This window comes from Tateyamaria sp., assembly GCF_039940735.1.
Lineage (GTDB): Bacteria > Pseudomonadota > Alphaproteobacteria > Rhodobacterales > Rhodobacteraceae > Tateyamaria.
The window spans coordinates 115344-173014 of record NZ_JBDVGB010000036.1 but is presented as its reverse complement, the minus strand read 5'-3'; the positions used below and the strand labels follow the sequence as shown (position 1 = coordinate 173014).

55 protein-coding genes (2 of these 55 cut by a window edge) are annotated in these 57671 nt (G+C 53.6%); 18 read left to right on the top strand and 37 right to left on the bottom strand.

The window, feature by feature from the left end:
• The 6 genes from ABJF76_RS07285 to cysQ form a co-directional block, all read right to left on the bottom strand.
• Positions 1-927: the 5' portion of a glycosyltransferase family 4 protein gene (locus tag ABJF76_RS07285; RefSeq protein ID WP_413818907.1), read on the bottom strand. 198 nt of this gene lie to the left of the window's left edge; only the first 927 of its 1125 coding nucleotides appear in the window; it begins with the start codon at positions 925-927; the stop codon falls past the left edge of the window.
• A gap of 37 nt (positions 928-964) precedes the next feature.
• Positions 965-1948 carry a UDP-glucose 4-epimerase GalE gene (galE, locus tag ABJF76_RS07280; protein ID WP_413818908.1) on the bottom strand — a complete coding sequence of 328 codons (984 nt, stop codon included), beginning with the start codon at positions 1946-1948 and terminating at the stop codon, positions 965-967.
• 14 nt (positions 1949-1962) lie between these two features.
• Positions 1963-2856 (bottom strand): UTP--glucose-1-phosphate uridylyltransferase GalU, encoded by an 894-nt coding sequence (galU, locus tag ABJF76_RS07275; RefSeq protein ID WP_413818909.1) that lies wholly within the window; start codon positions 2854-2856, stop codon positions 1963-1965.
• Between the two features lie 152 nt (positions 2857-3008).
• Positions 3009-4247, bottom strand: coding sequence for a glycosyltransferase family 2 protein (locus tag ABJF76_RS07270; RefSeq protein ID WP_413818910.1), 1239 nt, complete (start codon positions 4245-4247; stop codon positions 3009-3011).
• Positions 4244-5044 (bottom strand): 3-deoxy-manno-octulosonate cytidylyltransferase, encoded by an 801-nt coding sequence (locus ABJF76_RS07265; protein WP_413818911.1) that lies wholly within the window; start codon positions 5042-5044, stop codon positions 4244-4246. The genes ABJF76_RS07270 and ABJF76_RS07265 overlap by 4 nt, the downstream gene beginning before the upstream one ends.
• Complete coding sequence (cysQ, locus tag ABJF76_RS07260; protein WP_413818912.1) at positions 5044-5841, bottom strand: 3'(2'),5'-bisphosphate nucleotidase CysQ; 798 nt, start codon at positions 5839-5841, stop codon at positions 5044-5046. Before cysQ ends, ABJF76_RS07265 begins: the two co-directional genes overlap by 1 nt.
• Positions 5842-5958: 117 nt before the next feature.
• Between cysQ and ABJF76_RS07255 the strand changes: the two genes are divergently transcribed.
• A complete protein-coding gene (locus tag ABJF76_RS07255; RefSeq protein ID WP_413818913.1) occupies positions 5959-6783 on the top strand; it encodes an ABC transporter permease in 825 nt (274 codons plus the stop codon).
• 146 nt (positions 6784-6929) lie between these two features.
• Here ABJF76_RS07255 and ABJF76_RS07250 read toward each other — a convergent pair whose 3' ends face one another.
• The gene (locus ABJF76_RS07250; protein WP_413818914.1) at positions 6930-7529 is read right to left on the bottom strand and encodes an alpha-ketoglutarate-dependent dioxygenase AlkB family protein; all 600 of its coding nucleotides are present in this window, start codon (positions 7527-7529) and stop codon (positions 6930-6932) included.
• A 191-nt stretch (positions 7530-7720) separates the two neighbouring features.
• Between ABJF76_RS07250 and dnaK the strand changes: the two genes are divergently transcribed.
• The 3 genes from dnaK (at position 7721) to radC (ending at position 11752) form a co-directional block, all read left to right on the top strand.
• Entirely contained in the window at positions 7721-9631 is a 1911-nt protein-coding gene (gene dnaK / locus ABJF76_RS07245) for a molecular chaperone DnaK (RefSeq protein ID WP_413818915.1), read from the top strand.
• Between the two features lie 78 nt (positions 9632-9709).
• On the top strand, positions 9710-10870 hold the full coding sequence (dnaJ, locus tag ABJF76_RS07240; protein ID WP_413818916.1) for a molecular chaperone DnaJ: 1161 nt from the start codon (positions 9710-9712) through the stop codon (positions 10868-10870).
• A gap of 132 nt (positions 10871-11002) precedes the next feature.
• Positions 11003-11752 carry a RadC family protein gene (radC, locus tag ABJF76_RS07235; RefSeq protein WP_413818917.1) on the top strand — a complete coding sequence of 250 codons (750 nt, stop codon included), beginning with the start codon at positions 11003-11005 and terminating at the stop codon, positions 11750-11752.
• A gap of 1 nt (position 11753) precedes the next feature.
• On the opposite strand, the gene ABJF76_RS07230 is transcribed toward radC, so the two are convergent.
• The 3 genes from ABJF76_RS07230 to secA form a co-directional block, all read right to left on the bottom strand.
• Positions 11754-13307, bottom strand: coding sequence for a substrate-binding domain-containing protein (locus ABJF76_RS07230; RefSeq protein WP_413818918.1), 1554 nt, complete (start codon positions 13305-13307; stop codon positions 11754-11756).
• Positions 13308-13329: 22 nt separating this feature from the next.
• A complete protein-coding gene (locus ABJF76_RS07225; protein WP_413818919.1) occupies positions 13330-14346 on the bottom strand; it encodes a hypothetical protein in 1017 nt (338 codons plus the stop codon).
• Positions 14347-14453: 107 nt separating this feature from the next.
• The gene (gene secA, locus ABJF76_RS07220; RefSeq protein ID WP_413818920.1) at positions 14454-17153 is read right to left on the bottom strand and encodes a preprotein translocase subunit SecA; all 2700 of its coding nucleotides are present in this window, start codon (positions 17151-17153) and stop codon (positions 14454-14456) included.
• Positions 17154-17328: 175 nt separating this feature from the next.
• Between secA and ABJF76_RS07215 the strand changes: the two genes are divergently transcribed.
• The 4 genes from ABJF76_RS07215 to ABJF76_RS07200 all read left to right on the top strand — a co-directional run bounded on the left by ABJF76_RS07215 (position 17329) and on the right by ABJF76_RS07200 (position 20050).
• Positions 17329-18168, top strand: a complete 840-nt coding sequence (locus tag ABJF76_RS07215) for a peptidylprolyl isomerase (protein WP_413818921.1) — start codon at positions 17329-17331, stop codon at positions 18166-18168.
• 3 nt (positions 18169-18171) lie between these two features.
• Positions 18172-19398, top strand: a complete 1227-nt coding sequence (gene argJ, locus ABJF76_RS07210) for a bifunctional glutamate N-acetyltransferase/amino-acid acetyltransferase ArgJ (RefSeq protein ID WP_413818922.1) — start codon at positions 18172-18174, stop codon at positions 19396-19398.
• The gene (mutT, locus tag ABJF76_RS07205; protein ID WP_413818923.1) at positions 19395-19793 is read left to right on the top strand and encodes an 8-oxo-dGTP diphosphatase MutT; all 399 of its coding nucleotides are present in this window, start codon (positions 19395-19397) and stop codon (positions 19791-19793) included. Before argJ ends, mutT begins: the two co-directional genes overlap by 4 nt.
• 122 nt (positions 19794-19915) lie before the next feature.
• Positions 19916-20050: a hypothetical protein gene (locus ABJF76_RS07200; protein ID WP_413818924.1), complete on the top strand. Its 135-nt coding sequence runs from the start codon at positions 19916-19918 to the stop codon at positions 20048-20050.
• 73 nt (positions 20051-20123) lie between these two features.
• Here the strand turns inward: ABJF76_RS07200 and infB are convergent, their stop codons facing one another.
• The 6 genes from infB to pip form a co-directional block, all read right to left on the bottom strand.
• Positions 20124-22604 (bottom strand): translation initiation factor IF-2, encoded by a 2481-nt coding sequence (infB, locus tag ABJF76_RS07195; protein ID WP_413818925.1) that lies wholly within the window; start codon positions 22602-22604, stop codon positions 20124-20126.
• Positions 22605-22610: 6 nt separating this feature from the next.
• Complete coding sequence (locus ABJF76_RS07190; RefSeq protein ID WP_413822545.1) at positions 22611-23231, bottom strand: RNA-binding protein; 621 nt, start codon at positions 23229-23231, stop codon at positions 22611-22613.
• Positions 23232-23253: 22 nt separating this feature from the next.
• Positions 23254-24873: a transcription termination factor NusA gene (gene nusA / locus ABJF76_RS07185; protein WP_413818927.1), complete on the bottom strand. Its 1620-nt coding sequence runs from the start codon at positions 24871-24873 to the stop codon at positions 23254-23256.
• Entirely contained in the window at positions 24873-25451 is a 579-nt protein-coding gene (gene rimP / locus ABJF76_RS07180) for a ribosome maturation factor RimP (RefSeq protein WP_413818928.1), read from the bottom strand. Before rimP ends, nusA begins: the two co-directional genes overlap by 1 nt.
• 137 nt (positions 25452-25588) lie before the next feature.
• Entirely contained in the window at positions 25589-26365 is a 777-nt protein-coding gene (locus tag ABJF76_RS07175; protein WP_413818929.1) for an ABC transporter substrate-binding protein, read from the bottom strand.
• Complete coding sequence (gene pip, locus ABJF76_RS07170) at positions 26362-27333, bottom strand: prolyl aminopeptidase (RefSeq protein WP_413818930.1); 972 nt, start codon at positions 27331-27333, stop codon at positions 26362-26364. Before pip ends, ABJF76_RS07175 begins: the two co-directional genes overlap by 4 nt.
• A 49-nt stretch (positions 27334-27382) precedes the next feature.
• On the opposite strand from pip, the gene ubiG reads away from it, so the two are divergent.
• Complete coding sequence (ubiG, locus tag ABJF76_RS07165) at positions 27383-28132, top strand: bifunctional 2-polyprenyl-6-hydroxyphenol methylase/3-demethylubiquinol 3-O-methyltransferase UbiG (RefSeq protein WP_413818931.1); 750 nt, start codon at positions 27383-27385, stop codon at positions 28130-28132.
• On the opposite strand, the gene ABJF76_RS07160 is transcribed toward ubiG, so the two are convergent.
• Genes ABJF76_RS07160 through ABJF76_RS07145 form a run of 4 tightly spaced genes read right to left on the bottom strand, consistent with a single transcriptional unit; the run spans position 28129 to position 30441 of the window.
• The gene (locus tag ABJF76_RS07160; protein WP_413818932.1) at positions 28129-28581 is read right to left on the bottom strand and encodes a MarR family winged helix-turn-helix transcriptional regulator; all 453 of its coding nucleotides are present in this window, start codon (positions 28579-28581) and stop codon (positions 28129-28131) included. The genes ubiG and ABJF76_RS07160 overlap by 4 nt on opposite strands.
• Before the next feature lie 6 nt (positions 28582-28587).
• Complete coding sequence (locus ABJF76_RS07155; RefSeq protein ID WP_413818933.1) at positions 28588-29418, bottom strand: carbon-nitrogen hydrolase family protein; 831 nt, start codon at positions 29416-29418, stop codon at positions 28588-28590.
• Entirely contained in the window at positions 29419-29676 is a 258-nt protein-coding gene (gene grxC / locus ABJF76_RS07150) for a glutaredoxin 3 (protein ID WP_413818934.1), read from the bottom strand. It abuts the gene before it with no gap.
• 39 nt (positions 29677-29715) lie between these two features.
• A complete protein-coding gene (locus ABJF76_RS07145) occupies positions 29716-30441 on the bottom strand; it encodes a double zinc ribbon domain-containing protein (RefSeq protein ID WP_413818935.1) in 726 nt (241 codons plus the stop codon).
• A gap of 23 nt (positions 30442-30464) precedes the next feature.
• On the opposite strand from ABJF76_RS07145, the gene ABJF76_RS07140 reads away from it, so the two are divergent.
• Together ABJF76_RS07140 and hemH are read left to right on the top strand one after the other, a co-directional pair.
• Positions 30465-31283 carry a methyltransferase domain-containing protein gene (locus ABJF76_RS07140; protein ID WP_413818936.1) on the top strand — a complete coding sequence of 273 codons (819 nt, stop codon included), beginning with the start codon at positions 30465-30467 and terminating at the stop codon, positions 31281-31283.
• A 54-nt stretch (positions 31284-31337) separates the two neighbouring features.
• Positions 31338-32399: a ferrochelatase gene (gene hemH / locus ABJF76_RS07135; protein WP_413818937.1), complete on the top strand. Its 1062-nt coding sequence runs from the start codon at positions 31338-31340 to the stop codon at positions 32397-32399.
• Between the two features lie 83 nt (positions 32400-32482).
• Here the strand turns inward: hemH and ABJF76_RS07130 are convergent, their stop codons facing one another.
• On the bottom strand, positions 32483-32662 hold the full coding sequence (locus ABJF76_RS07130; protein WP_413818938.1) for a hypothetical protein: 180 nt from the start codon (positions 32660-32662) through the stop codon (positions 32483-32485).
• 139 nt (positions 32663-32801) lie between these two features.
• Positions 32802-33395: a L,D-transpeptidase gene (locus tag ABJF76_RS07125; RefSeq protein ID WP_413818939.1), complete on the bottom strand. Its 594-nt coding sequence runs from the start codon at positions 33393-33395 to the stop codon at positions 32802-32804.
• A 174-nt stretch (positions 33396-33569) separates the two neighbouring features.
• Between ABJF76_RS07125 and ABJF76_RS07120 the strand changes: the two genes are divergently transcribed.
• On the top strand, positions 33570-34217 hold the full coding sequence (locus ABJF76_RS07120; RefSeq protein WP_413818940.1) for a CAP domain-containing protein: 648 nt from the start codon (positions 33570-33572) through the stop codon (positions 34215-34217).
• A gap of 2 nt (positions 34218-34219) precedes the next feature.
• Here the strand turns inward: ABJF76_RS07120 and ABJF76_RS07115 are convergent, their stop codons facing one another.
• From ABJF76_RS07115 to ABJF76_RS07080, 8 genes are all read right to left on the bottom strand, one after another.
• Positions 34220-34738 (bottom strand): L,D-transpeptidase family protein, encoded by a 519-nt coding sequence (locus tag ABJF76_RS07115; RefSeq protein WP_413818941.1) that lies wholly within the window; start codon positions 34736-34738, stop codon positions 34220-34222.
• A 118-nt stretch (positions 34739-34856) separates the two neighbouring features.
• Positions 34857-35633: an ion transporter gene (locus ABJF76_RS07110; protein WP_413818942.1), complete on the bottom strand. Its 777-nt coding sequence runs from the start codon at positions 35631-35633 to the stop codon at positions 34857-34859.
• A gap of 15 nt (positions 35634-35648) precedes the next feature.
• Positions 35649-36875 carry a class I SAM-dependent RNA methyltransferase gene (locus ABJF76_RS07105; protein WP_413818943.1) on the bottom strand — a complete coding sequence of 409 codons (1227 nt, stop codon included), beginning with the start codon at positions 36873-36875 and terminating at the stop codon, positions 35649-35651.
• A 39-nt stretch (positions 36876-36914) separates the two neighbouring features.
• On the bottom strand, positions 36915-38747 hold the full coding sequence (locus ABJF76_RS07100) for an ABC transporter ATP-binding protein (protein WP_413818944.1): 1833 nt from the start codon (positions 38745-38747) through the stop codon (positions 36915-36917).
• Complete coding sequence (locus tag ABJF76_RS07095; RefSeq protein ID WP_413818945.1) at positions 38744-40582, bottom strand: ABC transporter ATP-binding protein; 1839 nt, start codon at positions 40580-40582, stop codon at positions 38744-38746. Before ABJF76_RS07095 ends, ABJF76_RS07100 begins: the two co-directional genes overlap by 4 nt.
• A 165-nt stretch (positions 40583-40747) precedes the next feature.
• A complete protein-coding gene (locus ABJF76_RS07090; protein WP_413818946.1) occupies positions 40748-41920 on the bottom strand; it encodes a CCA tRNA nucleotidyltransferase in 1173 nt (390 codons plus the stop codon).
• Entirely contained in the window at positions 41893-42492 is a 600-nt protein-coding gene (locus ABJF76_RS07085) for a CoA pyrophosphatase (protein ID WP_413818947.1), read from the bottom strand. The genes ABJF76_RS07090 and ABJF76_RS07085 overlap by 28 nt, the downstream gene beginning before the upstream one ends.
• Entirely contained in the window at positions 42485-43471 is a 987-nt protein-coding gene (locus ABJF76_RS07080; RefSeq protein WP_413818948.1) for an Hsp33 family molecular chaperone HslO, read from the bottom strand. The genes ABJF76_RS07085 and ABJF76_RS07080 overlap by 8 nt, the downstream gene beginning before the upstream one ends.
• Before the next feature lie 78 nt (positions 43472-43549).
• Here ABJF76_RS07080 and ABJF76_RS07075 point away from each other — a divergent pair, with 78 nt between their 5' ends.
• Positions 43550-43999, top strand: coding sequence for an NUDIX hydrolase (locus ABJF76_RS07075; RefSeq protein ID WP_413818949.1), 450 nt, complete (start codon positions 43550-43552; stop codon positions 43997-43999).
• Here ABJF76_RS07075 and ABJF76_RS07070 read toward each other — a convergent pair.
• Positions 43975-45270, bottom strand: coding sequence for a PP2C family protein-serine/threonine phosphatase (locus ABJF76_RS07070; RefSeq protein WP_413818950.1), 1296 nt, complete (start codon positions 45268-45270; stop codon positions 43975-43977). The two genes, ABJF76_RS07075 and ABJF76_RS07070, sit on opposite strands and share 25 nt — an antisense overlap.
• A gap of 151 nt (positions 45271-45421) precedes the next feature.
• Between ABJF76_RS07070 and ABJF76_RS07065 the strand changes: the two genes are divergently transcribed.
• Positions 45422-45754, top strand: a complete 333-nt coding sequence (locus ABJF76_RS07065; protein ID WP_413818951.1) for an Hpt domain-containing protein — start codon at positions 45422-45424, stop codon at positions 45752-45754.
• A gap of 173 nt (positions 45755-45927) precedes the next feature.
• Here ABJF76_RS07065 and ABJF76_RS07060 read toward each other — a convergent pair whose 3' ends face one another.
• The gene (locus ABJF76_RS07060) at positions 45928-46059 is read right to left on the bottom strand and encodes a hypothetical protein (protein ID WP_413818952.1); all 132 of its coding nucleotides are present in this window, start codon (positions 46057-46059) and stop codon (positions 45928-45930) included.
• A 722-nt stretch (positions 46060-46781) separates the two neighbouring features.
• Here ABJF76_RS07060 and ABJF76_RS07055 point away from each other — a divergent pair.
• Positions 46782-48002 carry an argininosuccinate synthase gene (locus ABJF76_RS07055; RefSeq protein ID WP_413818953.1) on the top strand — a complete coding sequence of 407 codons (1221 nt, stop codon included), beginning with the start codon at positions 46782-46784 and terminating at the stop codon, positions 48000-48002.
• Here ABJF76_RS07055 and ABJF76_RS07050 read toward each other — a convergent pair.
• Positions 47992-48693 (bottom strand): HAD family hydrolase, encoded by a 702-nt coding sequence (locus tag ABJF76_RS07050; protein ID WP_413819243.1) that lies wholly within the window; start codon positions 48691-48693, stop codon positions 47992-47994. The two genes, ABJF76_RS07055 and ABJF76_RS07050, sit on opposite strands and share 11 nt — an antisense overlap.
• Positions 48694-48822: 129 nt before the next feature.
• On the opposite strand from ABJF76_RS07050, the gene msrA reads away from it, so the two are divergent.
• Positions 48823-49482, top strand: coding sequence for a peptide-methionine (S)-S-oxide reductase MsrA (gene msrA / locus ABJF76_RS07045; RefSeq protein WP_413818954.1), 660 nt, complete (start codon positions 48823-48825; stop codon positions 49480-49482).
• Here msrA and ABJF76_RS07040 read toward each other — a convergent pair.
• Positions 49479-50357: a ribokinase gene (locus tag ABJF76_RS07040; RefSeq protein ID WP_413818955.1), complete on the bottom strand. Its 879-nt coding sequence runs from the start codon at positions 50355-50357 to the stop codon at positions 49479-49481. The genes msrA and ABJF76_RS07040 overlap by 4 nt on opposite strands.
• The gene (locus ABJF76_RS07035) at positions 50357-52612 is read right to left on the bottom strand and encodes an NADP-dependent malic enzyme (RefSeq protein WP_413818956.1); all 2256 of its coding nucleotides are present in this window, start codon (positions 52610-52612) and stop codon (positions 50357-50359) included. The genes ABJF76_RS07040 and ABJF76_RS07035 overlap by 1 nt, the downstream gene beginning before the upstream one ends.
• 126 nt (positions 52613-52738) lie before the next feature.
• On the opposite strand from ABJF76_RS07035, the gene mutS reads away from it, so the two are divergent.
• A complete protein-coding gene (mutS, locus tag ABJF76_RS07030; protein WP_413818957.1) occupies positions 52739-55372 on the top strand; it encodes a DNA mismatch repair protein MutS in 2634 nt (877 codons plus the stop codon).
• Positions 55373-55436: 64 nt separating this feature from the next.
• Here the strand turns inward: mutS and ABJF76_RS07025 are convergent, their stop codons facing one another.
• Both ABJF76_RS07025 and hrcA read right to left on the bottom strand, forming a co-directional pair.
• A complete protein-coding gene (locus tag ABJF76_RS07025) occupies positions 55437-56000 on the bottom strand; it encodes a nucleotide exchange factor GrpE (protein ID WP_413818958.1) in 564 nt (187 codons plus the stop codon).
• A 3-nt stretch (positions 56001-56003) separates the two neighbouring features.
• Entirely contained in the window at positions 56004-57080 is a 1077-nt protein-coding gene (gene hrcA / locus ABJF76_RS07020) for a heat-inducible transcriptional repressor HrcA (RefSeq protein ID WP_413818959.1), read from the bottom strand.
• Between the two features lie 97 nt (positions 57081-57177).
• On the opposite strand from hrcA, the gene rph reads away from it, so the two are divergent.
• A protein-coding gene (gene rph, locus ABJF76_RS07015; protein WP_413818960.1) for a ribonuclease PH crosses the window boundary here: on the top strand, positions 57178-57671 show its 5' portion. The gene runs 220 nt beyond the window's last position; 494 of the gene's 714 nt are visible here — the first part of the coding sequence; the start codon lies at positions 57178-57180; its stop codon lies off the right edge, out of view.

The following is a 57671-nucleotide window of genomic DNA, read 5'->3' as shown; positions in this document are numbered from 1 at the left end:
GGGAACTCCGCGAATTGCAGCTTCGGTTGCGGGCAGACCGAACCCTTCGGCATGAGTTGGGAACAAAAGGCCTGCCGAAGCAGAGACTAATGAAGCGAGCGCGCCATCGCTCAAACCCGCAACTTCCAGAATCGGGCCGTCGGTCGGTAACGCGTCAAGACGAGCAAACACGTCTTCGTTCTTCCAACCACGACTTCCCGCGATGATCAAGTTGGGCGCATCTGTGCCCATGTCCGCCCACAGGTCCAACAAGAATGCATGGTTCTTCCGCGGTTCAATCGTGCCAACACAAATGAAAAACGGCCCCTCTGGCGGCAAACCTGATGGTACGTCTTCGGGTGCATCAGCCACGTTGTCTGTTCCCAAATGCGCAACAATCCCCCGCGGTGGAGTATCCATCCGTGCTTCGGTTTTTTGGCGTGTATCTTCGGAATTATAAATAATGACATCAGCCCGCGCAGCCACGCGCGCAATCATGTCTGCAAAGGGCGGCACCGATCCGTCCCTTTGGTAGTTTGGAAATTCCAGCGGAATGACATCATGGATCAAAACCACAATTTTCGCATCCACCGCACGCAACGCATCCAGGACTCGATCTGTCAGGTTTGAATGACCCACGTTAAAATACGCAGACCCAGAGGGGAGCGCCCGCTGCAACATGCGTTTCAAAAGCGGCGGTGGTCGTCGTCCAATCGCCACCTGCCGCGCACGTCGCCACGTACGGCTACGTTGTGCATCTGGATCTACACCCGGTTCAGGCCCAGACAGAGACGGTAACAGTGTCTCGATGCCCGCTTGATCCAAAAGAATGTAACCGAACTGCGCGCGGATCAGCCCAAAGAGCGGAACATCGTCCGCCAACATGGCCCGCAAATAAGCCCACTCCACACGATCCACCCCAGTCAACACTTTACCGACCCGACGCATCAACCGCGTCAGGTCCAACAAGCGCGCTGGCGGAAGCTTATGAATCGTAGTGGCCAGTTTGATGCCATTTCCAAGCGTCAGTGATCATCGTCTCAAGCGTAGATCGCGTTGGTGTCCAACCCAGCTCAGCTTCTGCTCGCGTCGAACCTGACACCAGCTTTGTGCAATCCCCTGGGCGGCGGTCCCCGTCAACATAGGGGACAACCTGATTGGTAACCGCGCGGGAATGGTCGATGACCTCGCGCACAGAAAACCCTGATCCAGTCCCAAGGTTGAACACCCGGCTGCCTTTGTCGTCTTTCAGCCACTTCAGGCCTAAAACATGGGCATCCACAAGATCACAGACATGCACATAGTCACGCACACAGGTCCCGTCCGGTGTTTCATAATCCGTGCCATAAACCGTCAACGCATCGCGTTTTCCGGCGATGGCATCCAACATCAATGGGATCAAATGAGTCTCTGGCTGGTGAAATTCACCCACTTCGCCGTCAGGATCCGCGCCAGCAACGTTGAAATACCGAAAGATGACGTGCCGCATGCCATAGGCGGCTTCAAAGTCACGCAATACATCTTCGATCGCGCGTTTGGACGCTCCATAGGCATTAATCGGATGCTGTTCGCTGTTTTCGTCCAGCACGACATTGTCTTGATCGCCATAAGTCGCACAGGTGCTTGAAAACACGAAATCCAGACATCCCGCATCCGCTGCCGCCTCGATCAACGTCAAGGACCCCAAAACGTTGTTACGCCAATAGCGGCCGGGCTCTTTCATGCTTTCGCCCACTTGGCTTAGCGCCGCAAAGTGCATCACAGCGATAGGCGCATATTTAGCAAAAACTTCATCTAAGCGAGCACGATCCAATAGATCGCCCTGTTCGAATGGGCCGAACTTTACGGCGTCCTGCCAACCTGTTTCAAGATTGTCATAGGTTACTGGGATGAAACCAGCATCGCGCAAAGCCTTGCAGGCGTGCGACCCGATATAACCCGCACCACCCGTCACCAAAACATGGTTCACTTGTAATCTCCGCCCTATTGCGCCGCTTGGTCCATGCGGACCACTTCGCGGATATATTCCAACAAATCATCGCGTAGCTCTTCGCGTGCCAAACCAAATGACACAGCGGCTTGCAAGAAGCCCGATTTAGAACCGCAGTCAAAGCGCTGACCACGGAAACGGTACCCGTACACGCCGTCATCCGTTCCAATCGCGCTGGCGATTGCGTCAGTCAGTTGAATTTCCCCACCTGCGCCGCTTTTCATTTGGTTCAGCGAACGCAAAATAGTTGGTGACAGGATATAGCGTCCGATCACGGCCAAATTCGAAGGCGCTTCACCAGCCGGTGGCTTTTCAACCATACCTTTGACTGTGACGATCTGGCCATTCTCGCTTTTGACATCCAGAACGCCATAAGAAGATGCTTTTTCTGGGGGAACTTCCATAGCGGCAACCATGTTACCGCCCGTTTCTTCGTACGCTTCAACCATCTGCGCCAAGCACGGCGTTTCCGCCGAGATCACATCATCCGGAAGGATCACTGCGAAGGGTTCATTCGCAATCAAACGACGGGCACACCACACTGCGTGCCCCAAACCCAATGCTCTGTGCTGGCGAATATAAGCAATCGCACCGCTTTCCATATTGGTGTCTTTCAACGCCTCAAGCAGCTCGTCCTTGCCTTTTTTGCGTAGTTCTTGTTCGAGAGTCGGCGCATGATCAAAATAATCTTCAAGCGCACCTTTGCCGCGGGAGGTGACAAAAATAAATTCCTTGATCCCCGCAGCACGTGCCTCATCGATCGCGTATTGGATCAATGGACGGTCAACCAAAGTCATAATTTCTTTGGGCACTGACTTCGTGGCTGGAAGAAACCGGGTTCCAAGACCTGCAACCGGAAAGATCGCCTTGGTTACCTTTTTACGCATACATTCTCCGCATTCTTTCTGCTAAGGCGGCCAAAGCCGACTACACTATAAAATGGTTCTTTAAGCGATCAGGTTAGTAAAGTCCAACTGACCATCTTCAAAGCCCAACTTCTGTTTTTCCACAACAATTGATCAAATTTTGCCGACGCGCGTTACAAAACTTCTTTGATTAAGCGTTGTTTGGCGATTCTCCGCCGTTCCTTCTCTATTCGCGAGGAGAACGCATAGGTTCGAAACAACGCCTCGCTGCGATCAGATCGCCCAAACAGTCCGCCTTTCTGTTCCCAAAAACCAGCATGATCAAATCTGACATGATGATACAGTGCTGTCGGCGACAATAAGATCAGCGTTACGATTTCACCGGCTTTGACCCTTTTGACAGCTTCAACCCGCAACCGGGATTGTTCCCAAATGCGGCCCGACAAGACCACGCTTTTACGCGGCACAAACGGAAATAGTTTGAAAGCTGAATTTGGGCTGTTGGACACCACTGCGCCACCACGTTGCCGCATAAGACCCTGACTGTACCCTTGATCCAACCGACGAAGCAGACTGCGCACATCGCTGGGCAACAAGCGGCCCGCCATCAAATGCTGGACGCAACGCGCCCGCTCGCCCGCCCGTAACGTGCGCCAATGATCTATCCGTTCAGTTTGTGGTACGTATTTGCGCTGAAACACGGCCCAACTTGCCCCAATATCAAACAAATCGCGGGGCACCCGGTCTGCGCGTCGGCGTGGGCTCGCGGCAAAACCGTGGTGAACTTCGGCTAAAGGTACGATCGCGGTGGCATGACCTGCTCGTGTCAGTCGCAAATTTAGATCTGTTTCATCCAAAAAGAAGGCAAAGCCGGGATCAAAGCCGCCAAGTTCGACCAATACATCACGACGCACCGCCATATTGGTGCCTTCTGTCTTAGTCGCCCGCGCGCCCTTCGGCGTTAAAACAGTGGCGCGACTCGGGTTCATCTCTAAGTCTTCGGTTGCGCCGGTTGCATCGACGGTGCGCGCTTTCCATTGGTGCGAAATCCCATTGCGGCCCAAGACAAAGCCACCCATTGCCCCCACATGCGGTCGCACAGATGGGGCAATCAGTTGGGTTAACCAACTTGGCTCTGGCACGGCATCATCATCAATGAAAGCAACAATATCCCCCGCAGCGTGGCTGATGCCCAGATTGCGCGCCTCTGAGATATTTGGCTTTTCGAAAGGAACGGTCTTGATATGCTCGGCCCAATCAGAGCCTGCAACGACAGCACACCCTTTGGCATCTGCCACGACGACAATTTCGAATGGATCATATTGCAGCTGTGCCAAACCAGCCAAGCAGCGTCGCAAGGCCGCCGGTCGGTCGCGGCTAACGACCACAACGCTGACCGGCATCTGGGTCATTCCAGACCCATCTGCGCCATCATCGTTTCCAGCTTGGGCACATCTTCAGGATTGTTCAATTCCCAGAACTGCCGCCCACGCGCGTCGACCTCAACACACAAGACCTGCCGCCCGTTTTCAAGGAATCGCAACTGCTCAAGCCCTTCAAGTTGTTCAAGCGGACCCGTCGTCCAAGACGTATAAGCGCCCAGCGCCTCTGGGCGATACGCATAGACACCAACGTGATGAAAAACCGGCGTATCGTCATCCCGACCATAGGCGACATTGGTGTAAGGAATAACTTCCTTTGAGAAATAGAGCGCTTGATGCGCCGCGCCAAACACGGCCGTCGTTCCACCAACGCGACCCGCTTTGCGGTCATCCAAAAGCCCCGTTAGAGTCGCGCCATCGCAGCGCAAAACGGGCGTGGCGATCTCTGCTTTGGGTGCAGAGCGCAAACCCGCCACCAAGCTTTCGACAAACCACGCTGGCGTTAACGGTGCGTCACCCTGCAAGTTCACAACGATGTCGTATCCACCGCCCAAACTGGCATGAGCTTCGGCGCACCGTTCTGTTCCATTCGCGCAGGATTCCGAAGTCATGACAACTTCGGCCCCGAACGCCTGTGCGGCATCTTTGATACGCACATCGTCTGTCGCCACCACGACCCGATCAATGCCCGAAACAGCCATCGCCGCACGCCAACTGCGTTCGATCAATGACTGCGCGACCCCAGTGGCCCCTGTTAAAGGAACCAAAGGTTTGCCCGGATACCGGGTCGAAGCATAACGCGCCGGGATGACGATCAGAACTGACATTAAGCGGGCTTCAAAGTGACCGCTGGCGCATAGGCAATAAAGAACGGATTTGCATACCCATCCTTGCCATATTGCAGTGGCGTGTGGTCATCAAAACGTACAACCTTACCACCGGCACCGGCCAAGACAGCATGACCCGCAGCCGTATCCCATTCCATCGTGCGGCCAACGCGCGGATAAATGTCCGCCTCGCCCGTCGCAACCAAACAGAACTTCAGGCTTGATCCCGCGCTTTTCATGTCTTTGACGGCATATTTGTTGATATAGTCGTCCGTCGCCTGATCGCGGTGCGACTTTGATGCAACAACCAAAAGCGCTGAATTGTCACTGTCTGCGACGTTCATCGCCTTCACGTCCCCGACAACGTCCTTATCAAGCGCGCCTGTTTCCTCGACCGAAGTTCCATCGGCTTGTGTAAAGAACATACGATCTTTGGCAGGCGCATAAACCACGCCGCGCGTCGGCACCCCACCTTCGACCAGTGCGATGTTGACGGTAAAGTCGCCACGGCGGTGTACAAATTCTTTGGTTCCATCCAATGGATCAACGATCAAGAACGTATCCCCGGTGGTGGAATGGGTCGCTGCTTGTTCTTCGGTGACAAGCATCACGTCAGGAAAAGCCGCACGCAAACCTGCTGAAATCAATTCATCCGCGGCTTCGTCAGCTGCGGTAACTGGGCTGTCATCCGACTTTGATTTCACATCAAAATCGTCTTGCCCATAAATCTCCATGATCTTGTCACCTGCCTCAAGCGCCAGCTTGCGGATCACCGGGATCAAGTCGTCATAATTCATAAAAGTGTTCCTCACACGCGCATTTGTTGAAAAAGTGATGCGCGCCCCTTATGATACCGTGCTAACGGAACAGCAAGAATTCCCTGCGATCTTACCGCCAATCGAGGCAGAACGACTATGTTTCAAGCAACCAGCAAACCGCAGACGAAGCTTGGCGTGGCAATTGCCATGGCTGAGGTCGTGTACCATTCAATCGTTCGCTCTGTTCGGAGGGCGCACAACAATGCCTTTTTAGCGATCGCGATGAACATGCTGCAGGTCGTGATCTTTGTCTTGGCTTTCTATGTGATGTTTTCGGTGCTTGGGTTACGCGGCGCGGCAATTCGCGGCGATTTCCTGCTTTACATCATGACGGGCATCTTTCTGTACATGACACATACCAAAACGCTGGGCGCTGTGGCTGGATCCGAAGGCCCAGCAAACCCGATGATGCTGCACGCACCGATGAACACTCTTGTGTCGATCTGCTCGGCTGCACTGGGTGCGCTTTATATTCAGCTTCTGTCGATGTTCATGATCCTGTTCATTTATCACGTGGCATTTACACCCGTGGTCATCGACCAACCATTTAAAACTTTCGGGATGGTGATCCTCGCTTGGTTTACCGGCGCTGCGCTTGGCATCGTATTGTTGGCGATCAAGCCGTGGTTTCCCACATTCGTTTCCATTTTCACGCAAATTTACCAACGCGCAAATATGATCGCATCCGGCAAAATGTTCGTGGCCAACACCTTGCCCGGCTTCATGCTGGCAATGTTCGATTGGAACCCGCTGTTTCATGCTATTGACCAATCACGCGGCTTTGCGTTCCTCAACTACAACCCCCGCTACTCTTCTTGGGAATATTCATTCTGGGTGGGCATCATTTTGGTGATGGTCGGACTGATGGGCGAATTCTATACCCGCAAACACGCATCGGTCAGCTGGAACGCAAGGCGCTAATTGTTGTCTAAACGGTCACACTGACCTTGTGTGAAGCGTTCTCTAATACAGACATCCGCAAAGCTAACGTATGAAAACCTCAAGGGCGTTTGGCATACAATCGCACCCCGCGAAGTTGTCCACCTGCCAAACGACGGGTCAAGCAATCACGTCACCACGCGACAGGTCAGGTTGATCCGCCCGCCCTTTGGCAACAGACGAGATGATCCAAACCGAATGCGGTCCACGCCGTGATAGGCCAGCCGCGCGGCGCCGCCCATCACGACCACGTCTCCGCTTTCTAACCAGAACGATTCGGTCTTGCCGCCCCGTGTCGTGTTTCCAACACGGAATAACGCCGCATCGCCCAAGGACACAGACAGTACTGGCCATTCAAAATTTGCCTCGCTTTTGTCCTGATGCATGCCCATATGCGCATCCGCACCATAAAAGTTCACCAAACAACAATCCGGCACACGTTCCAAACCCGTCAGTTCATGCCACAAGTTCAAGACTGAACTTGGAATCGGTGGCCAAGCGCACCCATTGGGATGGTGCGATGCGTAACGATAGCCAGAGTGATCCGCATACCATCCAACCAACCCCGCAGACGTCATACGCACTGACATGGGTTTGCCATAAGGCGTGTCCGGCGAAAACACTGGCGCTGCCTTGGCGATGGCACGCACTTCATCCAGTAAAGCCACCTGTGCCTCGACACCAAGGTGGCCTTTGTGGATGTCAAACCCTCGAATATTGACCTTCATCGCCTTCTCCCTGCCAGAATGCGCAAAATTAGCTGATTTACACAGCGCACCAAAGGTTGCAGCGCCAAATGACCCTCCTTATATACGCCCCAGCGCGCAAGGAATCTTGCGCAAACATCGTGGCGTCGATGCCGACTTCGGGTCGCCGCTTCGTGTCATCGCCTTGAGATAGAAAAAGGGATCGAAAGAACATGGCCAAAGTCATTGGTATTGACCTCGGAACAACAAACAGCTGTATCGCCATCATGGATGGCAGCCAGCCCCGCGTGATCGAAAACGCCGAAGGCGCACGGACTACACCGTCCATCGTTGCCTTCACCGAAAACGAGCGCCTCGTTGGACAGCCCGCCAAACGGCAGGCCGTCACCAACCCCGACAACACGATCTTTGGCGTCAAACGCCTTGTTGGCCGTCGCAATGACGACGCTGATCTGGCCAAAGACAAAAAGAACCTGCCCTTCAACGTGATTGATGGCGGCAACGGCGACGCATGGGTCGAAGCGCGCGGTGAAAAATATTCACCTTCGCAAATCTCGGCCTTCATCCTCGGCAAAATGAAAGAGACAGCGGAAAGCTATCTAAGCGAAGACGTGACCCAAGCGGTCATCACTGTCCCCGCTTATTTCAACGATGCTCAACGCCAAGCCACCAAAGACGCCGGCAAAATTGCTGGCCTGGAAGTGCTGCGGATCATCAACGAACCAACGGCGGCCGCACTTGCCTATGGCCTCGACAAAAAAGAATCGCAAATCATCGCGGTCTATGACCTTGGTGGCGGTACGTTCGACGTAACCATCCTCGAAATCGACGACGGCCTGTTCGAAGTGAAATCGACCAACGGCGACACGTTCCTTGGCGGCGAAGACTTTGACATGCGCATCGTCAACTACCTTGCCGAGCAGTTCAAAAAAGAACATGCGGTCGATCTGACCCAAGACAAGATGGCGCTGCAGCGCCTGAAAGAGGCCGCTGAAAAAGCCAAGATCGAACTTTCAAGCGCGAACCAAACTGAAATCAACCAGCCCTTCATCTCGATGGGCAGCAATGGTCAACCGTTGCACATGGTGATGAAGCTGACGCGCGCCAAATTGGAATCGCTGGTTGGTGACCTCATCAAAGCGTCGATGAAACCTTGTGCCGCGGCACTTAAGGATGCTGGCCTGTCGGCTGGTGACATCGACGAAGTTGTGCTGGTTGGCGGTATGACTCGCATGCCACGTGTGGTCGAAGAAGTGACCAAGTTCTTTGGCAAAGAGCCACATAAAGGTGTGAACCCTGACGAAGTGGTCGCCATGGGCGCCGCCATCCAAGCCGGTGTTCTGCAAGGCGACGTCAAAGATGTTGTTTTGCTTGACGTGACACCACTGTCGATGGGTATCGAAACTTTGGGCGGTGTCTTTACCCGCTTGATCGATCGCAACACCACGATCCCAACGAAAAAATCACAGATCTTTTCGACCGCGGAAGACAACCAAAACGCCGTGACCATCCGCGTATTCCAAGGCGAACGCGAAATGGCGCAGGACAACAAAATCTTGGGCAACTTCAACCTTGAAAACATCCCGCCTGCCCCGCGCGGCATGCCCCAAATCGAAGTGACCTTTGATATCGACGCCAACGGCATCGTATCTGTGGGCGCCAAAGACAAAGGCACCGGCAAGGAACAACAGATCACGATCCAAGCCTCAGGTGGCCTGTCGGATGCGGACATCGACCAAATGGTCAAAGACGCCGAAGACAACGCCGAAGCGGATAAAGAACGCCGCGAGTTGATCGAAGCGAAAAACCAAGCCGAAAGCCTCATCCACTCGACCGAGAAATCCGTCGAAGAGCACAGCGACAAAGTTGATCCGACCACGGTCGAAGCGATCGAACTTGCCATCGCTGCGCTTAAGGACGAGCTGGAAACTGAAAACGCGGACAAGATCAAATCCGGCATCCAAAACGTGACCGAAGCAGCCATGAAATTGGGTGAAGCGATCTATAAGTCGGCTCAAGAAGACGGCGGAGACGAGCCCATGGGCGCGGACGAGCCACGCGACGCCGATGACGACATCGTCGATGCAGACTTCGAAGACCTGGACAACGACAAGCGCGGCTAATTCGTGCTGTCAATGGAACCAATCAAGAGGCCGGCCCGATCAGGCCGGCCTCAGACGTTCCCACAAAGGACATGATCCATGGCAAAACGTGACTACTACGATGTGCTTGGCGTCGCCAAAGGTGCCAGCGCCGACGAGATCAAAAAAGGCTACCGCACCAAGGCCAAAGAACTGCATCCCGACCGCAACATCGACAAACCCGAAGCCGAATCGCAGTTCAAAGAAGCCAACGAAGCCTATGAAGTACTAAAAGACCCCGAGAAAAAGGCGGCCTATGATAGATATGGTCACGCCGCTTTTGAGGGCGGAATGGGCGGAGGCGGCGGCAGACCGGGTGGCGGCTTTGGCGGCCAACAGGGCGACTTTGGTTCAGCGTTTTCGGATGTTTTCGACGACTTGTTCGGAGATTTCATGGGTGGTCAACGCGGCGGCAACGGTGGTGGACGCCGCGCTGCTCGTGGCTCCGACCTGCGTTACAACCTACAAATCAGTCTTGAAGACGCCTTTGCCGGTTTGCAAAAAACCATCAATGTTCCGACGTCGGTGGCATGTGACGGCTGCAAGGGCACCGGTGCAGAAGGCGGTTCAGAACCTTCCACATGCCCGACCTGCTCAGGCATGGGTAAAGTACGCGCGCAGCAAGGTTTCTTTACTGTCGAACGCACCTGCCCAACATGTTCTGGTCTCGGCCAGATCATCCAGAACCCCTGTAATTCTTGTGGTGGCGCGGGTCGCGTGGAAAAGGACCGTTCGCTTGCAGTGAACATCCCAGCGGGCGTTGAAACAGGCACTCGGATTCGACTGGCAGGCGAAGGCGAAGCTGGAATGCGTGGCGGCCCGGCGGGCGATCTTTATATCTTTATCGACGTCGTGATTCATGAACTATTTGAGCGTGATGGCAACAACCTGTTCTGTCGTGTTCCTGTCAGTATGAGCGCCGCTGCCTTGGGTGGTTCGATCGAAGTGCCGACCATTGATGGCGGTCGTGGTCGCGTGCAAATTCCAGCCGGATCTCAATCCGGTCGCCAGATGCGTTTGCGTTCCAAGGGTATGCCCGCGTTGCGCGGTGGTGGCCCCGGTGACATGTTCATCGAACTTGCTGTTGAAACACCTGTGAATCTAACTGGTCGCCAAAAGGAACTTCTGCGGGAATTCGAAGAGTTGTCCTCGGAGAACAACCCCGAATCGTCGAGTTTCTTTTCCTCGGTGAAATCTTTCTGGGATTCGATGAAGGGCTGACAAAGGTAAGGCGGATTTAAATCCGCCTTACACCCCCCGGGCGTGACCGATGGCACACAAACTGTAGCGGCAGTGTACAGCAGGATGCATCGCGTTAATCCTCTGCTAACCCATGTCGGGCAATGCTGGGCTATGTCCCATTTTGCCGAACAGCCCCTGCCATTCCTTTTTGACGAAGCCACCGCGGCTCCTCTCCCATCAGGGCGAGCCCCGTCTTACGTAGTCGATCACCGCGAACGGTTGCGCACCCGGTTTATGGTCGGCGGCGCGAATGCGATGCCAGATTATGAACTGTTAGAACTCGTTCTGTTCCGCGCGATCCCCCGTCAGGATGTAAAACCGCTGGCGCACCTTCTGATGAAAAAGTTCGGGGACTTTAACCGAGTGGTTTCTGCACCGTCGGAAAGATTACGCGGCATCAAAGGTGTTGGAAACGCAGTGATTTGCGAATTGAAGATCGTCGAGGCTTCCGCTCAACGTTTGGCCCGTGCGAGGATTTTAAATCAGCAGGTGATTTCCAGTTGGGATGCCCTGATCGATTACTGCCACACCACTATGGCACATCGCGAAACCGAACAGTTTCGGGTGCTCTTTCTAGATCGTAAAAACGTGTTAATCGCGGATGAAGAACAAGGCAAAGGCACGGTCGACCATGTCCCTGTCTATCCCCGCGAAGTCGCTAAACGCGCGCTTGAACTGAACGCCTCTGCGATCATTCTGGTGCACAACCACCCTTCGGGTGATCCAACACCTAGTCAAAGCGACATCACCATGACCGATCAGATGGAGCAGGCTTGTGACGCCTTGGGATTAACTTTGCACGATCACCTGATCATTGGAAAATCTCAAGAAATTAGTTTTAAATCAGAAGGTTACCTTTGATTTAACGCACCCAAACCTCAACCCGACGGTTGGCTTGCCGCCCCCATGCACTGCCGTCGCAAGCCATGGGCAACGCTTCGCCAAAGGCGTCCACCTCAAGCCCTATCCGATCAAAGTTAGCGGTCTCTGCTGCGGCAGAAACGGCGCGACGCACGGCCTCGGCACGGCGCAGCGCAATGTCACGGTTGGCTGACGCAGGTCCATCGCCATCACTGAAACCGACCAACAACAATTGACGCGCGTCATAGCGACCCTGTTCTAATGCGCGAGCCAATTGCTGAACGTTCGAACGGGATTGCGCGTCCAAACGGACCGAACCCGCCTCAAATCGAAAGGACGTCGTGAGGCGCGCCATACCATAAAGCGTACGCGTCATGCGTTGCAATTCTTCTAGTGAAATCTCTGGCCCCGCAGATGTGACGGCATTTGCAAAGCGATAGCCTTGATCGTTAATCGACACTTCTTCAGGCGCTTGGTCCACGAAACCGGCGCGACGAATAACGATTTGTGCCGATGGTCCACGCATAAAAGCAAGCAGTTCACGCGCCACCTTGGGTAGACGACGGGCAGGCACATAAAGGAACATGGGTGCCGTCAGAGGATAGTCTTCGGTTTTGATCGTGCTGCGTTGCGCAGACAGGGAAAACCCGCACTCCCCCGTTAACGTCAAAGCACGTGCATTTCCTGTCTCGGCAAAACTGGCCATACCAATCGCAAAAGGGTCAGCCAATACGGCGTCAACCACGTTGCCAGCGCGATCATGACGCACAATGCCATCAGCGAATTCCAATCGGGCTGGTCCCATCACCTTATCCTCGACCGATTGACCTAGGCCTGTTCGCAACCCTGGTAAATGCAATGAAATGGGTGCATCTGCCCCGCCAAGTTCTTGCCAGTTCGTGATGCGCCCAGCAAAAACATGCGCCAACGCTTGAGGAGAGATCTGATCGACGGGGTTGGATGGCGCCACAATCGGCACCATTGCGTCCAATGCCAACACACGGCTGCGATTGGCATCAGTCATGTCACCCATCCCAGCCTCACGTGCACGCTGGCGTTCTTCGGGGCGGATTTCACGTAATGCCATGACGATGTCAGCATCATTCGCCAAAAGGTCGGCAAAGCCTTCGTCAGTGGTCGATGCCTGAACGTAGAAACGCGCCACCTGCTTATCGGTGGCCTCATCTGACAGGATGTAGACAAATCCTACCGGCTCGATCGGTTCTCGACTGAGGGTATAATCATTCCGTAGGGCGAACCCTTCGATAAGCGCTGGCATCAAGACAGCGCCCATCGTCGACGATCCAGAAATTGAGACTTCGGCCACAAAATCCGACAAGCTTGGGCAGGCTGGGCCATCACACAGCACGCCGGATCCATCCACGGTCAATTCGCCATAGATCGTTTCAATACGGTAAAACTCGCCGTCAAAACCCAGCAACGTTCCGCTCAATTCCACCTGCCCATCGGGCGAGGTCAACGTGACGTCCTGCGCAAACAGCGCAAATCCCCAAAAAGAAAGTACGGCGAAAATCGCCGCACGTAGCCAAGCCATAAAGTGCCCTTTGTCGCAACGGTTAGTTGCTGGCGACTTTCAAGTCTTCGACAAGATTGTTCAACACAAGAAAGGTGCCAATCGTGTCGCAATCTGGCACTGCCAGCGTCAGATCATGGGTTTTCATCTTACCGTTAGCTATTTTTTCCAAAGATTGCGCCTCGATCTCAAGCCCACAATTGGTCGAAGTGACCTCTGCTTCGATGCTTAGATCGACAAGACCTACGTGGGCGGAAGTCGCGCTTCGAAAGGAATATACCTCGGCCAGCAGAGGTTCTGCCGACAGGTTGTCGCCAAGGCGTAACAGCAAGCCAGTTTCGCCAGTGATAAGACCCGCGATATTTTGGTCTCCGCCGGACCACACATGACCAGCGTCACCATAACCTGCGCCAAATTCACGCGCATGCAATTCAAACCCTGATTGTCCGCGCCATTGCAGAACTGTGCGATCAAAATCGTCAATATCAAGAACGTCGATTTGGGCCACAGCACCACTGCCATTTGAAAACGCCATGATGAACACGGCCTGTTCTGTCAGCGCAGGCACCGTAAAAGACAGTTGGCCTGCGTCGTCCGTTGTTTCAGTGAAAATCATGCCATTGTGGTGAACCGTCAACCGTTCGTTCGGCGCGCAAGGTGCGTTTAGGCTTAAGTTAACCAAGGCGCCGGGAATAGCAGTGGCATGTGCCGAAGCTTCGCAATGTTGCCCTTCTGGCAGGGCATCAAGTTCAGGGGGTTGATCCGTGATTGACGCCGATGTGCGTTCCACATTTGTGATGTCTGAGGGAATAGACAAACCCGAAGCTTCACTCGCTGACGTCAATTCCACCGCTTTCACCTGCAACAAAATGTCCGCGCTAACCGCGTCACTTAGAACAGAGTCAGAGTCGTCGTTTTCAAGGTTGGGTTCGGTCACAATGGGGCGTGCGGACTTGCCATAATGTTGTTCAGCGGATTCGCTGCTTTGCATGACAAAACCAACGCCTACAGCGATGACGAGCGTACCAGCCGCTGTCGCGATCTCTTTCATATGCCGCATGATCCCAAATCCCTTCCACGGATTACCTCAAGGAAGGGTTTCGCACGACAAAGCGACCGCGATGTGACGCACAAAAGGAGAGTTTAGGGCAAGAATAGGGCGGCTGGTTAAGCCAGTCGCCCATGGCAATGTTTGAATTTTTGACCAGACCCACATGGACACAGATCGTTACGGCCGGGGTTTCCCCATGTGCTTGGGTCGTTTTCGTCGAACCCATTTGCCAACGCTTCGGCTGTGGGTGCTGGCAATGCATTTTCTTGAACGACTTCGGCAGCAGGTTGCTGTTGCGCAGCCATTTCTACCAACATCTGTTCACGTTCTTCTTCTGTCATGGGACGGATCATCGACAGCTTTTGCGTCACTTCGGTGCGCAGGCTGTCAAGCATCGCTTCAAACAGTTGGAACGCTTCGTTCTTGTATTCGTTCAATGGGTCACGCTGCGCATAGCTGCGGAAACCAACGACGGATCGCAAATGTTCCAAAGTCAGCAAGTGTTCGCGCCACTTGCCATCAATCGCCTGCAACAACAGCTGCTTTTCGATGGCCCGCATGTTTTCGGGACCAAAGGCTTCTGTCTTTTCGGCCATCATCGCGTCACTGGCTTCGATCAAGCGGTCGCGAATTTGTTCGTCATCCACGCCTTCCTCTTCGCACCATGCAATCACGGGTGCATCGATACCAAGCTGTTCAATTCCAGCGGCGTAAAGCCCCTGACCGTCCCACTGATCGGCATAGGACCCTTGTGGCAAGAATTGATCAATCAGATCATCCACCACCTGGTCGCGCATGTCCGAAGTGATCTCCTGTAGATCTTCGGCTTCCATGATTTCACGGCGCTGGCCGAACACGACTTTGCGCTGATCATTCATCACGTCATCGAATTTCAGCAACTGCTTACGAATGTCAAAGTTGCGCCCTTCGACCTTGGCCTGCGCGCGTTCCAGCGATTTGTTGACCCACGGGTGCACAATCGCTTCGCCTTCTTCCAGGCCCAGCGTCGTCAGAACTTTTTCGAGACGGCCCGACCCAAAGATGCGCATAAGGTCATCTTCGAGGCTTAGATAAAACGACGTGCGACCCGGGTCACCTTGACGGCCCGAGCGCCCACGCAACTGGTTGTCGATGCGACGGCTTTCGTGACGTTCAGACGCCAGAACAAAAAGCCCACCCGCGGCAAGAACCTTTTTCTTTTCGTCCTCGTGTTCGGCTTCGATCTTGGTACGGATCGCTTCGGGATCCGCTTCGGGATCGGCGGTGATCGCCTCAAGCACCTTCAGTTCGACGTTGCCACCCAGCTGAATATCGGTACCGCGCCCAGCCATGTTTGTGGCGATTGTGACGGCGCCAAACTTGCCAGCATCCGCAATAATCTGGGCTTCTTGCTCGTGTTGGCGCGCGTTCAGGACGTTGTGTTTGATGCCTTCGGCTTCAAGCATTGTCGCGAACATCTCGGATTTGTCGATCGAGACTGTGCCAACAAGCACGGGCTGACCCTTTTCATTGGCAACCGCGATTTCTTTGATCATCGCTTTGTATTTCTCGATGGCGGAACGGTAAACTTGGTCGTCTTCGTCGACACGAGCGATTGGCTTGTTTGTTGGCACTTCGACCACACCAAGACCGTAAATTTCGCCAAATTCTTCTGCTTCGGTCGCGGCTGTACCTGTCATTCCGCCCAGCTTGTCATAAAGGCGGAAATAGTTTTGGAAGGTAACAGAGGCCAGCGTTTGGTTTTCCGGCTGAATTTTGACGCCTTCTTTGGCCTCGATCGATTGGTGCAAGCCGTCAGAAAGACGACGGCCAGCCATCATACGGCCAGTGAATTCGTCGATCAGGACGATCTCATCATTGCGAACGATATAATCCTTGTCCTTTAGGAACAGCTTGTGCGCGCGCAGGCCTTGGTTGACGTGGTGCACAATCGACGTGCTTTCAGGGTCGTAAAGTGACGCACCTTCTTCGATTAGCCCGCGAATGCGCAACTGTTCTTCGAGGAATTCGTTACCATCATCCGTGAATGTCACGCTGCGCTGTTTTTCATCCAATTCGAAATGGTTTTCTTCGATCAGTGGAATAATGGCGTCGATGGTCACGTACATCTCGGATCGGTCTTGCAAGGGTCCCGAGATAATCAGCGGCGTACGCGCTTCGTCGATCAAAATACTGTCAACTTCGTCCACAACTGCAAAATTATGTTCGCGTTGAACCATTTCGGCAATGGACGGTTTCATATTGTCGCGCAGATAATCAAACCCAAGCTCGTTATTCGTGGCATAGGTCACGTCACAAGCATATGCCTCGCGCTTGGCATCTTCGGTCATACCTGCGACGGCGACGCCAGTTGTCAGACCCAAAGCGCCAAACACTTTGCCCATCCATTCCGCGTCGCGTTGCACAAGGTAGTCGTTGACGGTCACAACGTGCACGCCCTTGCCAGTCAAGGCATTCAGATAGCAGGCAAATGTCGCCGTCAGCGTTTTACCTTCGCCGGTTTTTTGTTCGGCAATGTTGCCCTGATGCAAGAAAATCGCACCCAGCAACTGCGTGTCATAGGCCCGCAACCCCAGCGCTCGGCGGGCAGCCTCGCGGCAGTTTGCGAAGGCTTCGGGCAGCAAATCATCCAGACTTTCGCCATCCATGGCGCGTTTGGCCATTTCCTCGGTCTTGTCTTTAAGCCCATCATCGCTCAGCACGGTGAACTCCGGCTCTAGCGCGTTAACCTTTTCGACGAGTACGCGGGTTGCCTTGACCTTACGGTCATTTGGCGTGCCAAACACCTTTTTGGTGAGAGTTCCGAAACCGAACATGCGTTCTCCAGCCGATCAATTCATGTTGTGCAGCAACTGCTTGCTGGACGCGTGCTAAGCCCATAGATAGAAAAAGGCAAAATACGGCATTAGCCGTGTCCATAGGCCGATGTAAGGGTCGCACCAAACCGTGTCAATGCACGCAACCCTGCGTGCCCATCCCAAGGACTGATTGATGATGAAACACCTGCTTAATTTGCCCGCTTTGGGTCTTGTTGCTGCAATGGCCTTGCCGGCAGCTGCGCAAGACGCTGGAACCGTCGTGGCCACCGTCAATGGAACGGAAATCACAATCGGACACATGATCATTGCGCGCGCGACTTTGCCTGCGCAATTTCAAGAACTACCACCCGAAGTCCTGTTCAACGGTATCTTGGAACAGCTGGTACAGCAGACCCTTCTGGCCCAATCTTACACGGATGAGCTGCCAAACCGCGTAGCCCTATCGCTTGAAAACGAAACGCGATCCCTGACCGCAGGCGAAGCGCTGGAACTGGTATTGCAAACCGCTATCACGCCCGAAGCAATCCAAACTGCCTACGAAACCCGCTTTGCTGATGCAGAGGCCACAGAAGAATACAACGCCTCGCATATTTTGGTGGAAACCGAAGAAACCGCGCTGGCCATTCAGGCAGATATCGAAGCAGGCGCAGATTTTGCCGCTACTGCGCGGGAAAAATCCACAGGTCCGTCTGGCCCGAATGGTGGTCAATTAGGTTGGTTCGGCACCGGGGCGATGGTTCCCAGCTTTGAAGCGGCTGTTATTACACTTGAGGTTGGTGAAGTTTCTGCCCCTGTGCAAACCCAATTCGGATGGCATGTCATCAGGTTGAACGAAACTCGCGTTCAGGATCGCCCTGCGCTTGATGATGTCCGCCAAGAAATCGAAGACGAAGTCCGCGCCGCCGCTGTTGAAGCACACATCGCCGAACTAGAATCTGGCGCTTCGGTTGATCAATCAGCAGCCGCTGGTATCGATCCGGCAATTCTTAACGATCTGACTTTGGTGGAATAAAACATGGCTGAAGGTGCCAACGTCTCGCCGCTGGCTCCGGCCAAGTTTCCCGACTTGCCGATCATCGACGGCGTAACGTTTTCAGCAGTCGCAGCAGGCGTGAAATATACCGGGCGCGATGATGTCATGTTGGCGCAATGTGTGCCAGGTACAGCGATTGCGGGGACGTTTACGCGCTCCGCAACGCGCTCCGCCCCTGTTCTTGACTGCCAAGCAAAGCTTGGCGGATCGACCAAGGATGGGGCTGCGATCCTTGTGAACTCGGGAAACTCGAACGCATTCACAGGGCGAAACGGCCAAGCGGCAGTTGATGGAATCGTGCAAGCCGTTTCTAGCGCTACCGGCACTCCGGCGTCACGTGTCTTCACCGCGTCGACCGGTGTGATTGGCGAACCGCTTCCGTTTGAACGCATCACCACCAAGTTGGGTGAACTAAATACATCGCTTTCAGCGGACAAAATCGCTGACGCTGCGCGTGCTATCATGACAACAGACACCTATCCAAAAGGGGCGTCCGCCACGTGCGAAGTCGCAGGTAAAACTGTTAAGATCGCAGGTATCGCCAAGGGCAGCGGCATGATCGCGCCAGATATGGCGACGATGTTGGTCTATATTTTTACTGACGCAAAAGTGGATCAAGACGCGCTGCAAGCTATGTCGGCCACGGCTTGCGATTCCACGTTCAACTGCATCACCGTGGACAGCGACACGTCGACATCCGACAGCCTTTTGGTTGCCGCGACAGGCGCAAGTGGGGTGGATGCGACCGGAAACAAAGCCTTCGAGGTTGCCTTGAATGAAGTCATGCTGGACCTTGCGCACCAAGTTGTCCGGGACGGCGAAGGCGCCACCAAGTTCGTTGAGATCAACGTGACCGGCGCCGTGGATGATGTCAGCGCCAAAATCCATGGGCTGTCCATCGCGAATTCTCCTTTGGTGAAAACCGCTATTGCTGGCGAGGATCCAAATTGGGGTCGCGTCGTTATGGCCGTCGGAAAATCAGGTGCTCCTGCGGATCGTGACACCCTTTCGATCTGGTTTGGCGACACTCTGGTCGCGGAAAACGGCTGGGTCAGCCAAAATTACCAAGAAGAAGATGCTGCAGAGCACATGAAATCTGATCACATCTGCATACGCGTTGATTGCGGGATGGGCACTGGGTCATCCACGGTTTGGACCTGCGATCTGACCCATGGTTATATCGAAATAAATGCAGATTACCGGTCGTGAAGGTTGTCCTTGTCTCTGCCGTCGCTTTGATTGACGTGGATGGGCGGGTGCTGTTGGCACAGCGCCCGGAGGGGAAATCCATGGCAGGTCTATGGGAATTTCCGGGTGGTAAGGTGGAAGTTGGGGAAACCCCAGAAGCTGCTTTGATCCGTGAACTTCAAGAAGAGCTTGGGATCGATACCTGGCAGTCCTGCCTCGCACCCCTGACGTTTGCGAGCCATAGTTATGAATCGTTCCACTTATTGATGCCTCTGTTTGCCTGCCGCAAATGGGAAGGAACGCCACAACCAAACGAAGGCCAAGCCTTAAAATGGGTCCGCCCACAGGACCTGAAGACCTACCCAATGCCTGCCGCAGACGTTCCGCTTATTCCGATTTTAAGGGACTGGCTTTGACCAATTAGGTCAGTCCGTTCAACTTCTGCACAATGTTTGGTGTCCCACACAACATTGTTGATGACTTATTAACTAATCTTTGTACATTTATAGAGCATCGTATTTTCTGGGGAGGAAAAATCATGCTGAAAACGATCGCCATGGGCAGCGCAATTCTTGTGCAAGGCATATATGTGAAAACGCTTCCGGACGGACGTATGACTGTTCATGTTGATGGCGCCCATTACTCTGGGATGCCTATTTCCCAAGCCGCTTGAAACGACTGTGAGACCAATTAAAAAAGGGGACAGTTCACACTGTCCCCTTTTTTAATTTTTAATGGTCTATGCTTTAGTCAAGCGAACGCGCAATTTCTTCACGTTCAAAGATCTCGATCACATCCTTGGCACGGATGTCTTCGTAGTTCTCGAATGCCATCCCACATTCCTGACCCGAAGGCACATCAGCAACTTCATCTTTGAAGCGTTTGAGTGTTTTCAACGTACCCTCGTGGATCACGACGTTATCGCGCAGCAGACGCACACCAGCAGAACGACGCGCTGTACCTTCAGTCACCAGACAACCAGCGACCTTACCGACGTTGGACACCTTAAAGACCTCTTTGATCTCAGCATAACCGATGAAGGTTTCGCGGATTTCGTTGCTAAGCAGACCAGAAGCGGCCGCTTTAACGTCGTCCACAAGATCGTAGATCACCGAATAGTAACGGATTTCGACGCCCTTTTGGTTGGCCGTGTTCCGAGCGGATGCGTTGGCACGAACATTGAAGCCCATGATTGGCGCATTTGACGCCTCAGCCAGACCCACATCAGTTTCGGTGATGGCACCAACACCCGAATGCAACACGCGTACACGCACCTCATCGTTGCCGATTTTCTCCATCGCTTGAACGATTGCCTCGGCAGAACCCTGCACATCGGCTTTGACCAGGATTGGCAATTCGCTGACGTCTTCGTCAGCTTTGGCATTCGCCATCAGCTGTTCCAAAGTCGTTGCCGCACCGGCCGCTGCACGTTTGTCTTTGGCTGCGTTGGCACGATATTCCGCGATTTCACGCGCCTGTGCTTCGGTTTCCGTCACGTTCAATACGTCACCTGCACCGGGTGTGCCGTTCAAGCCAAGCACTTCGACGGGCACAGATGGCCCAGCTTCTTTAACCCGTTCGCCCTTGTCATTGATAAGCGCGCGGACCTTACCGTACTGCTCTCCGACGACGAAGATGTCGCCCTGACGCAAAGTACCATTCTGGATCAGAACCGTTGCCACAGGGCCTCGGCCGACATCAAGCTGCGCCTCGATCACGGCACCTTGGGCGGCGCGATTTGGGTTGGCTTTCAGTTCCAAGAGTTCGGACTGCAAAGCAATCGCTTCGATCAGTTCGTCCAAACCTTGGCCAGTGGCCGCAGACACTTCAACATCCTGCACTTCACCAGACATCTTTTCGACGACGACTTCGTGTTGCAGCAGGTCTGTGCGGACCTTAGTTGGGTTCGCTTCGTGTTTGTCGATCTTGTTGATCGCCACGATCATCGGCACATTCGCCGCTTTCGCGTGGGCAATCGCCTCGACGGTTTGGGGCATAACGGCATCGTCCGCAGCAACCACCAACACAACAATGTCCGTCACCTGAGCACCGCGTGACCGCATCGACGTAAACGCCGCGTGGCCCGGTGTATCAAGGAAACATAGAACAGACCCGTTCGACGCTTTGACCTGATAGGCCCCGATGTGCTGCGTGATACCGCCAGCTTCGCCAGAGACAACTTTGGCCTTGCGGATCGCATCCAAAAGCGAGGTTTTCCCGTGGTCGACGTGACCCATGATTGTAACAACCGGAGGGCGCGTCAAAAGATCACCTTCGTCGTCAACGATCTCTTTAATCACGTCTTCGACGTCAGCATCTGACACACGTTGAACAGTGTGGCCAAATTCCTGGATAATCAGTTCGGCAGTGTCCGCATCAATGGTTTCGTTCTGCGTGACCATAAGGCCCATCTGCATCAACGATTTTACCACGTCACCGACGCGTTCCGTCATCCGGTTCGCCAGTTCAGACACAACAATTGCTTCGGGTAGGGCCACCGTGCGCATGACCTTTTCACGTTCGACCGACCCACCCATCGCTTTTTGACGGGCACGTTCTTGCTTGCGTTTCATGGCGGCCATGGACCGCTGACGGCCACCTTCGCCCCCAGTCAATGCTTGGTTCAATGTCAGCTTGCCAGAGCGACGGTTGTCATCACCCTTACCAGGACGCGCGTTGCGTTGATCACGATCGCGGTCTTGCTTGCGAGGAGCAACAGCCGATGGCGCTTGACGCTGCGCAGGTTTGGCAGGTTCATCACCTGAAGGGGCAGGTGCAGCAGCAGCCTGAGCAGCGGCAGCCGCTTCGGCCACTTTACGTGCCTCTTCTTCTTCCTTCGCGCGCAGATTTTCGAGGCGCTCTTTTTCTTCGCGCTCCTTGGCTTCCATCTCGGCCCGGCGGCGCTCGCGCTCCGCTTCGCGTGCTTTTTCAGCCGCTTCACGCGCAGCGGCCTCTTCGACCTCGCGCGATTTGGCAGCTTGCACAGCCTTTAGGCGGCGATCCATTTCCGCATCGGTAATGCCGGCGGGGCGACGGCTTGGGTCACCCACAGATGGGCCGCTAGAGGCCGCAGGTTTTGCAGCACCCGGTTTGGGTACGACGACCCGCTTGCGCTTGGTCTCGACGACGACATTCTTGGTGCGTCCATGGCTGAAACTTTGTTTCACATTGCCCGGACGCGCGCCGCTGCGCAGACCCAGTGTCTTTTTCCCGTCAGTATCGCTCAAAGCTCGTCAATCCTTCCCAGCGGCCGATGCCACTGTATTTTCACGCACACCGCGTAAACGGTTGGCTTCCTCTACAACACGTTGCGTGAGTCCACCAGAGGCCAGCGCCCCATGAATTACAGTTTGGCGACCAAACGCCAATCCCAGTTCATCAGATGTAAGCCATCCGATATACGATCCAAAGTGCGGCGTGCTTAGCTTGGTCTTGCCTCGACCAGACACATCAACCGCTTGAATCAAAACCTGTGCTTCTTCCATTTGAAGCCAGCCTTTGACTTTTTCATACCCCGCCACGGCCCGGCCTGACTTGCGCGATAGCGCAATCAAGTCAACGACCCGACGGGCCAATTGCCGCTCCACCTCGTCCGTCAGGTTCTCGGGCACTTGCACGGACATTTTTGCGCCCCGTGCAAACAGTTTTTTGGCAACGGCCGTGTCCAACGCGACTCGGTCCGCCGCGACATATATACCACGACCTGGCAGCTTGCCCGCAATATCCGGTACAATCTGCGTTTCAGGACCAACCACAAAACGGATCAACCCATACTTAGGCTGCACCTCGCCCGTGGCAATGCACTTGCGTTCTGGACCGTCGGATCGATCTTTGGAGGCGCCACCGCGACTCATTTGCTTGCCCCGAGGCCTGAGATCAGGCCTCGGTCTCCTCGGTCAGGTCGCCGTCTTCTGTTTCTTCTGCGTCTGCTTCCAATTCCGCAGGATCAACCCAACCTAACAAGATCCGCGCTGTCATCACCAAGTGCTGCGCTTCTTCCAATGACACTTCGAAGGGTTCAAGAACACCGTCGTCCTTGTGACGTTCACCATCGACGGTCGTCCAACCACCGGCCAATTCCCAATCAGCACAGGTCGCGAAATCTTCGAGTGTTTTTACGTCGTCCTTGGCCAATGCCTCAATCATTTGGGGTGTCAGACCGTCAAATTCAATAAGGCTGTCTTCTGCACCCAAGGCGCGCGCGCTTTCCAACGCAGCTTTAGACGCCGCCTCGAGTACGTCGCGGGCACGGGCCTGCAATTCCGAAGCTGTATCTGAATCGACGCCGTCGATGACAAGCAGTTCGTCCTGCTCGACATAAGCGACTTCTTCTAGGTTGGTAAAGCCTTCGGACACCAGCAACTGGGCAAAGAATTCGTCCAGATCAAGGTTATCCATGAACAACTTGGTACGCAGTTCAAACTCTGCCTGACGACGGGCCGATTCGTCGGCCTCTGTCATGATGTCGATATCCAAACCGGTAAGTTGGCTGGCCAACCGCACGTTCTGACCACGACGGCCGATGGCGAGGGACAGCTGTTCTTCTGGCACAACAACTTCGATTTTGCCGGCTTCTTCGTCCAGAACAACCTTTGAAACCTCGGCAGGCTGCAAAGCGTTCACAAGGAACGTTGGCTGATCTTCATTCCAAGGGATGATGTCGATCTTTTCACCCTGCAATTCGTTCACAACGGCCTGCACACGGCTGCCGCGCATACCAACACAAGCGCCAACTGGATCGATGGAGCCGTCATAGGAAATCACAGCGATTTTCGCGCGCGAACCGGGGTCACGGGCCACGGCTTTGATTTCAATGATACCGTCATAGATTTCGGGCACTTCCATCTTGAAAAGCTCGGCCATGAATTCGGGCGCGGTGCGGCTTAGGAAAATCTGCGGGCCACGCTGTTCGCGACGCACGTCTTTGATGTAGCAGCGGATGCGGTCGTTAGGACGATACGCTTCGCGGCCAATTTTTTCGTTGCGGCGCAAGATCGCTTCGCCTGCACCCACATCGACAATCACGTTGCCGTATTCCTCGCGCTTGACCAGCGCGTTGATGATTGTGCCTGCGCGGTCTTTGAATTCTTCGAATTGGCGATCACGTTCTGCTTCGCGCACTTTTTGCAGGATGACCTGCTTGGCGGATTGAGCAGCAATGCGACCCATTTCAACGGGTGGCACTTCTTCGACAAATTCCTGACCGACTTCGGGATCAGCCATGTATTGCTTGGCTTGCTCGACCGTGAACTCAGACTGATAGTTTTCTAGCAATTCTTCTTCGACCACGGTGCGTACGCGGGTAAACGTGGCACGGCCCGTCTTGCGATCAATGGCCACGCGAATGTCCATTTCAGCGCCGTACCGCGACTTGGCCGCACGGGCGAGGGATTCTTCCATCGCTTCAATAACCAGCCCTGGGTCGATCATCTTTTCGCGGGCGACAGCCTCGGCGGTTTGCAACAGCTCAAGCTGGTTTGCGGATGTAATAGCCATCAGGTGTTCTCCTCGGACTCTTCGGTCTGTATTTCATCGAAATCAGTTTCTTTCAGCACGCCCGCTGCTTTACGTTGGCGCAGCATTTCTTTGATCAGCTCGTCGGTCAACACAAGCTTGGCCTCGACCAACCAATCGAACTTAAGGCCAATTGTGCCTTCCGCGACGTTGATCAACACTTCGTCGCCGTCGATGCCAGCCAGCGTACCCTTAAAGCGGCGACGGCCGTCGATCAGTTCGTCAGTTTCTAGCTTGGCCTCATAGCCTTCGAACATGTCAAAATCTTTGAGTCGAGTCAGTGGGCGGTCGATGCCGGGGCTCGACACTTCCAACATATAGGCGTCCAAAATCGGGTCTTCGACATCAAGCGTCGCGCTGACGGCTGTCGAAATCTTGGCGCAATCATCCACCAAAATCCCGCCTTCGGGCAGATCGGCCATGATTTGCAAAGTCGATTCGTCCTTGCCGCTCATGAGGCGCAAACGCACCAATTCATAGCCAAGATCCTCGATCACCGGCGTGATGATTTCGGCCAGGCGACGGTCGATGGCGGCTTTGGCGATCAGATCGTTTGACATGAATCCTACATTTATTTTGGGCACAAAAAAACGGGCGCGCGGCCCGTTGATCGTTCTCGGTGGAGCGGTAGGTTTGGACCCCAGCGCGCCGCTGTTGAGGTGCATATACGGAAGGTTTTCCGAGTCTGCAAGGGCCGTCAGCCCATCCACCACCGTTCCGCCATGCGCAAGTTATCAAGCGGCCATGTTTTACCGATTGTGTGCGGCACAGAAACCGTTGTTGTGGCGATATGAGTTGTGCCAGCGTCGCCCGGAAGCGTCTGAAAATCGCGCGGGTCGGCGTAAGGATCAAGCACGCTAATATCGGCCACATCTACCAATCCATCACGCAGCGCCTCTGAGCGTATTGCATCCGCACTGAATTGCACGAATTCAACACTATCAAACCATCCGGCGTTTTCTTTCCAATGATCCTGCACACGGCTGGAAATAAAGTGACGGCCTTCCACTAATTTTTGCACCTGATACAGACCACTGCCGACCCCCGTCGCCGACTGAATTTCATATCCGGGGTGCGCCAAAAGATAGGGAAGGTTTGGGTTTGGGGTGTCCAACACGATTTCAACCGTGTGTTCATCGACGATTTGCACATTCATCGGCAGGTCAAGCACGGCAGGCGCTGCAAAGGCGCTGCCATCATGGAACGTCACACCATCACGCAAGCTGAACCGCCATCGTTGCGCGGTTTCGTCCGATACCCAATCCGTCGCCAATTCACCACGCAATGTGCCATCAGCCGCGATTTCGGTCAGGTTTTCGTAAACGGTGGCCGCAACTGCCTGATCAAACAACGGGCCAGACAGGGCTGCTTTTAACCGTCCACCGCGTTTCGGGGCAGCAGACACACCAGTGGCTGCAAGCAGTGCCGCAGTGGCACCGGATGCAAAAAGCGCACGGCGGTCGATCCGGGTCATTTGCCAGCAATCCTATCCATTGTTCGCACCAGTTCAGCGGAAATACCCGGCTCTGACAAGGCATGGCCCGCATCGCGCACCATTTTCAATTCACCCCCAGGCCATGCTTGCGCCAGTGCATATGCACTTTCAGGGGGGCAAATCATATCATAGCGTCCCTGCACAATGGTGCCGGGAATGTGTTTGATTCGACCTGCATTCGCAATGATCTGACCATCAAATTCCAGAAAACCCGCATTGGTGAAATAGTGATTCTCAAGCCGGGCAAACGCGCGCGCATAGTCGCCCGGCGCTTCGCCCCCGGCGCCATTGGAATGAATCGAGGCCAACGCGTTTTCCCAAGAACTCCATGCGCGGGCAAAACGTGTTTCCAACGCCACATCGCCAGAAAACAACCGCCGATGATATGCGCCTATCAGATCACCACGTTCGTCTTCAGGCACGAGCGATTCGAATCGAGCCCAAACCTCGGGCCAGAATCGCCCAGCGCCACCGCCATAAAACCAATCCAGCTCGCGTTGCGTCATCAAGAACACGCCGCGCAACACAAGATTGCGCACACGTTCGGGGTGGGTTTCGGCATATATGAGCGCCAGCGTCGCACCCCAACTGCCGCCAAACACGATCCAAACGTCAATATTCAGGGTGCGGCGAATCGCCTCCATGTCGGCGACCAGATGCCATGTTGTGTTGTCCGTCACCGACGCATGGGGCCTAGACCGGCCACAACCGCGCTGATCAAACAAAATGATTCGGTATAGTTCTGGATCAAAATAACGCCGCATCGCGGGGCTGCAGCCGCCCCCCGGGCCACCGTGGCAAATCACCACGGGGATACCAGACGGGTTGCCACATTGCTCTATATAGACACGATGGCCTTGCCCTACGTCCAACATTCGCTGGTCGTAAGGATCAGATGGCGGATACAGATATTGTACCGCGCGCTTTTGGTCGCTGTGTTTGTCCATTACTGACCTACATTGAACGTCATACGCACATGAGCATACGGAGACAAAAATGCAAACGCATCAAACTACCGTTGACCCGGCTGAAATCGCAAAATTTGAAGCGATGGCCGCAGAATGGTGGGATCCGAACGGGAAATTCAAGCCACTGCACATGCTGAACCCATGTCGGCTGGATTATATCACGTCGCAAATCGCTGCGGAATTTGACCGCGACTTGACCAAAGCAAAGCCGTTTGAGGGTCTGCGAATTTTGGACATCGGGTGCGGCGGCGGCTTGCTGTCTGAACCGATGGCGCGCCTTGGTGCCGAAATTGTGGGCGCAGACGCGGCTGAACGAAATATTCCTGTCGCCCAAGTTCATGCAGAACAATCGGGGCTGACCATCGATTACCGCCACACCACAGCCGAAGATATGGCGGCAGCCGGAGAACGATTCGATGCCGTTCTGAATATGGAAGTTGTCGAACATGTCGCCGACCCCCTTAGTTATCTAACGGCGTGCCATGACTTGTTAAAACCGGGTGGTTTGCACATCTGTTCGACGCTGAATCGCAATCCAAAGTCCTTTATGATGGCCATAATCGGCGCCGAGCACATCATGCGTTGGCTGCCCAAAGGCACACATGAATGGTCGAAATTCATCACGCCGGACGAATTGTTCGCTTTGCTGCGCGACGCGGGTCTCGACCCGGTGGACAGGCAAGGGTTCGTTTTCAATCCACTGACATGGGGATGGAAGCTTTCAGATCGCGATCTAAGCGTGAACTACGTCACCGCCAGTCTAAAGCCGCGGGTCTAATCCACCTTACCTTTATCAGACATCCGCAAACGTAACTGACGCAAGATAGGAAGCGTTTCGCGAACGCGGTCTTCGCCCAGCGTGTCGATGACTTCGGAAATCATCGGAGCAATCGCGCTGAGTGCTTGGTCGCGGGCGCGCCGGCCTGCAGGGCTGATCGCGACCATTTTGCGGCGGGCATCGTCCCAATCGGGGCGAATGTGGACGTGGCCTGCCCACTCCAGTCGGCTAAGCGTGTTTGTCATTGCCCCGCGCGTCACATTGAACGTCTCAGCCAATTGTGCCGGGCTGCGTTCAGTGTCGTGCCAGACCAGATGATTCAGAACTGAGAAATGGGATATCTCCATGCCTTTGGGCAAAACACGACCCAGACGGTAACGGACCATCTGATCCGCCGCCAACACTTCGCTGAACAGCGAAATGGCCAGTGCATTCTTTTCAGTGCTCATGCGTCCCTAGGGGCCATCAAAGCGGCGTGCGTTTTCCCGCGAAGGGATACGTCGGCGCGCCTCAGCCACCTTATTCAATTCCAATTCGAATATATAAACGCCGGGCGATACCCCTGCGTCAAGGACCACCTTACCCCAAGGATCAATGGCGAGGCTATGACCATAAGTACGGCGCGCCTTATCAGACCGTCCCGGATGCGTACCCGTTTGCGCAGGCGCCAGCACCCACGCGCCTGCTTCGATCGCGCGGGCACGCAGCAGACTGTGCCAATGCGCTGCGCCTGTAACTGGGGAAAATGCGGACGGGTATGTTAGGATGAGCGCGCCAGCGTTGACCAACGCGTTCGACAGTTTGGGAAAGCGCATATCATAGCAGATCGCCATCCCGATGGGTGCAAAGTCAGTAGACGCAAGCACCGCCTGTGTGCCCGGACGGTACCCAGACGATTCGGCATACGTTTCAGTATCCGAGATCGCCACATCGAACATGTGGATCTTGTCATAGCGCGCCAAAATTCCACCATCAGGCCCGATCAAAAATGAACGGTTGGCAAAGCGCCCCTGTGGATCATCCGTTTTCAACGCAAGCGAACCGATCAGCAAATGAATGCCAAGTTCGTCCGCGATTGAGCGTAATCCAGAAAGCGTTTCGTCATCACCCTCGTGCGCCAAGACCTGCGTCTGATGTGCGCGGCTGGTGCTAACGCAATTGGTGACTTCGGGGGTCAGAACAAACTCCGCCCCCTGATCAACTGCCTGCCGCACCATCGCAGTGGTCCGCGGCAAGTTCTTTGCAGGATCGTCGCTGACATTAAGTTGCAGCAACGCGGTCTTCATTTAGGCCGCCAGCATTTTGTCCAGCTTGCCCGCGCGCTCAAGCTCATGAAGTTCGTCACAACCGCCCACATGTTTGTCCCCGATAAATATCTGCGGCACGGTGCGACCACCATTGGCACGTTTGATCATCTCAGCCTTGCGACCGGGTTGTGCCAATACGTTCACTTCGGAAAATTTCGCGCCCTTTGCTTTGAGCAGGCGCTTAGCGGCGTGACAAAAGCCACATAGAGGGGATGTATAGATTTCGATCGGTTTCATAGTTCTTGTCCTTTGACACAAGCGTCGTTCGGCAGGAACTTAGGTGTCTTTGGTCACTCGCGCCAGTACGGACACGCACACTTGATGTGCACCGGCCGCGGCGCATGCATGTGTACATGCAGCAAGCGTTGCCCCCGTGGTCATCACATCATCCACCAGCAAAACAGAACGGCCAAGAATACGATGCTTGCGCCGCGCATTTATACGGATGGCTCCGTCAAGCATTTCAGCCCGTTCTTGGCGTGTCTTTCCATCCAAGGAAAGGGTGCGTTTTGGGCGTTGCAACAAGTCTGCGCACCAATCGCATCCCGTCATATCTGACAACTGTTTAGCAATCAGTGCGGATTGGTTAAATCTTCGCTTGGCCATGCGCAGCCAGTGCAAAGGAACCGGGGCAATCAACGTCTTTTCCGTGATCAAAGGCTGAATCGCCATCCGCATCCACCCCGCGGCGGGCCGCGCTATTTCCTGCCGGTCGCCATGTTTCAGTTGCAAGATCAACTTGCGCCCCATCCCGCTATAGGTCAGCGCCGCGCGTCCATGCGCCCATGGTTTCGGATCGCGCATGCAATCGTCACAATGAATGAGGCCTTCGATCGCGGCCCCGGGCAGTGGCGTGCCGCAGCTGTCACATGACGCTCCGCCGATAAATTCAGTTTGACCCCAGCAGGAACCACACAGACCGAAATCGCTGTCCACCATCTCTCCGCACCCTAAGCAGCTTGGGGGGTAGATGGCCGCGAGTGTCGTCTGTAAAAGGCCCATAACGTTCCTATCCTTTGTGCCCAATGTCCCAGAATCCAACCTTAACTGATCTGCGCGCCCTGACACGCAACCGCGCCCGCGCGCAGGACGGTGCATTGTTCCTGCAAGAGCTTGCACGGGACGAGGTCGAGGATCGCCTCTCGATGGTTAACAAAATCTTTAAAGCTCCGGGAATCGTTGCGGCCTTTCCGAATATGTGGCGCGGGAACCTCAATAATGCCCGCGTGGTGGCCGAGGCCGAGGTGATTCCACTGGGTGTTGGCGAACACGATGTGGTGATCCACAGCCTTGGTTTGCATTGGTCAAATGATCCGGTGGGTCAACTAATTCAATGTAGACGTGCGTTGCGACCTGACGGCATGTTGCTAGCCGTTGCTTTGGGTGGCCAAACCTTGCACGAATTGCGCAGCGTGTTGGCAGAAGCTGAAATTTCCGTCTGCGGTGGCTTATCCCCACGCGTTGCACCAATGGGCGAAGTGCGCGATTTGGGTGCATTGCTGCAACGTGCTGGATTAACCTTGCCGGTCGCAGATACTGTCGCTTTGACGGCCCGATATCAATCTTTGTGGCACTTGATGCGCGATTTAAGGGCGATGGGCGAAGCAAACGCGCTTAGCGCTCGTTTACGTCATCCGACACAACGCGCAGTGCTGGACAAGGCGGCCGAGCTTTACGTACAAAATTTCTCTCATCCCGATGGCGGCATCTCTGCGACGTATGAATTGATCGTCCTGACAGGTTGGGCGCCAGACGACAGTCAGCCCAAACCTTTGCGTCCCGGATCTGCTCAGGCGCGGCTTGCCGATGCTTTGCGTACAGATGAAACGCCACTGTCAGATTGACCTGTCAGTAAAAGGCTTTATCTCAGGAACAAGTTATACAGGAAATCACACGACATGCTTGATACCAGCGCTTCTGCGACACGCCCGCAACACGCGGCTGACGACCACCCAGCTATTAAACCAGCGCGCGTCGGGATTCTGCTGGCGAACCTCGGCACTCCAGATAACTATGATTACTGGTCGATGCGACGCTATCTGAGCGAGTTTCTGTCAGACCGCCGTGTCATTGATTACAGCCCGTGGCTTTGGCAGCCGTTGTTGCAACTGGTCATCCTAACGAAACGTCCTTTTTCATCGGGTGCCGCCTATAAATCCATCTGGAATCACGAAGCTGATGAAAGCCCGCTGCTGACGATTACCAAAAACCAAACAGCCAAAATTAAGGCTGGTATGCAGGCGCGTTATGGCGATGACGTTATGGTCGATTTCTGCATGCGTTACGGCAACCCGTCGACCAAATCTAAGGTTCGCGAGATGATGGACGCAGGGTGCCAGAAGATCTTGTTCTTCCCGCTTTACCCCCAATACGCAGGCGCAACATCAGCCACAGCAAACGATGAGTTCTTTCGCGCATTAATGTTGGAGAAATGGCAGCCAACCACGCGAACGGTGGAACCGTATTACCAGAACCCAATGTACATCGAAGCGCTGGCCCAATCCATTGAGCGTGCCTATGCTGCGGTGGAAACGCGGCCAGATATTCTTGTTTGCAGCTATCACGGCGTGCCGATCCGCTACTTGATGGAGGGCGATCCGTACCACTGCCAATGTCAAAAAACGACACGCCTGTTGAAAGAACGCTTGGGCTGGGCGGACACGGAAATCAAAACAACCTTTCAGTCGAAATTCGGCCCCGAAGAATGGCTTCAGCCCTATACTGTGGAAGAGGTTGCGCGTTTGGCTGAGGCGGGCAAAAAGAACATCGCTGTCTGTGCGCCTGCATTTTCAGCAGACTGCATCGAGACCCTTGAAGAGATCAATGAAGAGATCAAAGAGAGTTTTGAGCATGCGGGCGGTGAGCAGTTTACCTACATCCCCTGCCTTAATGATGACGATGCTCATATCGATGCGCTAAACGCTGTGATCGAGGAAAATCTAAAAGGCTGGTTGGATTAAAGTCCGGCTGACGTTTCTGAAAACCGATTAGACAAAAAAAGGCGACACCAAGGTGCCGCCTTTTTCATTTTATTAACGGACGATTAGTCCGCAACAGCAGCTACAACAACGAGCAACAGCAGCAAGGGCAGAATGATACCACCCGAAGAGCTACGTGTTTCTTCGACGATGACAGGTGCTTCGATGATTGGGTCGGCAGGTGCGCCGGCAAAAGCAGTCGATGCAGCAGCGGTCAAAGCAGCGGCGAGAACGAGTTTTTTCATATTAACCTCCAGATTACGCACGCGGGCAAACAGCCACACGCGCCCAAGACTTACCTCGTAGTATCTACGTGTAAACAGGAACGACATGCGAATGCAAAGTGAGATTCCAACGCTTTCCCACCGATCCGCCAGAATGTCGTCAAATTAGCAACACTTGAGTGCCGACATTTGCCATTCCGTACAGCTCTTCGATGTGCTCGTTGTACAAACCGATGCAACCATTGGAAGATTTCCGACCAATCTTGCGCGTATCGTGCGTGCCATGGATTCGGTAATACGTCCAAGTCAGGTGCAAGGACCGAGTCCCCAGCGGGTTTTGTGGGCCGGGGCCGATATAGTCTGGCCACTCTGGGTTACGTTCTTTCATGGACGGCGTCGGGCGCCAGTCAGGCTTGGGGTCTTTCAGGATAATGCTTGTACGACCGCGGCGCGTTAGCTCATCGCTCAGCGGCACACTGGATGGGTACAGCTTGTAAATCGATTCGTTTTCATTCCAGTAATGAACCGCACGGCTGTCGATATCGACAAGGATGGCGCCTTTGTTCAGGTTATTGAAATAGGGACGCCAGTCGAGCGTACGGAAACTGGAAATGTTACGGCGCACGGCCAGTGTCGGATCACGTTCCGCTTGACCCGCAGGAAGTTCTTGAGCGATGGCGGGCGCACCCAAAAACGCAGCCGACCCGGCAAGGAATGCGCGGCGGCTGGGTGTATTCAACGGCTTTTTGGACATTATTATGACCTTTCCAACAATAATTACTGCCTCTTGCGCATAATATATGGCGCGAAAGTCGCAGTCGCAAATCAAACAGATGTCATCACGCAGGATCACGCCGATGTGCGTTTGTAATGCAACGCCCAAAGAGGTATCGACGAACCCAACGACAAACAAAGATGTGCAGGTATCATGCGTATATTATCTTTCCTTCTGGTTGCTCTTGTTACACTTGCCGCGTGTTCGGCACCGCAGGCTCCTTCGACTGGATCCGACGGGCGCCCGCTTCCAAAGCTGTACCGCATCCGCAATAATGATACTGCCAAGCTTCAATTCCGCATGCTAGATTCGGTCAATGCGTTGCGGTCTGCACAGGGCGCCGCTGCTGTTGAGCTCAACCCGCAATTAAACGCAGCCGCTGCAACGCACGCGAAAGACATGTCTTTGCAAAATCGCCCCTGGCACTTTGGGTCTGACGGATCTTCGCCCATCGATCGGTTGGCGCGTGTTGGTTACCAAGGTCGCCTCGTGGGAGAAAACATCTCAGAATCATTTGAAACTGAGCTAGAAACACTGGCTGCATGGATGGAACAACCTGACACACGGCGCACCATTCTGTCGCCCGATTCCGGTCAAATGGGTTTTGCATGGTTCCAAGAACCAAACGGCAAAATCTGGTGGACTATGGTTATGGGCAACCCCAACACGGCACCTTCGATTCCCGGGGCAAATCCATCGGCTAGCCGTCTTGTCCCCGAAATCGTCGATAACCCCGATGCAACTGCAGTCGATAACACGGCCGAAGACATCGTGGTCGTTACGACAACCCCAGCAGCCTAAAGTTACGCGTTGATTTGGATCGGTGTGCCGTTGCGCACCATCGCATAAACGGTTTCCATCTCGCGATCGGTGACCGCAACGCAACCCCAAGTCCAATCCTCGGTTCCTTTGAGTCGCTTGTTCACGGTGCGAAACAGGTTGGAATTGCCGTGAATAAAGATATCCCCACCCGGAGGCTTGCCCAGCGCAGCCGCTTCGGCACGATCACGTGCGTTGGGATATGAAATGCCCAATGACAGGTGAAACTTGCTGTCAGGGTTGCGTCGATCGATAAAATAGTTGCCTTCAGGTGTCCGGCCGTCACCCTCGAAAAACTTGTCGCCAATCGGTTCAAAGCCCAGATCGATCTCGTACTTTTTTAGCACCCGCTTGTTGTGAAACAGGAACATCTCGCGCTGTGCTTTGTTGACCACAATGTACGTCACTTCGGGACCGTTGTAGCTTTTGAATTTGCTCTGCGAGGAACAAGCGCCAAGGCCCAAGGCCGCTGCGCCACCAATTACCAAATTCCTACGTTTCATTTAAAACCTGCCCAGATCGATACTTAAACTACATATTTTGTAACGCGATTAGCACCTTTGCAACAAATCCGCATAGACTATTTCGAGATTCACCTGATCACCTACCCGTGATCGTTGTCTAAGGATCACGCTTATCAAGCTTTTCCTCGATTGCCTCAAGGCGCTGCATAACCAGATCACGGTAGTTATCTGTGGCCGCATTCGATTCCTCGGAATGCGCATCTTGCATCGAATTCACGATCAAGCCGACCAACAAGTTAACGACTGCAAATGTCGTCACCATAATAAAGGGCACAAAGAACGCCCAAGCATAGGGGAATTCCAACATCACCGGGCGCACGATCCCCATAGACCAAGATTCAAGGGTCATAATCTGGAAAAGGGAATACCCACTGCGTCCAAGGGTACCAAACCATTCAGGAAAGCTGGCCCCGAACAGTTTCGTTGCCATCACGGCCCCGATGTAAAAGATCATCGCCATCAAAACAAAAACGCTGCCCATACCGGGCAAGGCTGTCACAAAACCCTCGACCACGCGACGTAAAGACGGAGCGACCGAAATCACACGCAACACCCGAAGGATCCGCAAGGCACGCAACACCGACAGACCATCAGTGCCCGGCGCAAGCGCTATGCCGACGATGATAAAGTCAAAAATGTTCCAACCGCTGCGGAAAAACTTGAACCGGAAGGCATATAGTTTAGCCAGCAGCTCCAAGACAAAGATCATCAGGCAAATATTATCGATCGCAGAAATAAGCGGGCCGATGGCACCAACTGCTGTCTCTGATGTTTCTAGCCCTAGGGTGATCGCATTCAGGATAATGATACCTAAAATGAAATTACTAAAGCGCGGGCCTTCCAGAAACGCGCTTAAACGTGTGCGATCAATCATGCGTGGTCTCCTTGTTTAACGCGTATGCGTCAAACGAAATGCTCCGACAAGTTCCACATGTGCGGACCAGCGAAACTGGTCCACCGGCTGCACCCATTCAAGCACATATCCAGCTTCGATTAATGTCGCAGCATCACGTGAAAACGTTTGTGGGTTGCACGATACATGGGCGATTGCAGGAATTTTTGACTTTGCCAGTTCCGCGATCTGTGCGGTGGCCCCACCGCGAGGTGGGTCAATAACGGCGGCCTGAAACTTGGCCAACTCATCTGGTAACAGTGGTCTGCGCATCAAGTCACGGCTTAGCCCGGTTACTTTTTTCAGGCCTTGCGCTTTGCGCCAACCCGCGTCCATCGCGGAAACCATGTCAGAGGCACCTTCAACCGCAAGCACTTCGGCCTTTTCCGCTAAGGGCAGCGCAAAGGTGCCGCAACCCGCAAACAGATCAACAACCGATTTTGCGTCTCCAACCACTTCTTGCACCAAAGCAGTCAGGGTGTCTTGCCCATGTTGTGTGGCTTGCAAAAACGCACCCGGCGGCGGCACAACAAAGGCTGCGCCCAAGGCTTGGACCGGTGGAATACGCATTCCGACCAGTTCGTCATCCCATGTCAGACGTGCCAACCTGTACGTTTCGCAAAGTGCCGCCAGCGAAATACGCAAAGGTCCATCCAGTGGCTTGCCCCCGGTCACGGAAACATCCAACCCTTCAATGCTTTCGGTCACTGTCACACTCAGCGCGGCTTTGCGGCTGGTTCCAGCCATCGCCAATGCTTCGGCCAAAGCGGGCACAGCGGCCAAGGCGGGCGTCACCAAAATACACTGCGGCACAGGGATCACTGCGTCGGATTTACGCGCATGAAAGCCAACCAACGCGCCCTTTTTAGTTCGACGCGCCGTAAAGGTCGCGCGCCGTCGTGACTTGTCCGGCGAGGTCAACGTAGGCCGCACATCGGTTTCAATCCCGTGCACTGCCAATGCCGTGATCACCGTATCGCGTTTGAAATTTGCAACCAAATCATCGTTGGCGTGCTGCAACTGACAACCGCCACAAGATCGGAAATGTGGACAGGGCGCCGATACCCGATCCGAGGACGGCGTTTCGATACGGATATCGATCAGGTTGTCGCCCTCAATGGTTCCGCTCACCACCTCGCCCGGCAGGGCAAGGGGAACAAAAATCGGGCCTCGTGCGACGCCGTCGCCCTGTTGGCCAAGTCGTTCAATGGTCACTGTTGTCATGCGTCCACGCCTATCTGCGTTAACTGCGCGGCAAAAGCCCTATTCCGCAGCTTCCGTGCGGATGAAGCCGCCAGATTGACGATGCCAGTAACGCGCATAAAGCCCATCTTGGGCCAAAAGCGCATCATGAGATCCTTCTTCGACGATTTGCCCGGCTTCCATAACAAGAATTCGGTCCATCTCGGTCAGGGTCGACAGACGGTGGGCGATCGCCAGCACGGTCTTGCCCTCCATCACATGCGTCAAGGCGGTTTGAATCGCGGCTTCGACTTCGCTGTCCAGCGCGCTTGTGGCTTCATCCAGCACAAGAATTGGCGCATCCTTAAGGATCGAACGTGCCAACGCAATGCGCTGGCGCTGCCCGCCAGACAGTTTCACACCCCGCTCACCCAAGTGCGCATCATATCCACGACGGCCCTTATGATCCTCAAGATCAAGGATGAAATCATGCGCCTCGGCTTTCTGTGCGGCGGCGATCATCGCATCCTCGTCAGCCCCAGGATTACCGTACATGATGTTATCGCGCGCCGAACGATTGAACATTGCGGTGTCTTGCGTGACCATCCCGATATTGTGGCGCAGACTTTCTTGCGTCACATCGCGCGTTTCTTGCCCGTCGATCAAAATACGACCGGATTCTGGCTCGTACAAACGCAACAACAACGACACGAGCGTCGTCTTACCCGCGCCGGAAGCACCGACAAGTCCGATCTTTTCCCCGGGCTGAATGGTTAGTGAAACCGACTTAATGCCACCCGTCTCGCGCCCATAGGAAAAGCAAAGTTGGTCCAAAGTGATTTCGCCACGCGGCACGTTCAACACTGTGGCAGTGTCTTTGTCTTCGACACGGGTGCGCGGAGTGAGCGTGCGCACGCCATCCTCTATTTCACCCACGTTGGAATAGATCGCCATCAACGTGAAACTGACCCACCCAGTCATCTGTGCAATGCGAATGGCAATCGCACCAGAAGCAACGATATCCCCCGGGCTGGCCAGCCCTTGTTGCCACATGACGATTGTGCCGCCCAACAATAACACCGGCAGCAAGCCAGCAATCGCCATCAATGCAAAACGAAAACCGGCGGACAAAATCCCAAATTTCACCGCATGACCGCGAAATTCAGCCATCGCGCCCAGCGCGGCTTGGTCTTCGTGATCGTCATGGGCGAACAGTTTGACTGTTTTGATGTTCGTGATCGTATCAACCACTTGGCCCGACACCATCGCTCGCGCCGCAGCACGACTAGCTGAACGTTTCCGGATGCGTGGCAGATACCAACGGATCAGCGCGAAATACAGAACCAACCAAACGGCAAAACCCAGCGCGACACGCCAATCAATCGCCAACAACAACAAGATTGAACCAACAAGCGATGCCAATGCAAAAGCAACCACGTTGATGAATTCCGACACCACATCAGTGACGGCCCGCGCTGCCTGCATCTGTTTTTGCGCAATGCGGCCCGCAAAATCATCGTCAAAAAAACTAACGGCTTGCCCCAATGTCCAGCGATGCAAGCGGGATAGAACCAGAGGATTCACGTTGGGTTGCACAATAATGGCATTGGTTGCGGCGCTTAGGCCAAACAAAGTCGGGCGCGCAATCAGAAAGAACGCCAGCGCACCGATGATCAAGCCCACATTATTGACGGCAAAGAACCCATCAGGGCCCAGCGCAACGGTCGCATCAATCACTCGACCAAGAATAAGCGCGGTTCCGGCCTCTAGTGCGCCGGCGGCGGCCGAACAAAACGCTGCCAACCAAAGCGCAGGCCAAGCACCAGACAAACACCAGCGCATGAAGGGCCACAAGTCTTGCGGTGGCGGCCCGTCAGCACGGCGAAACGAATCGATCCAGTTGGAAATTTTCACTCTGTACCCTCGGATCCGATGAACCCGCCTGACTGGCGCGCCCAGAATTCTGAATATAGGCCACCTTGTCGCAAAAGCGCGTCATGACTGCCATCTTCGACAATTTTCCCACCATCCAAAACCAAAATACGATCCATCTGTGCAATCGTGGACAAACGGTGAGCAATGGCGATCACGGTCTTGCCCTCCATCATCTTGTACAGCGTATCCTGAATTGCGGCCTCAACTTCACTATCAAGCGCGCTAGTGGCTTCGTCCAGCAACAGGATCGGCGCGTTTTTCAAAATGACTCGAGCCAAAGTGACACGTTGTCGTTGCCCCCCTGACAGTTTGACACCACGTTCGCCCACCTCTGCATCATAACCGGTCCGCCCTTCGGGATCTGCCAAATCAAGGATAAAGTCATGCGCTTGCGCCTGTTTGGCGGCTTGGATCAAGTCGGCCTCGGATGCTCTGGGACGGCCATAAAGAATATTTTCCCGCACAGAACGATGCAAAAGCGAACTGTCTTGCTGCACCATTCCGATGTTCAAACGCAGGCTGTCTTGAGTGACATGGCAAATATCCTGCCCATCAATCTCAATCCGCCCCGATTCAGGGTCATAAAATCGCAAAAGCAGCTTCACCAGTGTCGATTTTCCCGCACCAGAGCGCCCAACCAAACCGACTTTTTCACCCGGTTTGATCACAATGTTCACTCCATCTAAGCCACCGCTTTGGCGACCGTAATGATGGGTCAAATCACAAAGCGCGATCTTACCGTCTTGTATCTCAAGTGGTTTAGCATCTTTGGCATCCACCAAGGTGATGGGCTTGGCGATTGTCTCCATTCCTTCGGACACGACCCCAAGTTCTTGAAAGAACGACGTCAACGCCCACATGATCCAACCCGTCATCGCGTTTAACCGCAAAGTCAAAGCCGTCGCAGCCGCAACAACGCCAACAGTCGCGGCACCTTGTGTCCACAGCAAAATAGCCCACCCAACAAGAACCACGATCAGAAACCCGTTCAGCGCAACCAGCATGACATCCATCATGGTAAAAATGCGCATCTCTTTTTTAAACGTACGGCGGGTATGTTCGATGGCCACGCGGGCATTTTTAACCTCAAGATCGTGGTGCGCAAACATCTTAACCGAATGAATATTGGTATAGGCGTCAACCAACCGACCCGTTAACGCAGAACGCGCATCCGAAGATGCCTTGGAAGCGGGGCCAATACGTTTGACCGTCCACATGACCAGGCAAACATACAACGTAAACCAGATGGTCATCGGCGCCAGCAACCGCACATCGGCAACGCTGAGCAAGATAAAAGCGCCCAACATATAGGCCAGCGAAAACGAAATCGCATCAAAGACTTGAAACACGACTTCGCCCGCCGAACGAGGGGTCTGCATCACACGGTTGGCAATGCGCCCGGCAAAGTCATTTTCAAACCACCCAACAGATTGACGCAAGATATGTTTGTGCGCCCGCCAACGGATCAAAGTGCCAAAGTTCGGCAAGACTGTGTTGTTCAACAACATCACATCCAACATCTGCAAAAGAGGACGGACAATCAGAACAAACAAAGCAACAAGGATGATTTCAGTGCCGTAAGTGGACCAAAATTCCGGCGGTGATGTCCCTAGCAAATCAACGATACGACCCATGTAATAGATCAACCAAACTTCGATCAAAGCCACGACCAAAGACATGATGCCCGTTAGGATGAACACCTTTTTGAACGGCTGCGCATAGTCGCGCAAAAATGGCCACAGCTTAGTGGGCGGCGTGTCGGTTTCTAGGTAGTCAGAATAGGGATCAACAAGCGATTCAAAATATTTGAACATGGGGCGGTCTCTTGAAAATGTGGTGCAACATGACAGTGACGCAGGCCAAAGCCCGGTTCGTCACTTCAGACGAGTGGCGACAATGTTAGGCGTCGTACCAGATCCCGCGAAACATGTTGTTAGCCCCCTTGTTCGGCCAACACCTAACGCGAAACAGCGCAAAAGTCACGACCCAAGCAAATCGTTTTTTGACTTTGCCAAATCAGATGCCAACCAATCCTGTTTAAGCGCCTTTAGCCGATCACCCAAAGTCTTGCCTTGCAGGTTCGGCAAATCGCTGGCTTTGATCGGGAATTCGGATCGCACCCCCGTCATCACCTGCGCGATGATTCCGTGGTCAAGCGGCGTATTAGCCATAGCCCCCCGCAGCAAAACAGCACCTATTCCAGCTTGTTGACCCGCCAAATAACCGATGGCTGTGGGCGACAACATGCTTAGGCTTTGATCTTGAATTGCTTCCAGCCGCTTTTGATCTGCACGTGACAATCGCAATCGCTTTGGCGCATCAATCCCGCCCAGCGCAGCCAGTCGTGTCATCGGATCAGGCAAAGCACCAATCAATCCTTCGAGATGCACAATAGGGGCGATCAATGTCGGATCAGCCCCCGGCAAAATGCAAGACAACACACCCGTGCGCGTCATGGCAGCCAAGGCGGGCGCTGGGTCTTGCGCAGACAACAGTTTAGTCATTTCTGCACCGACCCTTTCACCTGAAAGTGTCTCTAATCCGTCCAAATTGGCCGCAATCCCAGAAAGCGCATCTGCATCCCACCCTTCCTTAGGGTTGCCGTAATAGGCATGAAACCGAAAGAAACGGAGGGTTCGAAGGAAATCTTCGCGGATACGTTCACCGGCGTCTTCGATGAAACGCACGCGACCAGCTTGCAAATCTGGCATCCCGTCCAGCGGATCAAATACCGTGCCCGTGCGATTAGCATAAAGCGCGTTCATCGTGAAATCGCGGCGACGCGCGTCGTCTTTGATATCTTTGGAAAAAGCAACGACAGCGCGGCGGCCATCGGTGGCAACGTCCCGCCGAAAGGTCGTAACTTCGAATGCAGAGCCATCCACAATCACCGTCACGGTGCCGTGCTCGATTCCAGTTGGGATGGCCCGAAACCCGGCGCTTTCAACGATGCGCGAAACGTCTTGCGGGACAGCGTCAGTTGAAATGTCGATGTCACTTGCATCGACCCCAAGAAGCGCGTTGCGCACACAACCCCCGACAAACAACGCGACATGCCCTGCTTCCTCGAGTGTTACACACAAAGCTTGCGCAGCCGGATCGTTCAGAAACGGCGTGTCGGGGTTTACGTGTTGGGCAGTGCGTCGGTCCATGTGCGCAATATACGCGCGGTCGCGCCCCAGATGTAATAGGGTCCGTACGGCACTGTGTAATAAGATCGCCGTTGCCCACGCCAACGCCGCGATTGCACAATATAGTTAGATGGATTCAGTACGTGGTCGAGCGGCACGCGAAAGACTTCGGCCACCTCTCCGACCTCGGGCACAACATCAAATTCTTGCGTAATCAGCGCGACAATCGGAGTCACCGTAAAAGCCGTAACCGTTTCATGAGGGGAAAAAGCGCCCAAAACCTCGACATCTTCAGGGGGCAATCCGATTTCCTCGCGCGCCTCACGCAGAGCAGTCGCGATCAGATCAGCATCATTTCCGTCCTGCTTTCCACCCGGAAAAGCAATTTGACCCGGATGGTGCTTTAACGCCGACGATCGTTTGGTCAGGATAAGATCATAACCAGTGTCATTCGCGATAATCGGCGCAAGAACCGCAGCGGGTCGCAAATTACGCCCTTTTGCCAAAGTCACATCTGGATTTAGATCAAAATCCGACGATTCGTCGCTGCCCCGTGCCAATGCAGCACGGGTTCGGACGATGAGATCACTCATCGTTTTTGTCTTTTGCCTCAAAGCCCACAGTTTCTGGGTCAAGGTCGTAATGCATCCCACAAAACTGGCAATCAGCCGTTACGCGGCCCTCATCCGTGGTCATCGTTTTGATGTCTCGGGCGGAATAGATCGACAGGCTTTGTCGTACCCGCTCTTCCGAACAAGTACATCCAAACTTCACTGGCTGGACATCGAAAACACGTGGAACTTCCTCGTGAAACAAGCGAAGTAACAGGTCGTTCGGTGGCACTTGTGGGCCGATCAATTCGATCTCTTCCACCGTGTCGAGCAGTATGTTCACGCGGTTCCAGTTTTCGGACGCATCGCCTTCCAACAAATCATCTGCGGCCAACAAGTCACCCGTGCCCTCACCAGATGCAGCCAATGGTGATGCTTTGGGCATGTGTTGCAACATAACGCCACCCGCGCGCCAATGTTCGGCGACACCGGGTGTTGACGATTTTCCAAAGCTCAATTGAAAGCGAGTCGGCAACTGTTCTGACTGTGCAAAATAAGCTTCGGCACAGGCAGATAGTGACCCGCCTGTCAGCGGTGTAATGCCTTGATAAGGTTTCATGCCTTGGCCTTGGTCGATCATGATTGCAAAATAGCCGTCACCGATCTGCTCGAAAGGCGCTTCATCTGTCAAACGATCTGCATCGTAGGTTGCGTAGGCTCGGATACGCGCGATATCACCTTCTTCTTGCGGGCCATAATAATCCGTCGCAATCATGCGCACAGCGCCCTTGGATTGAACCTGCAAAGACAGCTTCCACCGCAATTTAACCGTTTGACCGATCAATGCCGTCAGCAACGCCATTTCCGCTACAAGCGCTTCTACTTGCGGCGGATAATCATGCTGTTTCAGAATGCCGCCTAACACGCCATCCAAGCGTGCGACGCGTCCGCGAATATCAGCGGCATCAAGTTGGAAGGGTAGGACCGTGTCGTCCCACGCGAGTTGCGAACCGAGTGTCATGGGGTTTCCTTTGGCGCCACGTATTGGCATATCGAAGCCCTATATAGGATGAGATGGCCAAACGGAAAGAGGGCGTAGATGAACCGACGTGTTGGACACCCGCCCGAAACCGGTCGTCGATACACTTTGCGACCCGGTGCATACGCGGTTTTACCACGGCACGAGGCTGTCCTGCTGACCTGTCAAACAGACGGTGAACCAGATCTTCAATTGCCCGGCGGCGGTATTGATCCTGGCGAAAGCCCCTTGCAGGCGTTGCATCGCGAGGTTTTTGAAGAAACTGGGTGGCATATCGCACACCCACGGCGGCTCGGTGCTTTTCGCCGGTTTGTCTACATGCCAGAATATTCGATGTGGGCAGAAAAACTGTGCCACATCTATGTCGCGCGTCCAACGTTACAGATCAGCGACCCGACTGAACCTGATCACGAGGTGGTATGGATGTCACCGGATGCCGCCGCCTCCACCCTTGGTAACGACGGCGATCGTCTGTTTCTAACCCGCTATTTTGCCCGGCCTGGTCCGTGATATTCGAACAAGATACCAGAGACATCATCCGGAAAAGATTGATCGCCTGCGAACTCGCCTAGCATCCACAACAAAGTTTCGAAAAAAGCAGGGCCGGAAGTATTTTCTAGTTTACCCATCATCGTTGCAAGCCCTTCCTCCTCGAGCATATCATTTTGTCTGCCCGGACATTCTGTGACCCCATCTGATAAAAGCACCAATCGATCCCCTGGATGCAACTGCGTTTCGAACTGTGTAAAAGAAATCCCTGACATCAGACCAACGGGAAACCCACCTGTGCCTTCTTGTTCAATAGACCCGTCTTTGCGCTGCACCACCGGGTGTGGGTGGCCTGCCTGAGCCATGCACACATGGCCAGTTTCCAAGTTCACATCGGCAAGCAACAGAGTGAAATAATGCTCTGTCTCCATCTCGTCTAAGACTAGATCATTGAGGGTTTCGATGACCTGTTCAGGAGGCAAAAATTCGTAATCACCACCCTCACGCCGATAAAGCGAGACGTTTTGATCCGGCGCTGTGGCAGACAAGTATCCAGCCAAACGTGCCGTCATCAAAGCAGAACTGATACCGTGACCCGACACATCTAATGAAAACAATCCAAGGTGCCCTGAACCCGCCGGGAAAAAACCAACCAAGTCACCGCCAACGTGACCACTAGATCGCAACATGAGCGACACATCACCCGTTCCAAAAGACTTGCTACGTTCTGGAATCAAAGACTGTTGAAGTTTCTTGGCCTCTAACAGATCCTTATCAAGGGAGTCGTAAACACGTTGAAGTTCGCCCAGTGTTTCTGTGATTAGCCCATTCTTTTTGACCAACTCACGCTGCATACGCAAAATGCGTTCACCAGCTGTGATCCGAGCACGCAACTCATTGGCGTCAACGGGTTTGGTCACAAAGTCATCGGCACCTGCCTCAAGACCCATCGCAACTTCGTTCTTTTCGCTCTTGGAGGTTAGTAAAATAAAGTAACCATAGTTGTCACCGGACTGTTCTCGAAACGCGTTGCAAAACTCCAACCCGTTCATGCCCGGCATCACCCAATCGCTCAAGACCAAGTCAGGTTGCTGATCCGCCGCAATCAACAACGCCTCTTCAGCCGACCCAGCTTCGGATACTTCGAATCCCCAGCGCTTAACTGAGCTGCACAGAATTTTGCGTTGAAGACGGCTATCATCGACAACCAAGACTCGAGTCCGCACCTCCGCCTCCGGAGGAGTGACGGGGGATGTTTCCAGCTCATCCACGGGCAAAAGTGTCGCACTCATATTTTGGGTCACCCAAACTGATTTGCCTTGGTTTACGCTGCAGCACTTAATGTCGCGTGAAACAAAAAACAGAGAGTGCCTAAAGGTTTACAGATTACCTGTTGTTAACTCTGCCTATGCATCAATGCCGTTCAATATGGAGGAGGAAACGATGATCGATTGGCAACGCGTGATCAATTTGAAGAACGAAATTGGTCAAGACGATTTTGATGAAGTTGTGCCACTGTTCCTCGAGGAAGTATCTGAAATCACTAATAGATTAAAGAAAACCCCTATTCTTGATCAACTAGAAACAGATCTACATTCCCTGAAGGGCTGTGCCTTAAATCTAGGGTTTTCCGAATTTTCGATGATGTGCAGCAAGGGTGAATCCATGGCCGCAAAAGGCGAAGCGGGTTCGGTCGATCTTGCTGCAATTTTAATTAGTTTTGATAGCTCTTGCGAAGAGTTTCTCAATGGTTTGGAGCATGAAAATATATCCTAGTCTTCTCATTGGATCAGCTCATTCCCAACCAAGTAAGAACGGCACATGTTTGACTGGTTATTCGCATTCAAAAACTCGACGGAATACTTGTCTTCAACGATATCGAGCCCATCTTTGGTGATCTCTTCGATCTACGACAGCATCCAAGCACCAAACGCAGTGTGTGGCCCCGATTAAGCGGAGATATTACCGATGCGCAGTTCACGCGATTGAGCTCGAACGATATTGGGTGCGGCAAGAAGGCCGACGCTGACAACGGACAGACCAAGAAAAAGGCGAAGTGAGATTAGTTTGACGAGTGTCATGACGGCCTCCCTACGACGTTAAGCGCAGCTTGGAGAACACGCGGATTAACAAATAATAATACATATGCACTATATCATCGTTTTTCATAATCTACGCGAGACTAAGCCTGTTAGAGCCGCCCATTTTTTGATGAATCGCATACTGTTGGTTGCGGAAAGTGTTAATCGCAACCGCCACAAAGTCGCAATTTCACGCATTGTCAGGCCTGTCATCAGCATCTCGGACACATGCCTTTTTTTTGGGGGAAGGATGTTTTTGAAACTGAAAGGCACAGCATGGATTAGCATCAAAGACCTGTTGTAGCATTGACTGTTCAGGCGCAATTGTCTGCCGCCCGACGCGTTCTTTTTCAGACAAACGTTGCAAGATTCGATCATGGTCACCGCCAATCAGGCCATCGCCACCAAGCGGCATCCGATTTCACGACATCACGCAACAGAGAAATCATACTACGGTCGTGTTTTTTGGGCACGTTTTTTGCCGCAGATTCGGATAGTTGCAACAAAAGTTCGCTAAGACCGTTGTTGTGCATTGCGGTCCCAGATCGATCGCTCTCTTCTGCCTTGAGCCACGAAAATTGACGGCACCACGGCAACGTTAATACACCTAACCAGCGTAAACTTTTTAGCTGCGGAAAACAAAGGCTGCTCAGAAGGGTCAATCTTGCCCCTCTTGCGCAAAAAAGGTATCGGCTGCGAAACCTCAAGAGGAACAGATAAACATGAGCGCCCCAAAGAAAGTAGTGCTGGCCTATTCCGGTGGCCTCGACACCTCGATTATCCTGAAATGGTTGCAGACGGAATATGGTTGCGAAGTCGTCACCTTCACCGCCGATCTAGGACAAGGCGAAGAGCTTGAGCCTGCGCGCGCGAAGGCCGAGCTGATGGGAGCGTCTTCCATCTATATCGAGGACGTGCGCGAAGAATTTGTGCGTGATTTCGTTTTCCCAATGTTCCGCGCCAATGCTTTGTACGAAGGGCTTTACCTACTGGGCACGTCCATCGCGCGCCCATTGATTTCCAAACGCCTGGTCGAGATTGCAGCGCTTGAAGGTGCAGACGCCGTAGCCCACGGTGCGACTGGCAAAGGGAATGACCAAGTACGGTTTGAACTTGCCGCTTACGCGTTAAATCCTGATATCAAGGTTATTGCACCTTGGCGCGAATGGGATCTGAGCAGCCGAACCAAGCTTATCGATTTTGCTGAAAAGAACCAAATTCCAATCGCCAAAGATAAACGCGGCGAAGCGCCATTTAGTGTGGATGCCAACCTGTTGCACACCTCGTCCGAGGGCAAAGTACTAGAAGACCCCGCCGTCGACGCGCCCGATTATGTCTATCAACGCACTGTCGCTCCAGAAGATGCGCCCAACGAACCCGAATTTATCGAAATTGGTTTTGAAAAAGGTGATGCAGTTTCGATTAACGGCGAAGCGATGTCTCCGGCGACTGTATTGACCGAGCTAAACAGGCTTGGTGGAAAGCACGGCATTGGCCGCCTTGATCTGGTCGAGGGGCGGTTTGTCGGTATGAAATCGCGCGGCATCTATGAGACGCCCGGCGGGACGATCTTGATCGAGGCCCACCGTGGGATCGAACAAATCACGTTGGACCGTGGCGCCGCCCACCTCAAGGACGAGATGATGCCGCGGTATGCCGAACTGATCTATAACGGTTTCTGGTTCTCGCCCGAGCGCGAAATGTTGCAAGCCATGATCGACAAAAGCCAGGAACATGTCACCGGTACAGTGCGTCTGAAACTGTACAAAGGTCTGGCGCGTACGGTTGGGCGTTGGTCTGATCATTCGCTTTATTCCGAAGCGCACGTGACTTTTGAAGACGATGCCGGTGCCTATGATCAAAAAGACGCCGCGGGCTTCATTCAGTTAAACGCCTTGCGTCTGAAACTTTTGGCCGCACGGGATCGTCGCCTTAAATCATAATTTTCTGCGCGGCGAGCGCCTCGTAATAGGGCATCGCCGCGTCTGCCAACCTGGCATAATCGCCGTCAAGCACAGGCAGGTCCGGTTCACGCGCGCCAAATCCGGTCGAGGCATGCACAGCCCCGTACCAATGCTTTGCCCAAACGCCATCGCTGGCATGGCCACCCTTGGGCCAATGCAACATTTTTGGTGTCCACGGGATACCAATCTTGTCACAAAGCAGTTGTAATATTTCCGCAGGATTGTGACGAATGTCGCTTGAATCAACGATCAGCGGTGCCTCTGTTCGTTTCATTAATTCAGCTTGCTGCGCAAAACCTAAATCCTCAAGCAAAGGTGCTTCTCGTTTCTTGGCATAGCTTGTAACGACGCGTGCAGGGTGGCGGATCAGAAAAACGTGGCGCATTCCTTCCATCCAATGGGTTGGCCAATCTTCTTGCATATGGTGAGTCATGTGTTTTTGGTAAAAAATAGGCTCTAATATGGGTAAAGCAAGAGACTTTGCGACCACGTTAGGATCAGTTGGCTGGCTGCTTAGCACCTCATCACGCAAAGGATGATCATCACCGGTTTTCGCCAAGAATGCCGCATAAAACGGCTCATCAACCACGCGGGTGTCCCCACGCGCGGCAAAGCTGTACATTAAAGCCGTAGATAAATTGCGTGGCCCAGACCACATAGCGATACGAATTGTCATGGCAGTCAGGGTAAAGCCCAGATCACGACTGGTAAATGCAAATTCACGGATGCGCGACCTCATGGCAGTGTGAGTTGTGTCGATCAAATCGTTAGCGCAAAGTGCAAAAAAAGGAGCTTTGTCATGATCGCACGTCGGACACTGAAAACTATGTCACTCGCCCTGATGATTGGGCTGGGCTTTTTTGCACAGGCGAAAACAAGCCATGCTCAGCAGTTGGAAACTCTAACCGTCGCAGGCGGCTGTTTCTGGTGTGTGGAGGCCGATTTCGAAAAGGTCAAAGGCGTAAAAGAAGCCGTTTCCGGCTTTGCGGGCGGCACAACGGCCAACCCAACTTATAAGCAAGTGACCGGCGGAAACACCGGACACTACGAGGCCGTTCAGATCACGTTTGACCCCGCGCAGGTCCAGGTCGAAACACTTTTGTCCATGTTTTTCCGCTCTGTTGATCCAACGGACGCCGGTGGTCAATTCTGCGATCGCGGTGCCAGCTACCGCACCGCAATATTTGCAACCCCATCACAGGTAAACGCGGCAGAAGCGGCCAAAGCACAGGCGCAAGCTGATTTGGGCAAAACTGTCGTAACCCCGGTTTTGCAAGCAAACACGTTCTTTCCCGCCGACAGCTACCATCAGGATTATTACAAACAAAGCAGCGTTGTTTTCACTCGGTTTGGGCCGAAAAGCAAAGCAAAGGCCTATAAAGCGTACCGGAATGCGTGTGGGCGTGACGCGACTGTGCGTGCACTTTGGGGGTCCGCAGCACCTTTCGCGGGCAGCTAAGCCAAACGCGCGTCTTCAATATCTTTCAGGTCGGGAATAACATCGGCGGTGCCCATGCGGGTGACCATCAATGCCCCGGCCTGTGTCGCTAGGCCCAGCGCTTGAAGCATCGGCATGCCCCGATCAAGACCTGCAACCAGATAACCTGTAAACGTGTCACCCGCCCCCGTCGTGTCGATTGGACTAACCGGAATTGCGGGCAAATGTGTCTCAGTTCCTGTGGAAACGTCCAACCATTTGCAGCCGTCACCACCAAGAGTCACCACAATTGAATCGACACCAAGTTCAGTCAATTCCTGTTTCAACGCACCTACTAACTGCTCTGCCTCCACAGCGTTCAAGACAAGCAAATCCGTAAACGGCATAAGTTGTGCCACCGCATCCGGATCAAAAGGTGCAGCAGCATATACGACACGCAATCCAAGCTGTTTGGCCATTTTTGCAGCTTGCAGTTGGCCGTTGGTTTCATTCTGCATGACCAGAATATCGCCAGCTGCGGCATCCGAAAGCGCGGCACCAATCATATCATCCGTGATGGCACGGTTCGCCCCAGGAAACAGCACAATTTGGTTCTCGCCATCTTGCGCGACTGAAATATTCGCATGGCCTGTCGCCTGGTCAGCCAATAGCGAAATGTGCCGTGTATCGACGCCATATTCCAAAAGCCGCTCGACCGCCCACGTTCCATCTTGTCCGACAGCGCCAATGTGAACGACGCGCGCGGCTGCTCGGGACATCGCGACAGACATGTTTGCACCCTTACCGCCCAAGCCTTGGCTGTAATTTTTAGCGCTTAGCGTTTCCCCAGCCGTTGGCAGATGCGGCACCCGGTAAACATTGTCGATATTAATTGAACCTAAATTCCAGACCGCCATTACCCTACCTTACAGGCTGCAAGCACAGCCATATTTAGAATGTCATTTGCCGTCGAAACAGATGAACAAATCTGGATCGACCCACCGGTGCCCGCAAGAATGGGCCCGATCACCGTCGCGCCACCCATTTCCTGCATCAATTTAACCGAAATACTGGCTGAATGCCGGGCTGGTACAACCAAAATATTGGCCGGCCCAGTCAGCCGTGAAAAAGGATACGCCGCCTGCGCTTGCACGTTCAAAGCGACGTCGACGGTCATCTCTCCTTCATATTCGAAATCTACGCCGCGCTCATCCAACACACGGGCGGCTTGGTGCATTTTCTCTGCGCGTTCCGAGACAGGATATCCGAATGTCGAAAAACTGACAAAAGCCACACGCGGTTCCAGCCCCATGTTGCGCGCCACGTTCGCAGCTTGCATCGCAATGTCAGCAAGGTCTTCTTCGTCTGGCCATTCATGCACAAGCGTATCTGCGATAAATACGATCCGCCCATTTTGAACAAGCGCGGTGATTCCTGCCGCTTTACTCGTCTCGCTCGCATCAAAAACATGGTTGATGCGATCCAGAACATGGGCGGATTTCCGCGTTGCGCCCGTAACCAAACCATCGCCATGCCCATGCGCCAACATCAAAGCAGCGAACACATGGCGGTCCCTTGCGGCGAGTCTGTGTATATCTTGGCCGTCAAAACCACGTCTGTTTAGCCGATCATAAAGGTGGGCCTTATACTGACTTAGATGCGCGGTGTTGGCCGCGTTGATGACCTCTAACTCGCGGACGGCATCGGCAAGCCCAGTTTCGGTCAGCTTTGCTTTTACTTCCTCGCTGCGACCAACAACCAGCGCCTTACCAAAGCCTGAACGTTGATACATAACCGCGGCGCGCAACACACGGGGGTCATCGCCTTCGGCAAAAATCATACGCGCTTGAGCGGCGCGGGCGCGGGCGTTGATCCCTGTCAAAATGCTTGCTGTTGGATCCATGCGGGATTTTAGGCGAAGCTCATAGGCCTCCATATCCACAATGGGACGCCGCGCAACGCCGGTGTCCATGCCGGCTTTTGCGACTGCCGTCGGGATGCGATGGATCAAACGCGGATCAAAAGGCGTCGGGATGATATAATCGCGACCAAAGGTCAGTGATTTGCCATAAGCCAACGCCACTTCATCAGGCACATCTTCGCGGGCCAATGCAGCAAGCGCATGAGCGCAAGCGATCTTCATCTCGTCGTTGATGGCGCGCGCATGAATATCTAACGCACCTCGAAACAGATACGGAAACCCAAGTACGTTATTCACTTGGTTGGGATAATCACTGCGGCCAGTGGCAACGATCGCATCAATGCGAACTGCGTGGGCCTCTTCTGGGGTGATTTCGGGGTCCGGGTTCGCCATGGCGAAAATCACGGGATTGTCCGCCATGTTTTCCAGCATTTCAGGTGTCACAGCACCCTTTGCCGAAACCCCAAGAAATACATCCGCGTCTTTCATTGCGTCATCAAGACTACGCAATTCTGTCTTCACAGCGTGGGCGGATTTCCATTGGTTCATACCAGCCGTACGGCCCTGATAAATAACGCCTTTGGTATCGCAAACAATGCAGTTGTCATGACGCGCGCCCATGGATTTAAGCAGCTCGATGCAAGCAATCCCAGCAGCTCCTGCCCCGTTCAACACAATCTTTACGTCTTCGATCTTTTTGCCCGAAATGTGTAGCGCGTTGATCAAACCCGCCGCGCAAATCACCGCCGTCCCATGCTGATCGTCATGGAAAACAGGAATATCCATTTCTTCTTTCAGGCGCTGTTCGATGATAAAGCATTCGGGCGCTTTGATATCCTCAAGGTTGATGCCACCAAAGGTGGGGCCCATCAAACGCACTGCGTTACAAAACTCGTCCGGATCTTCTGTATCAAGCTCAATGTCGATCGAATTCACGTCAGCAAAGCGCTTAAACAACACTGCCTTGCCCTCCATCACTGGCTTGGATCCCAAAGCACCAAGGTTGCCCAACCCCAGCACGGCCGTCCCATTGGAAATGACCGCGACCAAGTTGCCCTTGTTGGTATAATCGTAAGCCAGTTCAGGGTTTTCTGCGATCGCTTCGCAAGGCACGGCAACACCAGGGGAATAAGCAAGACTTAGATCACGCTGCGTAGTCATGGGGACAGTGGCCGAAATTTCAAACTTACCGGGTGCCGGTTCCATGTGGAACGCCAACGCCTCTTCTGCGGTGACCTTATTTTTTGCCATGTTTGATATCCTCCCTGACTTTGCCGATGTTAGACGAGCATCAGGGATGCCTCAATCGACTTTGCCTTTCGCTTGAGTGTGGACATTTGTAAGGTCGCGCAAAAGCATGCCTTTGAGGGGCCAATTATGTCCACCACGCCGATGATGGCCCAATATCTTGAAATTAAAGCAGCACACGCCGATGCACTGCTGTTCTATCGGATGGGCGACTTTTACGAAATGTTTTTCGATGATGCCGTGGGCGCATCCGCAGCCTTGGACATCGCATTAACCAAACGCGGCAAACATGATGGCGAAGACATTCCAATGTGTGGTGTTCCAGTCCATGCGGCAGAAGGATATTTACTAACGCTCATCCGTAAAGGGTTTCGCGTTGCTGTCTGTGAACAAATGGAAAGTCCAGCAGAGGCGAAAAAGCGTGGATCAAAATCAGTCGTCAAGCGCGACGTTGTACGTTTGGTTACTCCGGGCACGCTGATCGAAGAGTCCTTGCTTGAGGCCCGCCGTCACAATTTTCTTGCTGCATTCGCAGACGTTCGCGGATCTTGTGCATTATCATGGGTCGATATTTCGACCGGTGCATTTCATGTCATGGCAGTCGAAATGTCCTTATTAGGGCCTGAGTTGGCGCGCCTTGCCCCATCTGAACTTGTAATCGTTGATGGTAAACAAGACAGTTTAGGTTCGATTTGCGAAGACTTTGGTATCCCCATAACGACACTAAGCGCCGGCGCTTTTGACAGCGCCGCTGGCTTAAATCGCGTAACGAGCATCTTCAAGGTTGCAACTCTGGATGCTTATGGATCGTTCAACCGCGCCGAAATTGGCGCGATGGGTGCTTTGGTCGAATATCTGGAAATCACTCAGAAGGGCAACTTACCGTTGCTGCGCCCTCCTCAACAAGAAGCGCAATCTAAAACGGTTCAAATCGACGCCGCAACTCGGCGGAATCTTGAACTGACTTCAAGTCTTTCTGGTGGCCGAGCGGGTTCACTTTTGGACGCGATTGATCAGACGGTTACCTCTGCTGGCGCGCGCTTGTTAGAACGGCGCATTTCGTCTCCTTCGCGTGTGCTAGATACAGTTTCAAATCGCCTTGATGCGGTTTCCTACTGCGTGAACGATCAAGCGTTTGCACAAAACCTTCGAACAAAGCTACGCAGCGTGCCAGACATGGACCGCGCTTTATCACGCCTGTCGCTGGATCGCGGTGGCCCTCGCGATTTAACCGCGCTCCGTTCCGGGTTAACGCAAGCGTTTGAGATGTCGGAGCTTATGCCAAACGCGCTTCCTGATGTTTTGACGCAAGCATTTGCCGATTTATCCGGGCATAACGCCCTAATTGATAAACTCGACAGCGACCTCGTTGCTGAACCTCCACTCATGGTTCGCGATGGAGGCTTTATCGCGACGGGCTGCGACCCTGATTTGGATGAAGCGCGAAAATTACGTGACGAAGGGCGTTCCGTCATCGCTCAGATGCAACAAGAATATGCAGCCCTTTGCGAAATCCAGACCCTCAAAATCAAACATAACAATGTGCTTGGTTACTTCATCGAAGTCACCGCAACACATGCAGAAAAAATGATGTCGGCGCCACTAAGCGAAACCTTCATCCATCGTCAAACAACTGCCAATCAAGTACGCTTTACCACGGTCGATCTGTCCAGCCTCGAAACACGTATTCTGAATGCCGGGGCGCAAGCGCTAGATATTGAAAAGCGTCACTACGAAGAACTAAAACGTCTTGTTCTGGATCAAGCCCCAATCATCAGTCAGACCGCCAGATCATTAGCTGAGATTGATCTAGCCGCTGCGCTTGCGCAATTGGCCGTCACTGAAAACTGGTGCAAACCAACCTTGGATTCGTCCAAAGCATTCGACATCACAGGCGGGCGCCACCCTGTCGTAGAACAAGCCCTGCGCAAACAAAACGGCGATGCCTTTATCGCGAATGATTGTGTGCTTAACGCTGACGATCATGCAGCAATTTGTTTACTAACCGGGCCGAACATGGCCGGTAAATCAACCTTCTTACGTCAGAATGCGTTGATCACAATTCTGGCACAAACCGGCAGTTTTGTGCCCGCATCAACGGCGCATATCGGGTTGGTTAGTCAAATTTTCAGCCGCGTTGGTGCGTCTGACGATTTGGCCCGTGGACGGTCCACATTTATGGTGGAAATGGTCGAAACCGCAGCGATCCTAAACCAAGCTGATGATCGTGCGTTGGTCATTCTGGATGAAATCGGGCGCGGCACTGCGACATATGACGGGCTGTCCATCGCTTGGGCGACACTCGAACATCTACATGACGTCAACAAATCCCGCGCGTTGTTTGCAACCCACTATCATGAAATGACCGCTTTAGCGGCTAAACTTGAAGGTGTGGAAAACGCGACCGTTACGGTGAAGGAATGGGAAGGCGAAATCATATTCCTGCATGAAGTAAAGCGCGGTGCGGCTGATCGATCGTACGGTGTTCAGGTTGCCCAACTCGCGGGTTTGCCAAATGCAGTAATATCCCGCGCCCGTGTCGTTTTGGATGCTTTAGAAAGCGGAGAACGAGAAGGTGGTGGAACCAAAAACACTCTTATTGATGATTTACCACTGTTCGCAGCGACACCTGCACCGACACCTGCGAAATCAGCGCCTTCGCCAGCTCTTGCGTTGTTAGACACTATTCATCCGGACGATCTGACGCCTCGCGATGCGCTCGATTTTGTCTATCAGCTCAAAAAAGCAAACCAAGAAGGTTGAAGACGAAAAAGGCACAGATGAGTGAAACATCTATGCCTTCATTGTTCTTCAAATACTCAAAACCCTAACTAGCGAGCATTGACGACACACCAACTTGTGCAGGACGCAGCAAGCGATCATGCAACATAAAGCCTTCAGCAGCGACCTGAATAATTTCGCCAGCTTTTGTGCCAGGAACTGGAGCTTCGAACATCGCTTGATGCTGTTGAGGGTCAAAGACGTCGCCCACTTCAGGCGCAATCACTTCGATCCCGTGTTTTTTGAAAACGTTCAACAGCTCGCGCATCGTTAGTTCGACGCCTTCCAAAACCGCGCCTGACACCGCGCGTTGTTCTTCCGTCACGGATTCTAATGCGCGCTTCATATTGTCATAAACAGGCAACATATCTCGCGCCAGCTTCGATCCACCGTAGTTTTCGGCTTCACGCCGATCTTTCTCTGATCGTTTGCGCGAGTTTTCGGCATCCGCAAGTGCGCGCATAAAGCGATCTTTCAGTTGATCCCTTTCGGCACGCAATTGATCAAGCTCCAGCGCTTCATCATCTATTTCCATCATGTCATCAGCGTAAGCTTCGTCTTCTGCTGCATCGATGTCGTCTAGAAAATCTTCGTTCTTTGGCTCAGCCATTTGTCACCTTTCACTACGGTCCGAGAGCATACGCCCGACCAGCTGGGCTGTGTAATCAACAATCGGAACGATACGGCCATAGTTTAACCGCGTGGGCCCGATGACCCCTACCGCTCCGATAATCTTTCGATCCGCGTTCATATATGGGGAAACCACCAAAGAGGAACCCGAAAGTGAGAAAAGTTTGTTCTCGGAACCGATAAAAATGCGCACACCGTCGCCATCTTGGGCCAAATGCAAAAACTCAGCGATATCACGTTTGCGTTCCAAGTCATCAAACAGGGTGCGAATGCGGTCCAGATCGTCTGCCTCGGCGGTTTCATCCAAAAGATTCGATCGGCCACGTACAATCAAACGATCCGGCGAATCCCCTTGTTCGCTGCCTTCCCATGACGCCATACCGCTTTCGACCAATGCGCGCGACAGCGTGTCAATTTCCTGCCGCCGGCTTTCCATCTCACGCTGAACAATTGATTTCACCTCGCTCAGAGTGTGGCCTTCTATCATCGCATTCAGGAAATTCGCCGCCTCACGCATGGAGGATTGCGTTAATCCGGGTGGCGGCTGAAACAGTCTATTTTCGACATGGCCGTCAGCAAACACAATCACGACCAAGGCTTGGTCAGGACCTAGCGGCACAAAATCTAGGTGCTTAATTGGCGCTTCGCGTTTGGGCGTTAAAACCAATGAAGCGCCGTGCGTTACACCGGACAAAGCAGACCCTACACGGTCTAATAGACCCGAAACATCACGTTCGTTCGACCCAAGCGTCGCATCAATCTTTTCGCGATCTGACTCGTCTGGAATTCCGATTTCCATCAAACCATCGACAAACATCCGAAGTCCCATTTGCGTCGGAACACGACCGGCACTGATGTGGGGGCTGCCCAATAAACCCATGAATTCGAGATCTTGCATAACGTTTCGAATTGTGGCCGCACTCACTTTTTCGCTGAAGTCCCGTGTCAGCGTCCGTGAACCTACTGGATCACCAGAATCCAGATAGCCTTCGACCACACGGCGAAAAACCTCTCGCGATCGATCGTTCATATCATCAAGGAGTTTGCGCGTATCCGTCATGGCATGCTTTTAAGATGCTAGAAAAACAAAGGTCAATCGGGGTTGCTACTACACCGAGCCTAGCGCTATCCCGACAAGAGCAACGAAAGGACACCTCATGCGACCCTCCGGAAGACAGTTAAGTGAAATGCGCTCAGTTTCAATCGAAACCGGCTTCACCAAGCACGCCGAAGGGTCGGCGTTGATTAAAATGGGCGACACTCATGTTTTGTGCACAGCGACAATCGAAGCGCGCGTGCCGCCTTTTATCAAGGGTTCCGGATTGGGATGGGTGACTGCTGAATATGGCATGCTGCCGCGCGCAACGAACACACGCATGCGTCGCGAGGCCACTTCCGGCAAACAAGGTGGTCGCACAGTCGAAATCCAACGCCTTATCGGGCGGGCTTTGCGTGCTGGTGTCGACCGCGTCGCTTTGGGTGAACGTCAAATTACGATTGACTGCGATGTTTTACAGGCTGACGGCGGTACGCGTTGTGCCTCGATCACTGGCGGTTGGGTCGCGCTGCGTTTGGCCGTCGATAAGTTGATCAAGGCGGGTGATATTGCGAGCAATCCGTTGATCTCTCCCGTTTCTGCAGTCAGTTGCGG

Coding starts and splice junctions, on each gene's coding strand:
- pip (WP_413818930.1), bottom strand. CDS start 27,333: ATGGACAAACACAGCGACCAAAAGCGCGCGGTACAATATCTGTATCCG.
- ABJF76_RS07040 (WP_413818955.1), bottom strand. CDS start 50,357: ATGGCGGTCTGGAATTTAGGTTCAATTAATATCGACAATGTTTACCGG.
- ABJF76_RS07115 (WP_413818941.1), bottom strand. CDS start 34,738: ATGAAACGTAGGAATTTGGTAATTGGTGGCGCAGCGGCCTTGGGCCTT.
- ABJF76_RS07090 (WP_413818946.1), bottom strand. CDS start 41,920: ATGGACCGACGCACTGCCCAACACGTAAACCCCGACACGCCGTTTCTG.
- ABJF76_RS07140 (WP_413818936.1), top strand. CDS start 30,465: ATGTCCCAGAATCCAACCTTAACTGATCTGCGCGCCCTGACACGCAAC.
- ABJF76_RS07075 (WP_413818949.1), top strand. CDS start 43,550: ATGAACCGACGTGTTGGACACCCGCCCGAAACCGGTCGTCGATACACT.
- ABJF76_RS07085 (WP_413818947.1), bottom strand. CDS start 42,492: ATGAGTGATCTCATCGTCCGAACCCGTGCTGCATTGGCACGGGGCAGC.
- ABJF76_RS07255 (WP_413818913.1), top strand. CDS start 5,959: ATGTTTCAAGCAACCAGCAAACCGCAGACGAAGCTTGGCGTGGCAATT.
- secA (WP_413818920.1), bottom strand. CDS start 17,153: ATGTTCGGTTTCGGAACTCTCACCAAAAAGGTGTTTGGCACGCCAAAT.
- ABJF76_RS07035 (WP_413818956.1), bottom strand. CDS start 52,612: ATGGCAAAAAATAAGGTCACCGCAGAAGAGGCGTTGGCGTTCCACATG.
- ABJF76_RS07025 (WP_413818958.1), bottom strand. CDS start 56,000: ATGGCTGAGCCAAAGAACGAAGATTTTCTAGACGACATCGATGCAGCA.
- ABJF76_RS07155 (WP_413818933.1), bottom strand. CDS start 29,418: ATGAAGACCGCGTTGCTGCAACTTAATGTCAGCGACGATCCTGCAAAG.
- ABJF76_RS07270 (WP_413818910.1), bottom strand. CDS start 4,247: ATGACCCAGATGCCGGTCAGCGTTGTGGTCGTTAGCCGCGACCGACCG.
- ABJF76_RS07250 (WP_413818914.1), bottom strand. CDS start 7,529: ATGAAGGTCAATATTCGAGGGTTTGACATCCACAAAGGCCACCTTGGT.
- msrA (WP_413818954.1), top strand. CDS start 48,823: ATGATCGCACGTCGGACACTGAAAACTATGTCACTCGCCCTGATGATT.
- ABJF76_RS07190 (WP_413822545.1), bottom strand. CDS start 23,231: ATGAGTCGCGGTGGCGCCTCCAAAGATCGATCCGACGGTCCAGAACGC.
- radC (WP_413818917.1), top strand. CDS start 11,003: ATGTCCCATTTTGCCGAACAGCCCCTGCCATTCCTTTTTGACGAAGCC.
- ubiG (WP_413818931.1), top strand. CDS start 27,383: ATGCAAACGCATCAAACTACCGTTGACCCGGCTGAAATCGCAAAATTT.
- ABJF76_RS07125 (WP_413818939.1), bottom strand. CDS start 33,395: ATGTCCAAAAAGCCGTTGAATACACCCAGCCGCCGCGCATTCCTTGCC.
- nusA (WP_413818927.1), bottom strand. CDS start 24,873: ATGGCTATTACATCCGCAAACCAGCTTGAGCTGTTGCAAACCGCCGAG.
- ABJF76_RS07095 (WP_413818945.1), bottom strand. CDS start 40,582: ATGTTCAAATATTTTGAATCGCTTGTTGATCCCTATTCTGACTACCTA.
- hemH (WP_413818937.1), top strand. CDS start 31,338: ATGCTTGATACCAGCGCTTCTGCGACACGCCCGCAACACGCGGCTGAC.
- galU (WP_413818909.1), bottom strand. CDS start 2,856: ATGCGTAAAAAGGTAACCAAGGCGATCTTTCCGGTTGCAGGTCTTGGA.
- ABJF76_RS07200 (WP_413818924.1), top strand. CDS start 19,916: ATGCTGAAAACGATCGCCATGGGCAGCGCAATTCTTGTGCAAGGCATA.
- ABJF76_RS07160 (WP_413818932.1), bottom strand. CDS start 28,581: ATGAGCACTGAAAAGAATGCACTGGCCATTTCGCTGTTCAGCGAAGTG.
- ABJF76_RS07070 (WP_413818950.1), bottom strand. CDS start 45,270: ATGAGTGCGACACTTTTGCCCGTGGATGAGCTGGAAACATCCCCCGTC.
- hrcA (WP_413818959.1), bottom strand. CDS start 57,080: ATGACGGATACGCGCAAACTCCTTGATGATATGAACGATCGATCGCGA.
- ABJF76_RS07175 (WP_413818929.1), bottom strand. CDS start 26,365: ATGACCCGGATCGACCGCCGTGCGCTTTTTGCATCCGGTGCCACTGCG.
- ABJF76_RS07120 (WP_413818940.1), top strand. CDS start 33,570: ATGCGTATATTATCTTTCCTTCTGGTTGCTCTTGTTACACTTGCCGCG.
- ABJF76_RS07215 (WP_413818921.1), top strand. CDS start 17,329: ATGATGAAACACCTGCTTAATTTGCCCGCTTTGGGTCTTGTTGCTGCA.
- ABJF76_RS07055 (WP_413818953.1), top strand. CDS start 46,782: ATGAGCGCCCCAAAGAAAGTAGTGCTGGCCTATTCCGGTGGCCTCGAC.
- cysQ (WP_413818912.1), bottom strand. CDS start 5,841: ATGAATTATGACGACTTGATCCCGGTGATCCGCAAGCTGGCGCTTGAG.
- ABJF76_RS07130 (WP_413818938.1), bottom strand. CDS start 32,662: ATGAAAAAACTCGTTCTCGCCGCTGCTTTGACCGCTGCTGCATCGACT.
- dnaJ (WP_413818916.1), top strand. CDS start 9,710: ATGGCAAAACGTGACTACTACGATGTGCTTGGCGTCGCCAAAGGTGCC.
- ABJF76_RS07230 (WP_413818918.1), bottom strand. CDS start 13,307: ATGGCTTGGCTACGTGCGGCGATTTTCGCCGTACTTTCTTTTTGGGGA.
- ABJF76_RS07060 (WP_413818952.1), bottom strand. CDS start 46,059: ATGACACTCGTCAAACTAATCTCACTTCGCCTTTTTCTTGGTCTGTCC.
- argJ (WP_413818922.1), top strand. CDS start 18,172: ATGGCTGAAGGTGCCAACGTCTCGCCGCTGGCTCCGGCCAAGTTTCCC.
- ABJF76_RS07110 (WP_413818942.1), bottom strand. CDS start 35,633: ATGATTGATCGCACACGTTTAAGCGCGTTTCTGGAAGGCCCGCGCTTT.
- dnaK (WP_413818915.1), top strand. CDS start 7,721: ATGGCCAAAGTCATTGGTATTGACCTCGGAACAACAAACAGCTGTATC.
- ABJF76_RS07065 (WP_413818951.1), top strand. CDS start 45,422: ATGATCGATTGGCAACGCGTGATCAATTTGAAGAACGAAATTGGTCAA.
- rimP (WP_413818928.1), bottom strand. CDS start 25,451: ATGTCAAACGATCTGATCGCCAAAGCCGCCATCGACCGTCGCCTGGCC.
- grxC (WP_413818934.1), bottom strand. CDS start 29,676: ATGAAACCGATCGAAATCTATACATCCCCTCTATGTGGCTTTTGTCAC.
- ABJF76_RS07225 (WP_413818919.1), bottom strand. CDS start 14,346: ATGCGGCATATGAAAGAGATCGCGACAGCGGCTGGTACGCTCGTCATC.
- ABJF76_RS07105 (WP_413818943.1), bottom strand. CDS start 36,875: ATGACAACAGTGACCATTGAACGACTTGGCCAACAGGGCGACGGCGTC.
- mutS (WP_413818957.1), top strand. CDS start 52,739: ATGTCCACCACGCCGATGATGGCCCAATATCTTGAAATTAAAGCAGCA.
- ABJF76_RS07145 (WP_413818935.1), bottom strand. CDS start 30,441: ATGGGCCTTTTACAGACGACACTCGCGGCCATCTACCCCCCAAGCTGC.
- ABJF76_RS07265 (WP_413818911.1), bottom strand. CDS start 5,044: ATGTCAGTTCTGATCGTCATCCCGGCGCGTTATGCTTCGACCCGGTAT.
- ABJF76_RS07080 (WP_413818948.1), bottom strand. CDS start 43,471: ATGACACTCGGTTCGCAACTCGCGTGGGACGACACGGTCCTACCCTTC.